This window comes from Anoxybacillus sp. UARK-01, from assembly GCF_002075365.1.
GTDB lineage: Bacteria > Bacillota > Bacilli > Bacillales > Anoxybacillaceae > Anoxybacteroides > Anoxybacteroides rupiense.
In genome coordinates this window covers 1-57,671 of record NZ_NASY01000040.1, presented here as the reverse complement: position 1 = coordinate 57,671, position 57,671 = coordinate 1, and the positions used below count along the sequence as shown (strand labels likewise).

Below are 57,671 nucleotides of genomic sequence, written 5' to 3'. Positions count from 1 at the left end.
CATACCTAGGGGAATATTTACAGCTCGACCTTTCGAACCGTTCCGCCATTTTCCGCGATGTGCCTTCGGAGCATTGGGCGGTCGGGGCGGTTAACGCCATGCAGAAAAAAGGCTATATTACCGGCAGCGGCGGCAGCTTCCGTCCTGAAGAAACATTGACGCGCGCCCAGCTGGCGGCCATCTTGACAAGAGTATTTGACTTAAAGCAGCCGGCTGTCGATCAGTCCTTCACCGATGTCTCGCCTTCGTTTTGGGCTTATAAGGATATTCAGGCGCTCGCTGCTTCGGGCATTACGACCGGATATGAAGACGGCACGTTCCGTCCTGAAGATACCGTCACGCGCGCGCAGTTTGCCGTCTTCCTCTATCGCGCGGCTCACGAATAAGCGGCAAACGGCGGCGTTGTTTTTGTCAAAAAGGCAGATGAGGCTGAGTCCAAACGTCATTTTTTCATGACCTTTGGACTCAGCCTCTTTTTATTGTTCTTCCTTTTTGTCGAGCGTGCGCTTTAAAAATAAAGCAAATTGCCCTCGCGTGACGTTTTCATTCGGGCGGAAGGTGTCCACGACGGTAATGCCGTTATAAGCGAGCGTGTTAATCTCATTGTAGTTCCAGAAATGGAGCGGCACATCTTTAAAGGTTTTCTGCGTTTTCGGCGCATCGTAATAAGCGCGATAGGCGCGAACTAAAATCGAAGCCATTTGCGCCCTTGTCAAATACTCGTTTGGCCGCAGCCTTCCGTCTTGGCCCATGAGTCCATAGGCTTCGGCAATGACCATTTCTTTATAGCCAGGATCACTCGGCTTCATATCCTTCGCCTTTGGAACATAGCCTTTAGGAAGCTCCAAGCCTAGCTCATTGACGAGCATTTTTGCGGCATGGCGGCGAAGCAGCCGGTCATTTGGGCGAAAGGTCCCATCCTCATACCCGGTAATCACGTTCTTTAGATAAAGATAGGTCACAGCTGAGACGACCTCGCGATCCGATAGATCGGAAAAGATTTTCACAGCGGCTTTCACTACATTCGAGGAAGCGACATAGCCGTCGATTCCATTGCCCTTTACGCGGTAAAAGACATAATGATTTGCCGGATTGGCCGCTGATTCATAAGGGCCGCCGACGATTTCAAGCGGCGTATAGTGAGGCGCTTTGAGAATAATCGTGCCATCGACTCCGTTGCGGATGTTGGAATACGATGCTTGGCTGTTCCATGTATATAGCTTGTCTCCCGCATGGTAATGCTGGGTTGTCTTCGTATCCAGCTGCGGCCAGTTATATTGTTTCACAGGAAAGTACATAATATCCGGCTGGTTTTCATCCGAATACTCGGCCTGAAAGCGGGGAATCCTTTTCACATCGACAAGACTATGGTCGCGAATCACATCAAACACCCGGTCTTGGTACGGTTTTTGATCATGCGGCAAGTTCGGGTCGTTGCGCTTCGATAAACCGTTATAGGCCATCACCGCAAAATACCAATTCTCGATTATATCCGGGTTTTGGTCATTGATTTTCGGAATTCGCGTGCCCGCCCAGTTCCATTTCTCCTTTAAAATTTGCGCGCCGATGTCGATATTGTATGCCGTGTCGTACAGCAGCTTTTCTTTATTGATGTTTCTTGCCCGCATTTCCTCATCCGTTAATGTCACCTGCATGATGCCGATGCCGCCATCGTTTGTCACAATCGGGTTGCGGTTTTCGTCAAATTGCTTCATGCCCGTTTCGACATAAGCCATCGCCTTTAAAATTTCCCCCGGGATGCCATAGCGGTCCGCCGCTTCATGCAGCCTCTGCTTGATTTCCGCCGTTGTCAACTGCTTCACCGCATCAAGAGCGGCGGCCGGCTTCACCGGATCGATGGACTCGGCATGGGCGGCTGCTTGCGGAACAAGCAAAAGGCTAAAAGCGGCGCCTATTTGGATGAACGCACGTTTCATTTCTATTTTCCTCCTCGTTTTCATAGATTCATAGATCGCCAGCGCAACGGCTGGCCTATGCGCTTCAGCAACGTCTAAATCAGATGCTTGCCTACGGATGCCGGTTTTCCGTTCGTCTTTGCGCTGGGTGCATAGGGGCTACGGTGCAGGTCTTTTGTCGATGGTTCGTTTTAAAAATAGCGCCATTTGACCTCGTGTGACATACTCGTTCGGCCGGAATGGATTGGCGACGGTGATTTGATTATCGGCGAGCGTATTGATCTCTTGATAAGCCCAAAATGACGGAGCAACATCCGCAAAGGAATGGTTCACCGCCGGCTTTTGATAGAGATTTTCATACGCGCGAACGAGCACAGCCGCCATTTGCGCCCTTGTCAAATACTCGTTTGGCCGCAGCCTTCCGTCTTGGCCCAATAGGCCGTAAGCTTCAGCGATCGCCATGTCTTCATAGCCGGCGTCGCCCGGCTTCATGTCGGTCGCCTTGAGCTGATAGCCTTCTGGGAGCTTGAGCCCCAGCTCCTTTACGATCATGCGCGCGGCATGGCGGCGAAGCAGTTTTTCATTTGGGCGAAAGGTTCCGTCAGGATAGCCGGTCACGATGCTTCGCTCATATAGGCGCTGCACCGCCTGCTTGAGTTCTTCATCCTCAAGATCCGGGAAAAGCGGACGGGTGCGGACCGCCGAGTCGATGCTGCTATAGTTGATTTTTAGCGTGGTCGAGCCGCGGTTGAATCCTTTTTGCGCATGTTGGACGGCGCGAAATAAAACGCTGTCGTTCCAGTTCTTTTCGAACAGCCAAGAAACATCATCACTCAGCTTTTGCGGGTCGTACCATTTTTCCGTCACCCCGCTGGAAAGCGTGTCTAAATAGACGGAAGCGTACTGGCCCTTTCCATCCTGCGCGTTTATATAGGCGCTCGTTTTCGGGCTGTATAAATAAAGACGTAAATGATAGTACGAAGGATCCAATGTATCGGCTGCATATCCCGTTAATAAAAGAGAGAGAGGCGCTTGAACCGTGTAGTCGTTGCCCAACTGCTGATGCCAGTAGTTTTCCACTCCCGACAGCTCGAACGGAGTCGGCAGCGCCGGATTCATTTGCATATGTCCTTTTAGCGCAAGGTTGGAGCCGAATAGTTGCACATAATCCTCGGCTAAAATTTCAGGAAACAACCATTCATACGCTCCGTTGTCATCGACATGGACAGACGGATAGCGGAACAGCTCGCGCGCAGCCGCGTATTTCGAGCGAAGCCAGGCATTTGGCTGCAGCTGCTCTTTATTAATCAAATAATAATAAGTAAAATGGTGGCCGTACTCATGGGATAGCGTGGTCGCCAGCTGCTCGACGGTCGTGAACTCATTGCCGCCGTATAGCTGAATGACGCGATTAGGCGAAAGCGACAGTTTCGTGCCGCTGATTTGATATTCGGCCAAATATTGGCCAAGCACATTGGCGCCCGCCGGATAATCAGGAAAAATCATCACTTTTCCAAGCAGGGACAGCTCAGGGCCGTGCTTATTCGCGAGCAATTCCGCTTCCAGCGCCTTCAGCTGCGCCGTTGTGCGCCATTTGCTGCTGTAGCTTTCGATCGTTACGCCGCTGGCTCCTTTGTAGCGGGCAATCAGTGGATAGAAGTCTTCGTAGCTTTGGATTTGCGCTTTGTTCGTTAAATCAATCACATGGGCATCGGCTGTTTTTCCGCCGACAAGAAACATCGCAAAAAGTAAGAAAACCGCGACCGCATATTTACGCATTCTCTTTTTCTCCCTTATCTATATTTTCTATTTTTATAGTATCATAGATTGCCAGTAGAATGTGACCCATTGATTTCCTAGCCATGTAACAGCTAAACGTCAGCAAGCAAAATGAGCTTCCCTAGCCAGGACTTTCGAATGATGGCCGTCCGTCAGTCGAGCAAAAAATAGGCGTTTGCGGACTTTTGTTTCAAAAATGCCTATCAGCCTGCGTCCACCAAACGTCAACCGCTGTTGCGATTTCTAACAAAAAACGCGCTGAATGAATCAGCGCGTTTTTCATCGATTATTTTTGAGGGGAAATGGACAGTGTGTACGGCTGGGTATTCGGACGTGCGAACGAATCCTCCACCGCAAAATAATATTTTCCTTTTTTCAGCGTCACCGTTGCCACTTCGCTGTCGCCTTCGCCGTAATAATCGATTGTTTGCACAAGTCCGCCTTTTTCGTTATAGATGGAAATCACGCCATCGAATGTGCTGGATCCGTCTAATTTCAGCGTAAATGCGCCTTCCTTTGTCACGGTCAATGTATAATAGTCCTTATCGCCATAATCGACACCCGCGTTTAAGTAGCCGGTTGCTTTATAGGCGCGGCCTTCCTTCTTGAAGCCGAGCGGCTTGGATGGCACGTTGTTTTTCACGACAGATCCGGCATCTTCATCTTTGGCCTGAAACGATTCGATGCCAAAGCGATACGATTGCAGTGACAAGCCGTTCCAAAGGATGCTGCTGGTAATAAAGAAGTAGCCCGTGTCTTTTTTCGCCTTAAACGAACCGTTCACATCGTACAGCGGGCTCCAGCCTGTCGGCCAAAAATCGATCGCTTTTCCTGCTTCACTTTCATCGATGTTCATATTGCCGTTAGTATCTTCCACCACTGTCACGTACGGAATTAATGTGCCGCGCAGCGCCGCTGGCAGGCTTTCCGCGTGATCGAGCTTGTTCGGGCGCGCAAAGAAAGAAAAGACTTCATCGGCTTTGCGATGTTTGTAATAGTAAATGTCCGTATCGTTCGGAAGGACAAAGTTGCCGGTTACCGCTTTATTTGGCTGAACCACTGTTGCGCGGATCGGCTCGTTATTATTCTCATTGGCGTCTTTTGGCGCATCCATTTGTTTTTTCCCTGTAAATGTATATGGATCAGAAACCGGTTGGTAGCGGTCGTTGGCAATCGATAAATAATACTCCTTGCCTTTTTCTAGAACGGTTGTGAATTCCGACGTTTTTTGGCCGGTGAAATAGTCATAGCCGTAATACTCGGCAATCGGCAATAAATCATTTTGCTTCGCATCATATTCATAGATCGTCGCCCACGGAACCATTCCGTCCGGCGTATGAAAATTAAATTGATAAATTGCCGTTTCGTTCACGGCCACTTTATAAAAATCGCGATCATCACTGAATTGAATATATCCGGACTGCTGGCTGCCGAAATGGTAAGGAAGGGCTTGTTCTCTAATTTTTTGGATATCCTCTTTTTCAAAATAGCGCCATGTCCCATCTTCCACGATAATCAAGTTGTTCCGCTGCTTCGCATTTTGGCTGCGCTGCTGCTGGATCGCTGCTTCTTTTCCTTCTTGTGTCTCTCCCTTTTCTCCTGAATCGTCAAAGGATGGATAGCCGTCTTCATCGGCCGGCAGTTTGACTGTCTCCGCCGTTACATGATACGGGATCGCGGAAACAGGCAGCCCGCCTCCTGTATTGGCGCTGCTCATTGGATCATAGAAATAAAAGTCATTGACAGGCTCACTGGAGGCTTCCAGCACAAATTCCATCCCCGGCTGCGCTTCAAACGTCAGCGTTTCTCCCTTTCCGCTTCCATTGTTGTTTGCCGCGACAATCGGCATAGGCGGCTCCTGTTTCGTTGCGTTCGTGGAGCGATTTAAATCATCCGCAAGGTAGACGCTTAGCTCCGAATCAACGCCTGGAACAGCGGAAAGCTGAAACTTCACAATGGTTGGTTCGGCAACCGTAAATTTGAAATAGTCTTTATCGGCTTCTTGGGCATTCTTGTCGGGAACAAACGTTAATGAACCGCTGTCAAATGGGAATTGGCTGATGTTGAACGGTTCTGTTTTGGTTGCTTCATCGCCCGGAAGCTGTGCGAGCTTTTGCAGTTTCAGCGTATAATTTGATTTTCCTTCCAAATTATAGTGGCCGTTGACATCCTTGACCCCAATGACAAGCGTGCCGTCCGTCTCAGCTGTGAAAAGCTTTCCTTCCGTTTCGCCAGCGCGGGTAGCATTGACGTTGATCGGCTTGTCCGATTGTTTTTTCCCTTCCGGATAGAAACGAAGAATGAGCTTATAATCGTAATCACTCGCTCCATCCAGAACGGATTGCACGCTTTCGCCCGCCTTCAGGCTGACTTTCACCCAATGAATTTCATCAGGCGTTGTAAAGCTGCCTTTTTTCGTTAACGGCTGAGCGCCCAATTGCAACGGAGAAGCCTTCGCTAAAATCGTTTCATCCGTCCATTCTTGTTTGGTCGGCAAGTTTTTGATATTGTATTGCAGCGCGGCTACTGGATTCACGAGGCCGTTCGCGTATTTGAGATCATACCCCTTCGCTCCTAAGTCGGTCGCCGTCCGCTCCAAAATCGCTTCAACCTGATACGGCTTTAAGTTTGGATGTTTTGATAAAATAAGCGAGGCCACACCGGCAACAACCGGGGAAGCCATCGACGTTCCGCTTAGCTCCGCGAAAGAAGCTCCTTTTGCCGGATCATAGATGGAGCTGTACACATCCACTCCAGGCGCGACGATGTCCACGGAAGGACCGTAGTTTGAAAAGTCCGCCAACTGTTTTTTGCTGTCTGATGCACCGACGCTGATCACCCCTTCGTAAGCGGCAGGAATGGAATATAGATCGGTTGCGTCGTTTCCTGCGGCGGCAACGACCGTTACGCCGGCAGCGATCGCTTTTTCCACCGCTTCTTCGAGAATCGGTGAGCTAAAGTAGCCGCCAAGGCTCATATTAATGACTTTTGCGCCTTTTTCGATCGCGTATAAAATTCCTTGGGCGATCGTATAGTCGCTCGCTCCTGAACCGCCATTGAATACATCAATCGGCAAAATTTTCACATTTGGATTGATGCCATGCGCACCGATGCCATTGTTCGCGGCCGCGCCAATAATGCCCGCTACGTGTGTTCCATGGGTGTCTTTCACGCCAGGACTTGCCGGATTGACCGCGTTATAGGATGGAAGCAGCTTCGTTTGTAAATCCGGATGCTTCATATCCATTCCTGTATCAATGACAGCGACGGTTACGCTATTTTTCCCGGCAAGCTGGAGCGCTTTATCGATTTGCAGCAAAGAGAGCGGGTACATTTTTTCATTTTTCGGATCGTTTGTTCCAAGCTTTTGATATGTAAAGCTCGGCGTTACGCTTGCCACCGCCTTAAGCTGGGCATAGTTTCTCGCCACTTCCTGCAGCGTCTTTCCTTTTTGCACGGTCACCACATCATAGCCAAGCGCTGGAAATGACTTTTTCACATTCGCGCCTAGGCTGCGGTGAACGCTCGCAGGGATTTTTTCTTTGTACTTGACGATAAGCGTATCCGTGCTGATTTGTTTTTGCGCTTGTTCTAGCTGCTTGTAAGCCAGCGGCGCTTTCAACACATGGCGCGGCTGCTTTTTCCATTGCTCAAGCGGCGGTGTTGCGGTCGCTTGGGCAAAGCTCGGCAGGACGACCATCGAGGCTAGTCCAACCGAAAGTGCGGTTTTTGTCCATTTTTTCATTAGCATTTCCCCCCTGGAAATTCTCTTCTTTTCTCGTAAAAAAAGAAGCTACGTTTCTATAGACGATCGGATCAAAGAAAAAGTTTCATAGTTTGAAAAATTTATCCTGATAATGACATTATAATCCATATAAGAGAAAAAGGAAGAAATATTTTCCGCGCAGGTGAAACCAAAAACGAACGATGCTATACTGTATGAAGAGACTATTCGACAAGCTTGGAGGAGACTTGCAAATATGTTGTCTTATATTAAACGATTGGTCAATCACGATGAACGGAGACTGAAAAGCTATCAGCAAATCGTCTCTCGCATTAACGAACTGGAACACGAGATTTCTCGTTTATCTGATGAAGAATTAAAAGCCAAAACGCCTTATTTTAAGCAATTGCTTCGGGATGGCAAAACGGTGTTTGACATTCAAGCGGAAGCGTTTGCGGTCGTGCGCGAGGCCGCCAAACGCGTGCTGGGCATGCGCCATTTTGATGTACAGCTGATCGGCGGTTTAGTGCTTGCGGAAGGAAACATCGCCGAAATGCCGACAGGTGAAGGAAAAACGCTGGTCGCTTCATTGCCAAGCTATTTGCGCGCACTGGAAGGAAAGGGCGTTCACGTGATTACGGTGAACGAATATTTGGCGAAGCGCGACCGCGAGCTGATCGGCCAAATTCATGAATTTTTAGGGCTTTCGGTCGGATTGAATCTACCGATGATGGATGGGGAAGAAAAGAAAAAAGCCTATCGCGCCGATATTACATACGGAATCGGCAGCGAGTTCGGTTTCGATTATTTGCGCGATAATATGGTCTACGATGTGTCACAGCGGGTGCAGCGTCCCTTTCATTACGCGATTATTGATGAAATCGACAGCGTGCTGATCGACGAAGCGAAGACTCCTCTTATCATCGCCGGCAAAACGGAGACGAGCTCGCAATTAAGCTATTTATGCGCGCGCATCGTGAAATCGTTGGAACGAGATGTCGATTACTATTTCGACGAAGAAACGAAGGCGACGAATTTAACCGAAGAAGGCATTGCCAAAATTGAACGAGGATTCGGTATCGACAATCTTTACGATTTGCAACATCAAACGCTGTATCATTATATCATTCAGGCGCTCAGGGCCCATGTCCTGTTCCACCGCGACATCGACTATATCGTCAAGGATGGAAAAATCCTTTTGATCGATATGTTCACCGGACGGCCAATGGAAGGACGCAGCTTAAGCAATGGATTGCATCAGGCGATCGAAGCGAAGGAAGGGCTGGAGCTCACGGAAGAAAATAAAACGCAAGCATCGATCACGATCCAAAATTATTTCCGGCTTTACCCGGTTTTATCCGGCATGACGGGAACAGCCAAAACGGAAGAAAAAGAATTCCAAACGTTATACGGCATGGACGTCGTGCAAATTCCGACGAATAAACCGGTTATCCGCGTCGATGAACCGGATCGCGTCTTTATGACCATCGAGCAAAAATATACCGCCGTCGCCAAAGAGGTGAAGCGCGTTCACGAAACTGGACAGCCGGTTTTGATTGGGACGACTTCTATTTTGCAGTCGGAAAAAGTAGCGGAATATTTGCGAAAGGAACATTTGCCGTTTCAATTGTTAAATGCGAAAACGATTGAGCAGGAAGTGCAAATGATTTCATTGGCCGGACAGAAAGGGCAAATTACGATTGCGACGAATATGGCTGGACGCGGAACGGATATTATGCTGGGAGAAGGGGTCGCGGAATTGGGTGGCTTGTTCGTGCTCGGAACGGAGCGGCATGAGTCGCGGCGCATTGACAACCAGCTGAAAGGGCGGGCTGGGCGCCAGGGCGATCCGGGACGGTCACAATTTTTCATTTCTCTTGAGGATGACATGTTCCGCCGGTTTGCCAAAGAAGAGGTCGAAAAACTGCAGAAGAAGCTGAAAACGGACGAACACGGCCTGATTCTCGACAAGGATATTCATGCGTTTGTCGATCGCGTGCAACGCATTTGTGAGGGCAGCAGCTTCTCCATTCGCGAATACAATCTCAAGCTTGATGATGTGTTGAACGATCAGCGCAGCACGATCTATACGTTGCGAAATCAAGTGCTGGAAACAGAGGATTCGCTCTCGATTGCCGTCCGTATGCTTCGCTCCTATATTCCATATGAAATTGAACAAATGTGTCCAATGGAAGTCGATCCAGAGGAGTGGAACATGCAACGGCTAGCGGCGCAGCTGCGGGAGCTCATTCCGACATCTCAGCTGCAATGGAACGCCCCTGCTGATGATGTGGAAGAAGTGAAACAAACCGCTAACGAAGCGGCGGAAGCCTATATTGAAACACTTCAGCTGTTTGAAAGTGAGCGCGGGCTGCACCAGCAATTGAAGCCGTTCCTTCTTTCCACGATTGACCATCATTGGCTCAACCATCTCGACGCGATGGAGCGTCTGAAAGAGGGCATTGGGCTGCGCTATTATAGCCAAGAGGATCCGATTCGCCAGTTTCAACGGGAAGGATATGAATTATTTGTGCATATGTATCGGCAAATTGAGCGTGATGCTTGCCGCCAGCTGGCTTACTATGTGTCTGATAAAATCCAAACAAACGGAGGACAATAAACATGCTGTCATTTTTTCGAAAGGGAAAATCTAAACAAGACGGATTAGATACGGTCGTCGATTCCAGCGAGCTGTTCGACACCGACGAAACCTCCTCGGCCGACCAAGACATTCATCCGCAGCTTTCCATTCATCCATCTTGGTCAATCAGTGCCGAAGAGCGCTATTATTATCAATTTTTAAACAATGAACAGCAGCCGCTCAAGGAAAACCAGATTTCCCTGTCCGGCATTGAATTAAAGCAGACGGAAAAAGGATATGTCGTTACCGCGTTTGTGCGCAGCAGCTTGGCAAAAGCCATCTCCTTTTCCGACACTACGCTGCTCTTGATCGGACCGAACGGGGAAATGCTGGCGCGCAAAACCTTTCCGCTCGCGGAGCTGGGCGAGCTGCCGCCGCATAGCAGCCGGCCTTGGAAATTCTTTTTCGAGCGCGAGACGCTGCGGGTAGCCGAACTGCCGGCGGTCGACTGGAAAATCGCCTTCGAGCTGCGCAAACCAACCGCCCACTCTCTCGATTTATCGGAGAGCTGGGAGAAAAGCTTGGCTGATGAGGATAAAGAAAAACTGCGAACGCTCGTCCAGTCGATTCAACCGCCAAAGCCGGGAGAGATCAATTTCATGGGTCTGCAAATTCAACAGGCTGAAAACGGTGATATCCATGCAACGCTGCTCATTCGCAACGGCAGCGATAAAAACATCCGAATCCAGCAGCTGCCATTGCAAGTGGAGGATGCGGCAGGAGATCTTGTCGCCCAAGGAGCGTTTACGCTCCAAGAGTTTGAAGTAAAAGCCAATACAAGCAAGCCGTGGACCTTTATTTTTCCTAAGGCGCTTGTCGTCAAGGAAAATCCGGATTTCCGCGCATGGAAGGTCATCGTTCCTTCCGGCCAATAAACGCAGAAAAAAACCACCTAAAAAGCAGGTGGTTTTTTTTCTGAGGCTACCAACCGAGGTCCTTGCATTATATTGCTACAGAAGGAAATAATATATTTCTTTCAAGTATATTTTACCATCGGTAGTTTTATATAACAATTGTTTTTTCAAATGTTTTGTTTTCTTTCGATTCCACCGGACACAAGCGCATAGCCAATCATTAGTAAAAACACTAAATCAAGCAAGCCTGTATGAATGGAAATCATAAAAATCGTCGTGATGAACGCATACGGAATAATGGAATACGACTTAAATCCAGACTGCTTCATTTGATTGTACAGCATGGATAAAATGATTCCATATAGCGCAAATCCGATGATAATCGCGATATAACCGCCTTCCACATAAAACTGTCCAAGCAAGGTCGGCGTCGTGGTGCGCCCAGGACGGGTGACATATTTTCCTGTTTCCACTGTAATCGAATTGACCATTTCCGTAATTTCCATGCGCGGAGACAGCTGCTCTCCCGGCAAAATGGTCGAGAAAATGCCTTTATGGAGCTTGCCGTATAAATAGCCATGCTCATCTGTATATTCCATTAATTTGCTTAATACAATTTTCCCGGTGACGCTGGCTTCCGTTAATCCGCGCACCCACTTAGGCGTTTCATTGATCTTGCGGACAAGCATTAAATCGCGGTTCATTTCTTTCTCGCTTAATTCCACATCCGGCCCTTCATGCGTATTAAATTGCTTCGTCTGATCTTCTGTCACCATGCGGAAAAAGCCGAAAAGCGACAAGGCAAGCCCGACGACAAATAAAAAAGCCAGCAGCCAAGAGATCTTAATTCGTTTGATCGTATAGTGGATAACGATTAAACATGTAAAGCAAATGATCGCAATCGGTGTGCGATACCCCATCAGCACCAATAGACAAAGAATCAAAAACAGCACGAACACATAAATCTGCTTTCGTCTGCGCGTCAGTTCTTTTTCTTTGACAACGCGGTCACAAATTAAAAACAACACCGCGAACCATAAGAAAGAGCTTAAAAAGTTCAGCTTCGGATCTAAGTGGCGGCGGACCGACTCATCAGCGATCCCCACTTGGCCGGTAAACAACATAATCATATAGCTGACAAGCCCGATCAATCCGAGCACATACAAGAAGTAAGTCGTTTTTCCCCGCAGAAATTTCAAGCCGAAGGAAGGGAACGACCAGTTTCGCCTCTGCACGAAATAGACGGCGGCTAAATAAGACGCCAGTCCGACTAAAATGGGCCATAGAACATTTTTTTTCACTTCAAAATACTCTATTTTCCCAAAATCAAATAAACTAACAAAAAAATACAAGATTAAGATAAACGGAAAGAAAAAATAAGGAGAAAACGTGTCAATCTTGTTATTCCAATTCTGCAATATTCCTAAACGCTTCATAACGAATTCAGTTTCTACGAATCAGAAACTTGTTTAATCCTCCCTTTCGCTACAATTTCCTTAAATGATTCCACTCGGAAGAGCCAAGCTGCCAGAAAATAAATGGCCGCTCCAAGTATAATCATGATGACTAAATACGGAACAACGGAAAGGTGATCCGCATGGAGGCCATGCTTAACAAAGAGAAGAACCGCGCACATCACAAGCGTACTTATCGTGATCTTCGCGTATTCTTTGCCAATGACGCTCAGGCTAAACCCTCCGGCTAGCTTGTACAAAGTCGTAAACGTAATGGCAGAATACACAAATCCGACCAGAGAGGTCGATAAAGCCAATCCGACCGCTCCGATCACATTCGATAAAATCGCGTTAAAAATCGCATTGGCGATGATGGATACCACGCCGGCCCGCAGGATGTAATGGCCCTTTTCAAGCGTATAAAATCCTTTGGCAATGACGGCTTGGATGCTATAAAACAGCACCGATCCCGTGAAAAAGATCGCATATTCGCTTGTCTGGGCGGTCGCAGCGGCGGTAAATGCTCCCCGTTCATAGACGACCTGCACCAATTCCCTCATCAGCACAATCATTCCAGCAATGGTCGGAGCAAGCAGCAAAAACATATAGTTCAGCCCTTTTTCAATTCCCGTTCGAAACAGCTGCATGTCCTCTTTTACTTTCGCTTCCGCAAGCAATGGGAAGACGAGCGTGGCAATGGTCACGCCAAAAATCGCCTGTGGAATATTCACAAGCCGGAACGCATAGTTTAAGTTAGAAACAACCCCTTCTCCAAGTCTTGCGGAAAATAGCGTGTCGATAAATAAATTAATCTGGCCGACAGCAATCGTCAGACCGATCGGCAAAAATACCTTATAGAAGGACAAGATTTCCCGCCAATCCGCCGGCTGACTCCACATTAAAAAACGGCGCGGCCTTAAGTACACCAATTTGATGATGAACGAAAGCACGGTGCCGACAAAATAGCCAAACGGAACGGAATAAATCCCCATTTGCCGATACAATAAAATGGCTCCACCAATCGTGCATAATACGACAATCGTTTGTGAAAATGTTGAAAACGAAAACTTCTTTTGTGAATCAAAATAGCCTTCATAGACCGCGTTCACACCGACAAGCGCTACCGATAGAAAGTAAATGACAGCTGTCCAAACGGCAATCTCCGCCCCATGTCCTGTAAAGCTTGGGTAAAGCCAGCGAATAAGGAGCGGTGAAAGAACCGCTCCGCATACAGCGATCACCGAAGAAATCCAAAAGGTCCCTTTGACGACATTCGTTAAATGAGAAAAGCCTTTTCCTAGCTTTTCATATTTATAATAACTAGGCAAAAAGGCATCCTTCATTCCTGTCAACATAAACAAAATAATGGCATTAGGGATCGTCATGGCAGCAATATACGCGTCGACGACATAGGAATCGCCGAATAAATGAGCGATGGCGATATCGCGCAGCATGCTCGAAAATTTCAAAAAAAACGTAGACAGTAAAAACAAGATGCTCGCTACTCGTAACTTTGACATACAATCCCTTCTACTCTCTAATGGCTTTAATTAGAAATTTCGGAAGGACAAGCTGTCGTTTCCAACGCCAAGGCTCCTTCACCAGACGATAGAACCATTCCATCCCTAATTTTTGGAACAGTAACGGAGCCCTTTTCAAACGGCCCGATACGACATCAAACGATCCGCCCACCCCTTGGTACACTTTAGGGGCGAGCGAATCCATATGCTTCACAATCCAGTATTCCTGCGCCGGACTCCCCAACGCTACAAATAAAATATCTGGATTGGACGCATTAATCGCGTTGACAATCACATTTTCGTCCTTTTCGTATCCGTGCATCGTGCCGACAATTTGAATGCCAGGAAACCGCTCCTCCAGCTTTTTCTTCGCCTCATCAGCCACCCCAGGTTTGGCGCCATATAAAAAGACCTTTTTCCCATGGAGGGCGGCTTCTTTACAAAGGCGCATCATCATATCAATGCCTGTGACACGGGAGCGGATTTTCCCTCCTTTCATCATCGAGGCTAAAATCACACCAATGCCATCGGGAATTTGATAGGTCGCCTTATTCAAAAGGTCGCGAAGCTCCATGTCTTCTTGCGCCTTCATAATTTTTTCCGGATTAATCGCCACAATAAAAGACTTGCGGTTATGGTTTATATCCTCTAACAGCTTCGCAGCCAGCTGATCATACGTATCTGTACAAACATCAATCCCTAAAAACTTTTCTTTCATATTGTAATCACCTAATTAGAAAAGGTATGCTTTTCATACTTGGAGCGGTGTTTGGCATCTCCGAGCACATGCACGTCAAATCCGTTTTCCTCCCAGAGGCTGCGCTCGATACAATGTTTTGTATCAAAAATAATGGACGTGCGCATGTGAGCGCCTACTTGCTCAGGCTGCAAATATTTAAACTCTTGATGGTCTGTTAAAATAACGATCATATCGGCATGCGCCACCGCTTGTTCCAGCTCCTGCGTCTGCTGGCTTAACTGATTCTCCTTAATATGCGGGTCATACGCTGTGTAGTCGATTCCCAGCTTCTCTAAATGATGGATAACCTCCAGCGATGGACTTTCGCGCATATCGTCCACATTTCCTTTGAACGCCAATCCGAACACTGCCACTCGGCCATGCTTAATTCCTTTTTCGTTTAAAATTTGCTTAATTTTCAAAGCGGTGTATTCTGGCATGCTGTCGTTCGTCTGACGGGAAAGGTGAATCATTTTCGCTAATTCCGGCTGCAATTCTACTAGGAACCAGGGATCGACTGCGATGCAATGGCCGCCAACGCCGGGCCCTGGAAAATGGATATTGACGCGCGGATGAAAATTGGCTAAGCGAATCGCCTCCCACACATCAATGCCAATTTTTTCGCTGATTTTCGCTAGTTCATTGGCAAAAGCAATGTTGACATCACGATACGTATTTTCCATGACCTTGACCATTTCGGCCGTTGTCGCATCGGTTAAATGGATCGTTCCTTTTACGAATGTTTTGTATAATTCAGCTGTTAAACGGCTTGATTCTTCATTGATGCCGCCGATAATGCGGTCGTTATTGGTTAATTCCTCAAAAATTCTCCCTGGAATGACGCGTTCAGGGGAATGGGAAACATAAAGCTCTGTGCCGATTTCCAAACCCGTTTCTCGTAAAATCGGCAGCATGACATCCTCTACCGTGCGCGGCGGTACCGTTGATTCCAGCACGACCAAATTTCCGGGGCGGACATAAGGAACGATCGACTGAGTAGCAGCGCGAACATAATCTAAATTCGCTGTTTTATCTGGATTAATCGGAGAAGGAACGGCAATGATGAATACATCGGCTTCTTCCGGTGTTGTCGAAACCGTCAATTTTCCGCTGTCTATCGCTTGATTAAGACGCTCTTGCAATCCATTTTCTTCAATATGCAATTGTTTTTTCTGAATCATGCTGACTGCTTTTTCGTTAATATCAACACCATGTACCTGCAAGCCATGATTGGCAAACATGACGGCTGTTGGAAGTCCAATATATCCTAATCCAATGACACAAATTTTTTTGCTCATACGAAGTCTTTCTCCTTTACTGAAGTACCTTTTTTACAATCAAACTTTATTATAACAAAAAACAAACTGCGATTATATATTTGTAACGAATTTTAAACATTTGCGGCGTTGGCCTATCCTCTGCTGCCCTCCATAGAAGGAGCCTGCACAATCGGCCTTCTTCCGATCGAGATGTAGGTGAGCGGAAATCTTTCCGCTTCTTTGATATCGTAACAGTTCCGGCCATCAAAAATGACTGGTTCCTTCATTTGTTCCACATACAGTGAAAACGGCAGCGCTTTGATTTCCTCCCACTCGGTTGCAATAAAGGCAATTTCTTGGCCGCACAGCGCCTCAGCAGCAGATGACGCATAAACCACTTGATCTCCAAGTATAGCTTTAGCTTTTTCCATTGCAATCGGATCATACACAGTGACTTGTGCTTGATCGCCAAGCAATTGATGGATGAAAACAAGCGAGGCAGCCTCGCGAATGTCATCTGTGTTAGGCTTAAAGGAAAGCCCAAGAACCGCTACTTTTTTTCCTGCGAGTGAACCGAATAATTCTTTCGCTTTTGTATATAATAATAACTGCTGTTTATTATTGACGTGAATGACCGCTTCAAGCAGGTCAAACTGATACTGGAGATTTCCCGCCAGCTGCACAAGCGCTTTTGTATCTTTTGGAAAGCATGAGCCTCCGTAGCCGATGCCGGCTTTTAGAAAATGCGGCCCGATCCGGTGATCCTGCCCAATTCCATAAGCAACATCATCAATATTGGCGCCAACCTTTTCGCAAATATTGGCGATTTCATTAATGAAGCTGATTTTCGTCGCCAAAAATGCGTTGGCGGCATATTTAATCATTTCCGCACTGCGAATATCGGTATGAATAATAGGGATGCCGAACGGTTTGTTAATATCCGCGATCACGGTTGCAGCTTCGGGATCATTGGCGCCTATGACAATGCGGTCGCCGTGAAACATGTCGTAAATGGCGGAGCCTTCCCGCAAAAATTCCGGGTTGGAAACAACGGTAATATCCGCTTCCTCCGCTTTATGTTCATGAATCATCCTTTGAATGCGATCATTCGTACCGACCGGAACGGTGCTTTTGATGACAACAATCGCTCGTTTGCGAACATAACGGCTAATAGCCAACGCCGCTTCTTCCACATAGGTCAAATCAGCGGAGCCATCCTCTTTTTCTGGCGTGCCAACAGCAATATAAATGATATCGGCTTGTCCATACGCCATTTCTTCATCAGCTGTAAAAAAGAGCCGACCTTGCTCCATGTTTTTTCTCATTAATTCGTCTAAACCAGGTTCGTATATCGGCGAGATTCCTTGTTTCATCATTTGCACTTTCGGCTCATCAATATCATAACAAATCACATCATGTCCGATTTCTGCAAGACAAACCCCCGTAACAAGGCCTACATATCCTGTACCTGTAACAGTGATTTTCACACTATGTTCCTCCTACGATGACATCATCTCATATCCCTCATTCTATAATAACCAAAGGGGAAAAGAAAGCAAATACATGTCAGCCGCATACCCCATCCATTATTTTACTTTTAAAAACCCTCTCTGAAACAAAGGTCACAAGAAAATGAAAAATCCGCTATCTATCATTTTCCACAAAAAAAAGCTACAGCCATTATAGCTATAGCATATGCGTTGGGCGGCTTGCCAGTTCATCCTTTGACTGACACTGCGATATCTAAATGCTCCTGCCAAAATCGAGTGGACTAAAAATAGATGGCTCCTCATCGTTCCTAGTCCTGACTGTGACGTGAAGAAATAGGTGCTCTAAAGCATTCCCTTGTTACACGCGCTGCTTTTTCTTTTCTTGAAGCTGTTCAATATAGTAGTTGGCTTCCGCCTTGCAAGAAACGGGAATATCCTCTATTTGCAGCTCTTTTGTCAACTGCTCGATGGTTTGCAACTGCTCTTCAGTCGGCTTTTCTGATAGGACTTTTTCCATGATTTCATTAATTTTCGCGGCTAATTCTTGATGAAAGGACGGGCTTTGCTTTATTTCTTCATCTAATGAATGGAACCAAGCGGCTTGTTTTTCAATATATTGCCGCCAGTGCTGCATAAAGACGGCCGGATCAAACTGTTCTTCCTGCCACTGAATTTGATTCATATATTTTTCAAAAACGAAAGCAATGGAACGGGAAATGCTAATTTTTGTTCCATGAGGAAGATTTTTTAGCATAAAGAAAAAACCTCCAAAATTTTTTGTGCTGTCACATGATTGTATATATAGCCTTACCAATCGAAATGATTTCCAAGCGGCAACGGCCTCTTTCGATCGTTGCTTGCCAATGAATGACGAATTTGTTTATTACTTTGTACATAAACAACGAAAAATATCCCCGCACCATGGTCTCACTCGACACGGATGCGGGAATGGCTGGCTTAACAGCTGAACGGCTGTGGAGGCTGATTCGTTCTTCCGAAATGATAAAGAATCGCTTGGACAATCCGTTCGGACGCTTTTCCATCTCCATAAGGATTGGCCGCTTTGGCCATCCGTTCATAGGCCGCTGGATCGTTCAGCAGCTCAAACGCCATTTGATAAATCGTTTCCTCGCTTGTGCCGGCCAGCTTTAACGTTCCAGCTGCGATTCCTTCCGGGCGCTCGGTCGTATCGCGAAGCACAAGCACAGGCACTCCAAGAGACGGTGCTTCCTCCTGCACCCCTCCGGAGTCGGTTAAAATCAAGAACGAGCGTGCCGCAAAATTATGAAAATCGACGACGCCTAAAGGTTCAATCAAATGAATGCGGTCATCTTGGCCGAGAATCTCGTTCGCCACTTCCCGGACGGCAGGATTTAAATGAACAGGATAGACGACTTGAATATCATCATGCTCTTGCACTAACCGTTTAATCGCGCGGAACATATTTCGCATCGGCTCTCCTAAGTTTTCCCGGCGGTGGGCCGTCAGCAAAATCATCCGGCTTCCATTCATCCGCTTCAGCACAGGGTGGTCGTAATCGTTGCTCACCGTTGTTTTCAGCGCATCAATGGCGGTATTGCCTGTAATAAAAATGGAATCGCGTTTTTTATTTTCGCTCACTAAATTGTCATGCGCCTGTTGGGTCGGGGCAAAATGAAGATCAGCCATGACTCCTGTCAGCTGGCGGTTCATTTCTTCTGGAAACGGTGAATATTTGTTCCATGTCCGCAGTCCCGCCTCCACATGCCCTACGGCAATTTGATTATAAAACGCCGCAAGGCTTGCGACAAACGTAGTGGTTGTATCGCCATGCACAAGCACTAAATCCGGCTTGACTTCCTTCATGACTTGATCCAATCCAGAAAGCGCCCGGACGGTAATATCGGCGAGCGTCTGGCGGTCCTTCATAATATTCAAATCGTGGTCTGGCGTAATTCGGAACACGTCCAATACTTGATCAAGCATTTGACGATGTTGTGCCGTTACGGTCACAATTGATTGTATATGTTGGTCATGTTTTTCTAATGCTAATACAAGAGGCGCCATTTTGATCGCTTCTGGCCGCGTCCCAAAAATGGTCATCACTTTTAATTTTTGCTTCATATTTTCACCTACAATATTGATGGCTATAAAAAGTCTGTTCCTATTCTAACATGTGCGTTCGGCAATGAAAAGTTGATTTTTACTCAATCTTTGCCAAGGAAAATACGTCCATAACCCTTGCTTCTTTCCAAAATAGAGACATGACGTCGAACAAAGGAGATACACATGAAAACGAAACAGCGAAAATGGCTATGGGTGATCGGAATAACAATGGTTCTCGCCCTCGCTGGTATTGGCGCATATGCTTATTCTATTTATTCCAACGTCAAACATACGGCACAACAAATTTATGAACCCGTTACGCCAATCGCTCCCAAAAAACGCACAAAGCCTGTGTCATTAAAAAGGCAAACCCCGATTTCTTTTTTATTGATTGGCGTAGATGAGCGCAAGGGCGACCGTGGCCGAGCGGATTCGCTTATCGTTTTGACCGTCAATCCAAATGAAAAATCCATTAAGCTGCTCAGCATCCCGCGCGATACGAGAGTCGAAATGGTCGGAAAAGGGAAAATGGATAAAATAAACCATTCTTACGCATTCGGCGGCGTCAATATGACCATCGCTACCGTTGAAAAGTTTCTTGATATTCCTATTGATTATTATATGAAAGTCAATATGGAAAGTTTTAAAGATATCGTGGATGCCGTCGGCGGAGTCACTGTAGATAATCCCTTTGCCTTTACATATGACGGCGTGACATTTCCAAAGGGAGAAGTGGCTCTTAATGGAGATAAAGCGTTGAAGTATGCCCGCATGCGCTATGATGATCCCCGCGGCGATTTTGGTCGTGAGGATCGACAAAAACAAATCATTGAAGCCGTGATTCAAAAAGGAGCCAGCCTTTCTTCATTCGTCTATTACGACGATATGCTGGCGGCTATTGCCAAGCATGTCAAAACGAATTTAACACTCGCACAGATGAGGGATATTCAAGAGAAGTACAAAGAGGCACGCCAGCATATGGAGCAGCTCCATTTACAAGGAACCGGAACAAAAATAAATGGCATTTTTTATGTGCTTATTTCTGAAAAAGAGCGGTTGGCCGTGTCGAATGCATTAAAAACCCATTTGGAAGTGAAGCAGCAAAGGAGCGGCTGATGCGATCAGCCGCTCTAAACGGTTGACAAAAGCTTTCATCCCGCGCTCCACTGCCTTCCTTGTCTGCCAACCATTTTCAAGCCCGTCCATTCCCAATTTCAACTGGTCGGATTACCAATACCGCTTCGCTCCCACATAGCAAGAGCTCCAATAAGAATTGCTAAATGAGCTGATCGTTACTCCGGTAGAGCTGCCGCTATGAAGAAATTGATTGTTGCCGATATAGATTCCCACGTGGGAAACCGTATTGCCTTCCGTTTTGAAAAAGACCATATCGCCAATGGAAGGAGAGGAAACACTAGTGCCCGCGTTCCACATCGTAGCGACCGTTCGCGGCACCTTGACGCCTTGCTGCTGGAATAAGTAATAAATAAGCCCGCTGCAATCAAAGCCTTGCTCCGGGGTTTGTCCTCCCCATACATATGGCTTGCCCAACAATAAAGCGGCATCCGCTACCAGCTCAATCGGATCGACCTTCTGTACCGAATTTTGGGCCTTGAGCCGTTGATAAGTCGTATCATCAACAATCCCTGTCACTTTTAAGCCGGCATTTTGCTGAAATTGCCTCACTGCATCAGCTGTAATCATTCCGTAATAGCCGGTAATTTGCGCAGAGGTGACAAGACCAAGCTGGTTTAGCTTCGTCTGCACTTCCTTCACCAAATCGCCGCTGGACCCAATCGTTATGTAGATGGTCGCCTGATTGCCGCCCGATGGCGCGGTCTCCTTCGGCTGCGCCGCTTCCCTCAGCTTGGTGAGCGTCGCATTGTCCACCGTCCCTGTCGCAGAAAGGCCCGCTTGCTTTTGGAATTTTTTCACCGCGTCAGCCGTGATCGTTCCATAATAGCTTGTAATTTCCGGATAAGTGAAGTGACCGAGCTGCTTCAGCTTCGTCTGCACTTCCTTCACTAAATCGCCGCTGGACCCAATTGTTAAGTAGACAGTCGCCTGATTGCCGCCCGATGGCGCGGTCTCCTTCGGCTGCACCGCTTCCCTCAGCTTGGTAAGCGTCGTATTGTCCACCGTCCCTGTCGCAGAAAGGCCCGCTTGCTTTTGGAATTTTTTCACCGCATCGGCTGTGATCGTTCCATAATAGCTTGTAATTTCCGGATAAGTGAAGTGACCGAGCTGCTTCAGCTTCGTCTGCACTTCCTTCACCAAATCGCCGCTTGATCCAATCGTTAAGTAGATCGTCGCCTTATTAACAGAGGACGTCGACGTCTTTGTCTTTGCATTTGCCGCGTCCTTCAGCTTGGTAAGCGTCGCATTGTCCGCCGCTCCTGTCGCGGGAAGCCCTGCTTGCTTTTGGAATTTTTTCACCGCGTCGGCCGTGATCGTTCCGTAATATCCTGTAATTTCTGAGTAGGTAAACAAGCCGAGCGTTTTTAATTGCTGTTGCAGCGTTTTAACCGCTTCACCAGAAGCCCCTTGCTTTAATGCAGGCTGCGGGCTGGATGCGGTCTTTAATTTTGCATACGTTTGATCGTCGACCACCCCTGTGACTGGAAGCTTAACAGAGGATTGGAAATTTTTTACCGCCGTCTCCGTGATCGTTCCATAATAGCCAGTTGCCGTTGGATACGTGAAAAAACCCGCCGCTTTTAACAGCTGCTGCACTTCTTTGACTTTCGCGTCGCTCATGCCGATTTTCAACTGCGCCGCTTTACCTTCTGTAGGCAGCATAAACAGCGCTGAAGCAAATGCCGATGTCATGATGACGTGCCGCGCCTTCCATTGCATTCTGCTCTCCCTCCTTTAACCGTTCGCCATGTCGAAAAAAGGAATCCAGCACTTGAATTCTTTTTTTCGACTGGCGCTAGTTCTAGTATAACGAAACTTTCTTTTTTATTGAAGGAGACTTTTGTTATAATTCTTGTATAAATGACGAGAAAAGCAATTAGAATGAAAGAATAGAAACGATTCGGGAAAGGATGAGAACAGTTGCTGCAAACAAGTCTGTCGAAAGCGGCGCTGGAGGAAACGGCCCGCCAGCTCCAACGAGAAATAGCCTTTCCTTTGCACGAAGCCGATTTAAAAAAAGGATTGAAGCTTTATCGAGAAGGCTTCGTCTATAACGCTCATTTACTCGATTCTCAAACGGTGCACGCTCACGTATTAGACGAAAAGGTACACCAATTAACGCTTCATTTTACTGATCTTTCACAAGGCCGCTGCGAATGCGGAGCAGCTCCTATATGCTCGCACAGATTGGCGCTCTTTTTTTATTTATACGCAAATGTCGGCCCCGTCGGAGAACTGGTCCGAACGTGGACTCAAAGACAACCATCGATTAAGCTGGCCAAAGCCAGCCAAAGCGGAAAGCCGTCAGGTTCATCGAGCAGTTGGCGGGAACAATTTGAACAGGCTTATCACCGCTTTTTAACTCATTATCGCATGATTGACTATTGGTTCGCCCATCATTTATGCGACCGTTTTTTTCCATCACTGCTCGATAAAGCTCCTGATTTGTCCGTTGAAAAACAGCTTTATCATCTTCACGCTGCACTGTTTACCTTTGAGCAGCTGATCGAATATAGCGAACGGTTTCAGCGATATTCCTACCATCGCTCCTATTGGGAAGCAGCCGCTTCTGACTTCGTAAGCGTCATTCACAATAAATGCGCATCTCTTGCCAGCATGTCCATACCAGCAGCCTATTCCACACTGCTGAAAGAAACTCAAGAATATGTGCATTCTCTCTTATTTACCGGTCCAAATTTGCCGGACTTGCGCATTCGCGTGTATCAAACCGTATGGAACATGCTCGTTCAAGGCGGATTGTCTACGGAGCATGAGCGAGAGAAGCTGCAGCCGAAGCTAGAGCATCCCTCTTCAAAGAAGGAAAGCCTGATCGCTTTAGCCCATCTCGCCTTTTTGCGCCGTCATGATGGAGAAGCATTCGCGTTTCTCAAACAGTCTGATATGCCGGTTGTTTCGTATTTGCTGTTTTGGCTTCGGGAGCTTTCCCATACTCGACAGTGGACGCGGATGAAGGCGTGGTGGCCGCTGTGCCTAGATGCTGTCGCTTCGCTCGAGACCATCTCTCATCATAATAGAACGCAAATTATCAGAGAAGTGCTCCATCTATTGGAACACTATACAGAGACTACTGGAGATGGAACCTACTACGAGAGGATGCTGCAAAAGCTGCTTCCATATAGCGCCTATGATTACAGCTATTTTCTCATGGCAAGCGGCCAATATAAAAAATGGGTCGATTTGCATCTCATCGCCCATATGGAAATTGAAGATATCCACCGCTCGTTTTTGGCCGAGATCGAAAAGAGCGATCGTTCATTATTGCTGCCGCTTTACCATCACGGCGTACAAAAAATGATTCAAATGAAAAATCGCCAAGCTTATAAACGCGCCGTTAAATATTTAAAAAAGCTGCGCTCCTATTACCGGTCATTGGGCAAATATCATACATGGCTCGAATACCGTGAGCGATTGTTGGCCGAAACGAAGCGGATGCGAGCGTTTTATGAAGAAATGCAGAAAGGAAAGTTGCTGAATGATTAAGACCATTACACTTATGGGACGATGGCTTGATGAGGAAGAAGCTTTTTTCCTCTACAGCAACGTCCCTTTGAATCTTTGGCAAACGATCGCTTTTTCCTGGCATGAGGAAAGCTTTTACGGCACGCTTTTGTCGAGTGCCAAAATAGGCCATGAGGAAGGCGTTTTGCTTTCTCCATGGGAAGCGGCTACTTTTTTTGCACTTTCCCCTGAAAATGAGCTGGCTCCGCTTGAGTGGAGCGAAAGCTTGTCTACTTGGCGACAGTGGGCGCAAGAAATGATGGACGATATTTGCGAAATGCGCCTCATGCCCGATTTTTCCGCATGGAAAAAAGGCGGATTCGGTTGGAAACGGAAGGATGGAGCTGATGAAGATCGCTTTTTAATAAAATGGCGTTCGCTTGCGATCAATGAGTGGATCAGACGCGACCGCGAGCTAAACGAAACATGGGAGGAAATTGTTCGCACTTATCCGCTCACTACCAGCCATATCCCCTATTGGCTCACCAATGAAGACGACTGGCTGTATGAAATTGGCTGGAATGGCCAGCGTCCTCCGTTTATGGTAGCGCTGCGCCTTACCGAGCCGATGGAGGATTTCTCCCATTGGTCTCTAGAAACGGTGCTCGTTGCTCATGATGAAACGGAAGCGCTCGTCTGGCACAAGTCCATGGAGTGGCCCAATGGATGGCGGGAACACGAACAAGCCATTCAGCGCGCCCATCGTCTCTGGCTGAAAATCGTACCATGGCTTGCCGATGAAAACGGCGGGCTTTTGGTTGATTTGGATGATGAACAAGCATGGCGCTTTTTATCGGAGGCAAGCGAACAGCTCGTAGAAGCCGGCGTGCGCATTTTATTGCCTTCTTGGTGGGAAGCGGTCAAACAGACACGCCTCACGTTAAAAGCAAAAGTGAAGTCTTCTCCATCATCCAATCCGTCACTATTAGGACTGGATGCACTTGTCGATTTTGATTGGAAAATTGCCACAAACGGTGTGGAGCTTAGTGAAGAGGAGTTCGACCAGCTTGTCGCGCAAAAGCGTCGCCTCATGCAAGTGCACGGACGTTGGATTCAGCTTGATCCTAAGCTGATTCAACACGTACAGTCTTTAATGAAAAAAGCGCGAGAAGAAGGTGTGGCCATTCGCGACATTCTACAGGAAGCCTTCGTACAACAAACACAAAGTGAAACATCCGAAGAGACCGGCGAGCTCCGTCGGTTTGCCATTGAGCTAAATCGCAGTTTTCAAACGCTTGTAAGCAAGCTGACAAACATTGACCGTATTCCATCGGTTTCCATTCCTCATTCATTTAAAGGAACACTGCGGCCATACCAGCAGCGTGGTGTCGACTGGCTGCTCTTTTTGCGCCGCTTTCGTCTTGGCGCTTGTCTGGCAGACGATATGGGGCTTGGTAAAACGGTGCAAATGCTCGCTTACTGGACATACGTGCAGAAGCATGAGGCCAATCAACAGCCGTCTCTGCTCATTTGCCCAACGAGCGTGATCGGTAATTGGCAAAAAGAATGCGAGCGGTTTGCCCCGTCTTTAAACATCTATATTCATCATGGCTCAAACCGCGCAAAGAAAGAAGCGTTCGTTGCCGCGGTCAAGCGGGCCGATCTCGTCCTCACCTCGTACAGCTTGGCTCATCTTGACAGCGACGAGCTAAAATCCATTGAATGGGACACCATCTGTTTAGATGAGGCCCAAAACATTAAGAACGCCGATACGAAACAAGCACGCGCAATTCGAACATTCATCGGCCGTCATAAAATCGCCCTTTCCGGCACGCCGATGGAAAACAGGCTAAGCGAGCTGTGGAGCATTTTTCATTTTATCAATCCCGGTTATTTAGGCAGCCAAAAGCAATTTCAACGCCGCTTTGCCATCCCTATTGAAAAGGAACGGGATGCCCAAAAAGTGGCGGTGCTGCAAAATTTGATCCGCCCGTTTTTATTGCGGCGTACGAAAACCGATGAAGCGATCGCTCTTGACCTTCCTGATAAGCTTGAACAAAAAGAATATTGCCCGTTGACGGCCGAACAGGCGTCTCTTTATGAAGAGCTTGTTCAGCAGACGCTGGCCGACATCGAAAAAGCAGACCGATTTGAACGGCGCGGCCTTATTTTGCAAATGCTAAACCATCTGAAACAGCTATGCAACCACCCGGCCCTGTATTTAAAAGAAGCCAATCCGGCCAACCTTTTAGCACGCTCCCGCAAATTGGAAAAATTGCTGGAGCTTATCGAGCAAATCCGTGAGCGCGGAGAAAGCTGCTTAATTTTTACGCAATATATCGAAATGGGGAGGATGATTCAACAGTTGATCTCTTCCCATTTTCACGAACAAACGCTCTTTTTAAACGGCAGCGTCCCGAAAGCGGAACGCGACCGCATGATTGAGCAATTTCAACAAGGTGCCTTTCATATGTTCATTTTATCCTTAAAGGCTGGAGGCATCGGATTAAACTTAACCGCGGCCAACCACGTGATCCACTTCGACCGTTGGTGGAATCCCGCTGTCGAAAATCAAGCGACAGACCGCGCTTACCGCATTGGCCAAAAGCGGTTTGTTCATGTTCACAAACTGATTACGGTTGGCACGCTAGAAGAAAAAATCGATGAAATGATTGAGCGCAAGCAAGCGCTGAATAACGAAATTATCCAAAGCGAAGCATGGATCACCGAGCTTTCTAATGAAGAACTACGGGAGCTATTGATTTTGCCAGCCATGGTTCATAAAGGAGCGGAACGATCATGAAAAACACAAGGAGAAAGAAAACAAAGGAAGCAAGCAAGCAAACGGCTTGGGAAAAACTGCGTGAGCAAATGGCGAAAAAAATAGCCAGCCGCCAGCAACACAGCCGGCATACAAACAGCAGCCTCAGATGATCGATTTCATTTTTGCGCCGCATGGATATCGTTCATTCATCCACACGAACAACGGGGGCATGAAATATGATATAGTATATGGATAAGATATGCAGCAAAAGAAAATAGAGAAGCAGCCAGCATGCCGGGCTCGTCTGATAGGATCAAAGGATAGCTCCATCAGCCCGACGGCTGCCTCGGCTCCGGCCGGAACATCGCCAAATACGATATTTGCTGCTTTCGGTAAATATAAAAGGTTTGTAGAATCTGAAAAATTAGCTGGCGTTCGATCGCAAGAAGCTCATGAGCACAGAGACGGACATGCTTTCGCTGCACGTCGCTCCATTCGTAGGACACAACGGAAACTGTTCTTGTTTTTAAATGAAGGGCAACGGCGAACATATAGCGATGATCGACCGATTTGAACAGAAGATGCACACGCGCATTTTCTTGGCACTGAATCACGCGCAGCCATTGTCCGTGGCAAAGCTCCGCGGTCGTGTTCGTCTCCCTCTTTAACAGCGAGAGCGAATAAGAAAAACGATGGGCCGGCCTTGAATGAAACGGCAAAGACCAGGCGCTATGGATTTCTCGAATAAACACGCGGCACGAGGGCTCACAGCGCTTGCTTTGCTTTTTTTCATGCACGGCAATATCAGCTAGATAAAGATTCACGAACATTCTCCTTTCCTTAAAAATCTTTCAGTCAGCAGGTTTTTTTCGAAATCCCTTGTACAGCTTCATTCATAAAACGTAAACGGACCAAATATAATGGGACTATCTATCCTTCAGATGAGTTTGATTGACAGGCCTCCATTTGCTTGCTGAAAGTTAAGATGGCCTCTATCGAACAAATTTTGTTTGAACGACAATCTCCTAATAAGAGGCAGCTCTCATGATGGAAAAAGGGCCAACCATATGCGGCTGGCCAATATGTGAGGGGACGAATCGAGGAAAACCATTAGATGAGGACATCATCTTTCTGTTTATGGGGAAAATAAGAGGATCCATTTTTAGACGGGATTACTCTTGCGTGCTCCATACGGCGGCCTTGCCACCCATAAAACGAACAGACTCGGCAATAATCTCGGTCACATATACACGTTTTCCCGCTTGATTTTCGTAATTTCGTGTTTGAATGCGGCCCATGACGCCAATAATCGAACCTTTGCGGCAATAATGAGCCGTGTTCTCCGCTATTTTTCGCCATAGCTTGCAATGAATAAAATCTGTATCAATTTCACCGTCCGTATTGCGGAAGCTGCGGCTTACGGCCAGCGTCACATTCGCCATCGCTGCCCCATCTGCCGTATAGCGAAGCTCTGGATCTTTCGTCAAACGGCCGACTAACACGACCTGATTAATCATTCCATTCCTCCCTTCTATCATTATATATTGGCCGCATTTCTAGCATAAATCATGGCAGTTTGATCCGTAAAATAGCGACTTTTGAATTTTTTTATTTACTTTTTCACAAAATATCGATAAGACTATTTTCTAATGATGCAAAAAACGACAAAAAAATTCAATTTTTTTCATTTTTTTATCTTTTTTCATGTGAAGCTTGTTGATCAATCCCGTTTGTTCATTTTCTTTTTCCAATATGATTGTGTTATAATCTTGTTTGAGACAACATTGACGAGGTGATAAAATGAAAACCTTCAAGCTTGTGGGGGTTCAGGTCATTGACGATCATCTACATCGCCAGCAAATTCCGCTCATTGACGGGCTCATCATCAATAAGGAAGATGGCAGAAACCGATGGCTCGTTGAAACATATATAGATAAACAATATGAACCACTATTCGCAAAACTCCAACGTTCTCAAGATGAAGTTCGCCTCGAAGTGACCATTTCCCACACCGGCAATGATCCAGCTTATATGCTTGCAACCATTCATTCTGTTACATCGATGAAGGAGCATATTAGCGTGCTCATGGAAGGACTTATGATCCGTAATCGAACAGATTTGGCAGAGATTGTGCTTGCCGGGCTTGTTGAAAAAGGATTGCAGGGTGAAGCGCTGCTGAAGGAATTTAAGCATGAGCTTCATGAGCGCCGCGGCATGAAGTGGCGCGAACCTGTAAAAGTGGATCAAGCAACAAAGGGCTAGATGATTCTAGCCCTTTTTTTGTTGCTCTTTTCGGCTGGCTGATGGCGAAATGAAATCCGCCACAAGAACATACCGCTGTTTGGCATTTCCGATAAAATCAAAGGGATAGCAAGTCGTTACCGTTAGCGTCGGCCGCGGCTTCTCCACAAGCACCGTACGGTCGTTTTCCGAAACAATGCGCACCTTTTTCACCCGATAAATAAACTCGCCAGCTTTCGTTTGGACAATCAATTCGTCATTCTTTCCCACGCTTCCTAAGCGGCGAAATACCGTGTCGCGGTGGCCGGATAGCACGACATTGCCTTCTTCGCCAGGTAAAGCGCTTTTTGGATAATGCCCGACCCCTTTGCGAAGCTGCTGTTCTGTCGCTCCATGATAAATGGGGATCGAAATATGAAGCTTAGGAATAAACAAGGTCCCCATGTGCTCATCCAGTTTCGGCTCCGGCTGACCTGTCTTTGTCTCGACAGATGAGATGACGGGCTTAGAGATGGGTTTAGGCTCTGTAGCGGTGGGCTGAACGGCACGGTATCCTTCCCAATACGCATAGCCATTCCATGCGGCCACCATGCTTCCCGCTATCATCCAGCCAATGGCTACATATTTCCTATACCTCGCTTTTCTCATCTTATTTCACCGTTCTCTCCCGCTTCCGCCAATACATCACGGCTCCAAGCAGAATCATCATCAGACCAAGCAGCATATTCTCCATATATGGGGAGGCCGTATTCGGCATTTTTTCGCCCTGCATTTTCGCTTTCATTTCACCGCCGATTTCGCCAGCGTGAATCAGGTTTTCCCCGGCATGAAGGATATACCCTGATTTGAGCATTTCTTCAGACAGCTGCATATCCGCCAAGATCTCTCCTTGAGAGTTGCGAAGCTCAACAAGCAAATCGCGGCCTCCCAGCGTGTTCATATCCAGCAGCTTCTGATAGGATATTTCTTCCTTTTGACCATTCACTAAATAAAATACAGGATGGATTTCTAACGTTGCCAGCATGTCCTCCCAAATAGAGAGCAGCTCCTCTTTTTGTTGCTTCTTCAGCTTCGTCGGATCCTCTATATTGAGAAACCGCTCCATTCTCGCGTCCAGCTTTTTCATTTTCTCGGCCAGAGCTTTTTCATCAAGCGCCATGATATGGTCAAACAAGCGGTTCGCCTCTTGTTCAGTAAATCCGATCGCAGAGAGCATATCATTGATTTGCTGCATCGCCGCATCATGATGCAAATAAAAATGAACCGCCGCATCCAAATCCTCAATAAACGTATAATCCTGCAACGTCTCCCCGAATTGACCGAGCAATGCTTCTAGCTCCTCTTTTGTTAGTTTATGGCGCACAAGCAATTCATTTAATTGCTCCTCCGTAATCGGCGTTCCGAGCCATTGCTTCAGTTCATCCACCGTCGCAAAATCCGCCAGCGTCTTGTCATAATCACTTAAATACTGTTGTAAATCATTCATCGTCCATCCAAAGCTGCTTATGTACGATTGTACTTCTTTCTCGTTTACTTGCGCTGCAGCTGGCTGTCCAAATCCGTCTATACCAATAAAAAAGCAGAAAACGATGACCCAAAGAAGCTTTTTCAACGCTTGTTCCTCCCTTAAAAAAATTCATACGATAGTATTATTTTCCATTATGCATACTCTTATGTATTTACTATCTTTTATTTTTTCAAACATGAAAAAGCTTCTTTGTTTGTGAGAAGTGGATTTAGAAAAGGAGGGCATTTACCGGCAGCACGTCTTCGCCGCTCCCTTATATGAACTCCTGATTGAATGGACATGTCAGCTACATAAGTCACAAGCGCAACAGCTAGAGGAAAGAGGAAGGCCATTTTGAAAATGCCCGGACAAAGCGGATGCCATGCTGGTTATGATTCTCGGCAGGGCTCTCGCATTCGTGAACCATAATAAAAACCATCCATCTTCAAAAAACTAGAAAGAGATGGATGGTTTTGTCTTTCGTCTATTCTTTTTGTGCATATACGGGCGCAAAATATGCGTCGTACAGGGCACGGACAGCTTTATTTACCGCTTCTTCCTTCACGCCAAACATCATGCTTACTTCAGAAGAGCCTTGGTTAATCATTTCAATATTAATCTGCGCTTGGGCAAACGCCGCTGTCGCTTTGGCTGCGACCCCGACAGCGCGCTCCATTCCCTCTCCGACCACCATAATGAGCGCCAAGCCATATTCAATATGAATCTCATCAACCTTTAGCTCCGTTTGAATCCGATCCATAATCCGCTGCTCTTTTTCTCCCTGCAGCTGATTGGCACGCAAAATGACCGACATGTTATCAATTCCAGATGGCGCGTGTTCGTACGAGATGCCTTCGTCCTCTAGAATTTGCAGCAGCTTCCGGCCAAATCCGATTTCGCGGTTCATTAAATATTTGCTTACGTTAACGCTGCAAAAACCTGTATCACTGGCGATGCCGGCAACTGGCACATTCCGGTGATCCCGCTTGGCGACAATCCAAGTTCCGGGGGCCTCCGGGTTGTTGGTGTTTTTGACGCATACCGGAATTCCTGCTTTATATACCGGCTCGAGCGCTTCATCATGAAATACCGAAAATCCCGAATAAGATAGCTCTCGCATTTCACGATAGGTAATTTCCCGCAATTGCCGTGGATTTTCGACCATCGACGGATTGACACAATAAATGGAGTCCACATCTGTAAAGTTTTCATACACATCGGCGCCGGCTCCAGCGGCTACGATCGAACCAGTAATATCTGAACCGCCGCGCGGGAACGTGACAATATGTCCTGTTAATGAATAGCCGAAAAATCCGGGGATCACGACAATATTTGAGCATTGCTTCAGCTTGCTCAGCTTTTCATAGGAATCCTGCAGAATTTGGGCATTGCCGGGCTCATCCGTTACAAAAATGCCGGCTTCACGCGGACTTACATAACGCGCTTCCATGCCAAGGCTCCGCAAGTAAAAGGCCATTAATCGGGCATTATGGTCTTCGCCGCTCGCCTTGAGCGCATCAAGCAAACGGAGATGGTCATCATGATAGGCAGCGATTTTTTGCTGCAAGTCGGCTTTCATTTGCTCTATAACCTCCGATGCTTGCAGCTCCAAGCCCCTAGCGATATCCGCATATCTCTCGACAACGGCTTCAATCAAGCTGTCGTATTCGTTTCCTCTCATAACGGCTTCCGCCAAGCGAATCAGTAAGTCGGTCACCTTTGTATCGGCTTTATACCGCTTTCCTGGGGCTGATACAACGATGATGCGCCGTTGCTGATCGGATTGGATAATGCCTGCCACCTTGCGGAACTGCTCGGCGCTCGCCACAGAGCTTCCCCCGAATTTTGCTACTTTCATCTTCCATAACCCTCTCTGTTTAAAGATTATTTATATTTTGTTATCATACCACATTTTTTCCGAAGGAGAAGCATTAATTTCTGATAATTCATTCATTTTTGTTGAATATTTCCCGCGCGTACGTTGGCAATGCCCTCTTTGCATACGCCATACGGAAGCCATGAGCAATTGGCGCATAAGTGATCTAAATCGTCTGGACGCACGCTGGCAGCGGTCCGCTGCAAAAGCTCTGATTTCCAATAAATCTTATTTTCTTCAAGCCCTAAATGCTTGATCACTCTTCGATCCATCGCGACCACATGGTCATTGGAACGAGGAGAAGCTTGGCATGTCGACTCTCCATGATGCGGACAGGCGGAGCACGCTTCATCGAGCGCCACCACCACTTGAATCGGGAAATCTTTTTCTTCATTGCGGATTTCCTTCACAATCTCTTTCATTTTTTCCACAAACGACGGGCTGTATCCCATGCCGCGGAATCCATGGACGCATAATAAATGATGTCCTCTTAGCCGCAATGGCTTCATATTCGTCTTCCCCCTCCCCCATTTTCGATATCCCTTTCATTATACGCCGAAACTTGGACTTGATGTACGAGATCGTCAGAAGTCGCCCCGGTCTGCGCCGCACTTGGAAACCGAAGTCCTCTCGGCGGACGCCTTAAAAAAACCGCCACAATGGGAATTTTTGTTCGATGATTTTATAAATGCCGCAACGCGTCTCAAGCGTGAAAAACAGCAAAGTCGCTTTGGCCCGCCTCGCTTCAAGTGTATCGCGATGCACATCAAGAATCAGAGATGATCCTTTGGAGAGAATAACCTTTGCCTGCTTCTGCTTGTACCGCTCAATACCGTGAATATGGCGCAGAGCGAGCCAAAAGCATTTATCGCTTTCCGGGGAGCAAGTGGGGATCATATATAATCGCAAAGAAGTACAAACACAAATGGGAACCATTTGCTTGAGTCCTAAAATAAGCTTCGCTGCCTCCAATCGTCCTTCGTAGCCGCATCCATAGTAGGTGCAGCTATGCTCGACAATTTTTAACGGCGACTTTTCTACTATATACGTCGCATTGGTTTCATGGACAATGGTGCATAATTGGCCGTACTCATTGTAGAACGGCTCAAGTGCTTGCGTATCTTCCACGATTTCATAGTATCTTTTCACTCCAAGTTCCCCCTATATTGATAATCATCCAAATTTAGTACGTATGTTCGATTTTTAAACAAAGAAATCTCATCCATTATGACCACCTCCATCTCTATTATACAAAAAATTACAAATTTAAAAATAATTTTTATCATTCCGGCAAAATTTTTCCTCCTCACCAGGCTCTCTATTGACTTTCCATTGCCAACAATGGCATGCTAGATGTACATCACTATATACAAGAACAAGGCAGGGACCCATGGATGGAAGTAACAAAAGAAGAACTATCACAAGTGTTATCTGCGTTGATGCAGCAGCTTATCGGCAGCTGGACGAAAGAAAAAATCCACTCCGATGTGCTTGAAGTGATTATGAAAATGAGAATTGACGCTGGACATGAAGAGGAATATATGCAACTGCTGCTTGGAAATGTGGCTTTTGCGACAGAATCGACCTATGCACTGCAAAATGTTTTGCAAACGATTTTAACCAATCAAGCGTTTCCGACGACGGCTGCTGTTGAAGCGATGATGGAAGAAGCGCAGGCCCGCATTCAAGACCAGCTTCCGACTCTTATTGACCGATATGCTTCCCATTTCTTACAGCTGGAGGAGCACGAGCGCAAAATGCAGCTTGAACGGTCATATTGCGCTATTTTAGTGGCCAATCGCATCAAAACTGATTTTATTTTCAGCTTTATCCATGAGCAAAACCAAGAGATTATGAAAAACTTTTTCACCGTTGATCCAAAAGACATGCTGGAAGCCTTCCATCATTTGAGCGGCGCATATGCGACGCTTCTTTTGGAGGGGCTGGAACTGACCTATTAGAAAGGCTGACCGTGTGTCAGTCTTTTTTATATGTTGTATGCAAAGATAGTGGAACAGTCTTCAATTAAACGATTAAACTGGGGATGTCTATTTTTTTAGACTCCCTAGTTCATTTTAGAGGGGAGCCATGAGCTATGTTAATTGATTTTGACGGATCGATTCTGATAGGAGCCGTCTTATTATGGGGATTTCTTATTGTATTACTTAAATGGAAATTTAAAAAAACGAATCTTTACCTTATTTTCTTTTCCCTATTCTACATTTACCTATGCAATGTATTAAACTATACTCAATTTCCGATTATTTTAGATCCTGAAATGAAAAAGGAAATCGGGCAAAATGTATGGAGAGATGCTAATTTTATACCGTTTAACCTCCATAAAGAAGATATGAAAACATCGCTTCTCAACATTTTATTAACGATCCCTTTTGGATTTGGTATTCCTTTTATTGCAAAGGTTAATTGCAAACGGATCGCGTTATTGGGAGTTTTATTAGGAATTTGTCTGGAATGCTTACAATTAATCATCGCATTAATCGTTGGATTTACTTTTAAATACGTCGATATGAACGATGTCCTATTCAATTTCTCTGGTGCCATTTTAGGATACGGCCTCTTTCAAGCGTTCATGATCCTTTTCAAAGCATGGATACATAAAGGGAATATTAAATTAAACCCATTTTTGAAGTATATTTACGAAATAAATGAAAACGAAAGATTCCTGTCTCGTTAGCGAAGTGGGAGTCGTTCACATCTTTTATGTCATATTCTACAAAACCCGTGAGTATAATCGTTATCGGGTGTAGATTCATCGTTTTATTTTGACAACCTCCCCATATAATGCTATGATTTTCCTGGGGAGAAATTTCACTATATTTTGTATGCGCTTCCTTTGTAAGCGCATATAAGAGAAACAAAGGGGGAATTTGGATGATTTATACTCAACCTGGACACCCTGGTTCTCTCATCACGTTTAAAAAACGCTATGAAAACTTTATTGGCGGCAAATGGGTGCCTCCGGTCGACGGGGAATATTTCGAAAACATTTCTCCAGTGACTGGACAGCCGTATTGCGAGGTGCCTCGTTCGAAAGCAGCTGATATCGAGTTGGCTTTAGACGCGGCCCATGAAGCAAAGGAAGCGTGGAGCCGCACATCGGTCACGGAACGGGCCCGCATCTTAAATAAAATTGCTGACCGCATGGAAGAAAATCTGGAAATGCTGGCGGTTGCCGAAACGTGGGAAAACGGCAAACCCGTCCGCGAAACACTCGCGGCCGATATTCCGCTCGCCATTGACCATTTCCGCTATTTTGCTGGCTGCATTCGCGCTCAAGAAGGATCGCTTGCAGAAATCGACAATGATACAGTTGCTTATCACTTTAAAGAGCCGCTTGGGGTCGTCGGACAAATCATCCCTTGGAATTTCCCGATTTTAATGGCGGCATGGAAGTTGGCACCAGCACTGGCGGCAGGAAACTGCGTCGTATTAAAACCAGCAGAACAAACACCAACATCCATCCTCGTATTGATTGAACTCATCGAAGATCTTCTACCAAAAGGAGTCGTCAACGTTGTCAACGGCTTTGGGCTCGAAGCAGGAAAACCGCTCGCCTCCAATCCTCGCATTGCCAAAGTGGCATTCACAGGCGAGACGACAACGGGCCGGCTCATTATGCAATACGCATCGCAAAACATCATCCCAGTTACACTTGAGCTTGGCGGCAAATCACCAAACATTTTCTTTGCCGATGTGGCTGAACAAGACGATGAATTTTTTGATAAAGCGCTTGAAGGCTTTACGATGTTTGCTCTCAATCAGGGCGAAGTGTGTACATGCCCATCTCGCGCCCTCATTCAAGAATCCATTTATGACACCTTTATGGAGCGGGCGTTAGAGCGAGTCAAACAAATTAAGCAAGGCAATCCGCTCGATACCGAAACAATGATCGGCGCTCAAGCGTCTTCCGAGCAACTAGAAAAAATCCTATCCTATATTGATATTGGAAAGCAGGAAGGAGCCGATCTGCTCATCGGGGGAGAGCGCAATTTCTTGGAAGGCGAATTACGCAATGGATATTATGTCAAACCAACCGTTTTCAAAGGCCACAATAAAATGCGCATTTTCCAAGAGGAAATTTTTGGACCAGTCGTATCTGTGACGACATTCAAAGACAAAGAGGAAGCGCTCGCCATCGCCAATGAAACATTGTATGGTCTTGGCGCTGGTGTTTGGACGCGCGACGTCAACACTGCTTACCGCTTTGGACGTGGCATTCAGGCTGGACGCGTCTGGACGAACTGCTACCACGCCTACCCAGCTCACGCTGCATTTGGCGGATACAAAATGTCCGGTATCGGACGCGAAACGCACAAAATGATGCTTGAGCATTATCAACAAACCAAAAATCTGCTTGTCAGCTATTCGCCTCAAAAACTTGGATTCTTTTAATAAAAAACGCCGTAAAGATCGACGGCTAAGCAAACATTTCAACAAGGCAGTGTGCAGCTTGCGCGCTGCCTTTTTTGAAAGGAGGGAAAAATGATGGGCGAACAGCCAAAAGTGATAGCGACGGAAGCGGCGCTAGAATTGATTGAAAAGCTAAAAGCGAAATATGGACCGCTGATGTTCCATCAATCTGGCGGCTGCTGCGATGGTAGCTCTCCAATGTGTTATCCGCAAGGCGAGTTGATCGTCGGCGATTCAGATGTGCTTCTTGGCGAAATCGGCGGCTGCCCGTTCTACATTTCGGCGGCGCAGTACGAATATTGGAAGCACACTCAGCTTATTATCGATGTTGTTCCCGGACGCGGTGGCATGTTTTCGCTTGAAGGCCCAGAAGGGGTGCGCTTCTTAACGCGCTCGCGGGTCTTCGGCTAAAAAACGCGCTAGACCCTGCCAAACTAAGAGGGCCGCATGGTCCTTCTTTTTTATGCCGCCAAACAAGCAGATCTCTTCATCTGCCTCGAGAATATCCAGCACTCCTTCCCCTCCTTAGAACCTCTTCTATATTTTCCTATTTCTTCCGATATAAAAACGTGAGAAAAGCCCTCAGCAAAAAATATGGAATTTCCATTTGATGCAAAATGTTGTAAAATGGGAGTGGCTTTATTGGCTCCATATTTCGACAATCCTGACATCTAGAATCAATGTTTATAGAAAATGATGAGCGCAAAGGCATAGCTCCTCGCTTAAGCTAATGAACAGGCAACCTATCCAACATGTTTTATCAAAAAAAGAAGCGCCAAAAAAATGGGCATACGTGGCATGGATCTAGTTTCTAAGTTCGACCATTTCATTTAGGCTGACAAAAAAGGAGTGGGAAACGTGATCAATAAATTACGGTGGAAGCCTGTAATCGGGGCGGCAGTTTTACTTTTGTTAGCTGCTAGTATACTGGCCTATTTCTTTTTTTTCAAAACTCTACATATACAAGTAAACGGGATGATCACAGATGGAAATATTGAGCTTCAGGCCAAAGACGTCCGTCTCAAAAAAATCAAAAGCGGCACGAAATCCTCTATTAAATCCAAAGACTATTTTACGATCTATCAGCTCTCATCCACGTCGCTTTCGCGTCATTATGGCACACTGACTGTTACCGTTCGAAAATTAGAGAACAACGATATGTTTGTATTTACCAAGTTTCAAAATGAAACGACGCGACCTAGTACGATTGACTTTTCCCTATCGTTCAAGAAGCCTTTTACAAACTATACAGTGACTCGTTTTCATTCTGAAAAAATTAAGCATGAGCATGATTCCACTTTAGGCGTGGACCCTACATCGACGCCACATGGACTCGTTGAGCTCAAAGGCGATAATGCTTATGCGAATATGGTCATTAGCAAAAATTATAATTCCGTGCCATTCGTCAAACAATACAGTGATACGCGAAAAAGCCAATTGCGTGAATTAATAAAAGAAACCGATGAAACGAAAATCACTGGACAAGGGCAGCGCATTGTCATTCATATGCCTCATGTGGCCAAAAGGCAAAGTTTATCGGAAAGCTGGTTCTTATACTCCTCCCAACCGCTTTTTCAAAACATGGAAAATTTTAAAGAATGGGAAAAGCACACCTTGAAAGAATATAAGAAAATTAACAAATGGTATACCGCTGATGGGCCGTTTGGCAAGCTGCCGTGGTCGATCGAACCGTCTACTAAATTTGGATACGGACGATATTTTTCTCTTGTCCATGATCGACGCTATGCCGATCACTATGAAAAAACAAAAGAAAGATATTTTTACGACTTTATCCTGAACTCAGTGGCCAATTTATTAAATTATGGCGCTCAATTAGGCAAGCCGATTCCAACTGAAATTACGAGCACGTGGCTGAAAAACAATTATGGAATTACCGCTCCGTATTATGATACTCGCTTTAACGAGTATATCGCTATTTATTTAAAGCGGATCAGCAAGCTATTCAACATTCCGGAATACCAAGATATCGCTCTGTTCTATGCTGATTACTTATTAGACCAGGTGGAAAAAAAGAACTACATCCAAACCGAGAACGGCTATATTATTTGTGATTTTTACGGAAACACGCAAAAGAAAAAGACTCACGCTTCCTTAAATCATTCATTGGGAGAAATGAATTTCCTGCTAGAAAGCTATTTGGAAACAAAAAAAGAAGCGTATTTAACAGCAGCGTTACATATTAAAGCGGGCATTGAAGACATCGGAGACAGATGGATTAAAGACAACAAAGACTTATGGTATCAGTTAAATCCTGACCTTACTTTTCATGGCACCGATTATCCGCTGTTAACATTAGAGGATTTATTGAAGGCCCAAAAGAATTTGGAAAAGGTAGGGGTAGGGAGAAGCCCTGTTTTCGATCGGTTCATCACTTCAAAAACTCAATACCTTGTCAATCACAACATCGAGATGACGAAAGCCGTGATCACTTCTCTTGAAGAAGGAGGATTCGGCGATTTGGTGAAAAATTATAAAAACGTATCGGATTATTAAAAAATGATGGGGTGCTTTTCTGACGGCCCATATAGCTCCCCTGCAAAAGCCAAATCTATTTTTGACGGTCGGAAGGCAAGCCACAGACCGGCCTTTGTCACGCCAAAGCAAGACCGGGCAACAGGCCGCTTACAGACAAATGAATGGCGCAGCGGCCGTCCAACCGTCGAAAAACGCTCTAAACTTCTGTTAAAAAGTCCAGTTGCATCGATCTATTAGACAAAAATACAAAAAGTAGCGGCATTTTCATGTTGATCATTCCGCAGCGTGTTTAGCATAAAAAAAGGGAGGCTTGAGTAGGCCTCCTTTTTTCCTTCAACATGTTCCATATTCTTATGTTTCATAAAAAATGGAACGTAAATGATAGTCGATGACCGCCTCGATTTCTTGAGAAGATAACTGATGCGGCTGCATAATGCCATGCATGGCTAAGCCGTCAATAAGCGCATAAAGACGCTCTGTTTCCATTTCAATTGGCACATTAGGATTTACTGCTCCAAGACGAATCAATGCTTCAAGCAACAATCGAATTCCAGAACGAAGCTCCTCATACACTTGTTTGCTTAAAGGCTGGAGTTCCTTATCCCATAATGCCTTTTGAGTAAACGCCAACCACACCTCCATTTCCTTTCTTGTTTCATCAGTGAGCGGTAAAAGTTCGCATAGGAAACGTTTTACCGCTTCAAGCGGCGGACCGGAAACAGGCAAGGCGCTCATTCTTTCTTTTACTCGTTCGGAGACAAGCTGCATAGAAAAGGCTAAAAGCTCTGACTGAGAGGCAAAGTAATGCCGCAATGAACCGACCGAAATCCTTGTCTCTTTTGCAATGTTGCGAACCGTTGCTTTTTCCAATCCATCTCTCATAATGACTCTCCAAGTCGCTTCGGCAATCATCTTTCTCTGTTTTTCATGATCCACGATTTTGGGCATACGTATATTATATCACGTTTTTTTAATACAAGTGTGTTATAATATTTTTAGCAAAAATGAAGGAATGTAAAAAGGCTGTAGTCAAAGCCCATGTTGACTTTGGCTACAACCCGCCTTTTCTGTGCGATTATGCACTCGCTTTTTCTTTTTGGCGCTGATCCGACAAGGTGATTTTTCGCAAGGCTAATGTCAATGCCGCTCCACATACGATGAACACAAGACCAAATAGAAACACGGAATGGAGCGACTCGATGAGCGAATGCTTTAAAATAGGAATAAACGCATCTTTCATTTGCTGAGGCATGCCCGCCAGCATCTCTGGACTAAACAACATCGAATACAGCGACTGTGGATTATCATGAATCATATGGGAAAATTTATCCGCCATTTCCTTCGCCTGTGGCGGAAGCGCCGTTAAAGTTGGCATGAGGCGCTCTTCTAAAATCTGACTTGAACGATGATTCATAATCGCCCCTAAAATCGTCATTCCGAACGTTCCGCCAATGGAGCGGAAAAATTGGCTTGACGATGTAACGACTCCGATTTCCGATTTCGGGAAGGTTTCTTGCAGAGCCAACGTCAAAAGTGGCATCACTAGCCCGACACCTAATCCGAGCACAATCATATAAAATGTCGCTGTCCATTTTGTCGTTCCGATATCCATTGTACTAAGCAGACCAAAACCGGAAGCCATGATGAGCATACCAATGATGAGCTGCGGTTTCACTCCGATTTTATAAACAATTCGACCGCCAATAATGCTTCCGACAATCATTGTGATCATCATCGGAGTCATAATGGTACCAGATTGCGTCGCGCTCACGCCGACAACCCCTTGCATGAAGAACGGAACGAACATAATCGCGCCAAACATGCCGACACTCATTAAAAAGCCAAGGCCATTCAATATCGTAAATGTCCGATTTTTAAAGAAATGCATCGGCAAAATCGGTTCTTCGGCTTTTCTCTCAACCAACACAAACGCTGTTAAAAAGACGATGGCTACAGCAAATAAACCAATAATTTGCCAAGATGTCCATTCATACTTATCGCCGCCAAACGTTAACGCCAACAGCAAGCTGACAACGCCGATAATCATCGTACACATACCGGCAATATCAAATTTGACAGGTCCTGTTGCTTGATGCTTATTTAGCCCCATCGCAATGAAAATCGTCGCCAAAATCCCGACAGGAAGGTTGATATAAAACACCCATTCCCAGCTCATGTGGTCGACAATCCATCCGCCCACTTGCGGACCTAAAATGGAGGCAAGACCATATAAACCGCCAAACACCCCTTGCCATTTGGCGCGCTCTTTTCCAGTAAACAAGTCCCCGATGATAATCATGGCCATCGGCATCATAATTCCGCCGCCGATCCCTTGCAGGCCTCGATAAATAATCAATTCGGTCATATGATGCGCCATCCCGCAAAGTGCCGAACCCACCATAAAAATGACCAATCCGGATACATAAACGACTCTTCGTCCTAATAAATCCGCCAATTTTCCGGCAATCGGCACGACCGCTGTCGATGTGAGCATATAAGCGGTCGTCAGCCATGTCATCAGGCCAATCCCTCCAAGCTCACCGACAATGCGCGGCATGGCCGTTCCAACAATGGTTCCATCAAGCGCACCGAATAACATCGCAATAATTAATCCTGTGATTAACAAATTGCGATGCTTAATCGCAGATGGCGCATTTAATATAGCTGTGTCTGACATCGTATCTCTCCTATCTATCATGATGTTAGGCCATATCATATATTCATGAACAATGGTACTTGATGTTTATGAACAGAATATGAACTTTAATGATGTTGGGCCATATATTCATGAACGGCTTCTTTTAATGAATCAAGCGCTTCACATAACGGATGAAGCTGCTGACTTTCAATATATAATAAAATCCCTTTCACCACATATTCCCGCGGCGCTGATTGCTCATTCATAAATTCCGCCTCAAGCGTATCCAGCGCGGAATGAAGCTGATGGTACGTTTTTTTATCAAGCGACAATGACGATAGCTTTTTCTTTAAGCTTTCCATTTGATCCATCATTTGCATTTTTCGTTTACGCTTTTCCTGTTCAGCCATTTCCATAAAAGAGTGAACGATCTCTTGCTTTAACAGCGGCTCCTCGTGTTCAGAAAAGTGCATGACAATCGCATCAAGCCGACGGACAATAAACGCGGCAATTTCCTTTGATTGAAACCTATTCGGATGAAACATCATATAAAAGGTGTATTCACGTAAAATGCCGCTTAACATGGCGGCTACGTCATACACATATCTTTCTACTTTTTGGCCATATACCTCAATCAACCGTTGACAATGCCAATTGAATATGCGGGAGCGCTGCATGCGTAAATAGCTATGAAGGTTCTCGTTAATTTTGGGAATTTGCTCCGCCACTACCATTTGAAAAAAATCCTTCTGTGAATGAATGCTTTCTAACTGTACTTCGAGTTGTTTGATCAACACTTCCCTTTCCGATTCCGCTTCTCCCTCGTGCTTCGCATGGATAAACTGTGAAAACAACTGATCTAAATAGTATTTGACAACCGAGAGCATCAACTCTTCCTTTGAGGAAAAATGATGATAAAATGCTCCCTTAGAGATGCCCCAAGCTTCGACAATATCTTGAATGGAAGTGGAATAATACCCCTTTTCAGCAAACAGCTTCATCGCGGTTTTAATAAATTCAACCTTGCGTTGCTTTGTCATTCCTATTTTCCACTCCTAAGTCCAAGACACCTTTTGGTTAGGCAGGCACCCTTTTACAAAGACCTTCGGATAAATGGACAGCTTCGTACGAGGCTTCACCAGCTCGGCATGAACTCCATGCTTCTGAAGCTTTTCCACAAGCTGCTTACAAGACAATTCTTCTTTATATTTTCCCATGAAAATGGCACCTCAATTCGCTCATCGAATTTCGACCAAACAGTCATTCTCATTATAAACACTTTTTCATCATTTATCAAGAATAATATTCAAACAAAAATGACCTATTAGTCAAAATTTTATCGACAAAAAATGACCAAATAGTCAATCTATACATGATCCACAATAAAAATGACCGTTCTGATCTACGCTTTGAATGAACGGTCATCCATTTTGATGTTATTCATCTAATGCCTGTTTTGCCAATGCGAGGGCACCACAGATGCCTGCATTGTCACCAAGTCCCGGCCGCACCACATACTCATCGATATGCTGTAAAATCGCTTCATGCTGAATATAGCCATTCAAGAAGCCTATCACATAACGGCGAACAGCCGGCAAAAGCTGCGGTTGCTTCATCACCCCGCCGCCGACAATGATTTTTTCAGGAGAAAGAGCCAGGATATATTGAGCGATCGCCTGTCCTAAATAAAAGGCTTCAAGCTCCCACACTTCCGTATGGTTCGTCAATTCGGCTCCCTTCTTACCCCAGCGCTTTTCAATCGCAGGACCCGAGGCCATTCCTTCCAAGCAATCGTTATGAAATGGACAACAGCCGGCAAAACTATCCTCAGGATGACGTCGGACCAGAATATGGCCCATTTCCGGATGCAAGAGCCCATGCAACAGCCGGCCCTCCACGATAGCCCCCACACCGATTCCCGTTCCAACCGTCATATAAAGGCAACTATGGGTTCCTTTGGCCGCTCCCCATAATTGCTCCCCTAAAGCAGCAGCGTTGACATCGGTATCAAAGCCGATCGGAACAGGAAAATATTTGGACATCTCCCCTACAAAGTTAAAGTTTTCCCATTTCCGCTTTGGCGTACTGGTAATGTAACCATATGTATGGCTGCTTTTATTTAAGTCAATCGGACCAAATGATCCAATACCGATCGCTTTTAGTTCAAACTGCTGAAAAAAATGGATGACGCTCCGCATCGTTTCCTCAGGTGTTGTTGTTGGAAACATCTCTCTTTGACGAACGCGGCCATCATCATCTCCGACTGCGCAAACAAATTTTGTTCCACCCGCTTCAATTGCGCCAAGATACATGCTTTTTCCTCACTTTCTGTTCACTTTTTATGGTCGCACCAATCCACTCCAGACTTCTCTATGGAAAAAACTAGTCACCCCATGTATAATAAACACCACCACCCTTTAACGGCATTGTTTAGCAGTGCTTCTAAGACTTTCTCGCTAGCAATTATTTCGCTCATCCATGCTTAAAAACCTTCGCTTTTTGGATGTTTTTTCGCGCCGTAAGTCTGGACTGCGATGGTCTTACATACACGCTGCCAGAAAGCTAAATGAAATCGATTCTAGGGTGGTGCGGCAGAACGAAGGAGGCTCATGATGTCCAATAACAGCATGCCGCTTGAAACGATTGGCTTTTTCGTCCATCATACGCAAAATGAACGATACTAAATATGAATAAGGAGAGGATACTTTTGATTCGACTCGCAACAATCGGAACGAACTGGATTACTCAAGAATTTTTACAAGCTGCTCAGCCGATTTCCCAGTTGACATTGACCGCTGTCTATTCCCGCGACGAGGAAAAAGCGAAGCAGTTTGCCGCAAAAACCGGAGCGAAACGCACATTTACTCATTTAGAAGAAATGGCCAAAAGCGATGAGATCGACGCTGTCTACATCGCCAGCCCCAATTCGCTCCATGCCGAGCAAGCCGTTTTGCTTATGAATCATGGCAAACATGTCTTATGCGAAAAGCCATTGGCCTCCAATACAAAAGAAGTCCAAGCGATGGTAGAGGCGGCCAAAGCGAATGATGTCGTATTGATGGAAGCGATGAAAACAACGCTTCTGCCCAATTTCCAAGCGATCCGCCGCCATCTTCATAAAATCGGAAAAATACGCCGCTATTTCGCTAGTTACTGCCAATATTCCTCGCGCTATGACGCCTATAAGCAAGGGACGGTGTTAAATGCCTTTAATCCGGCTTTTTCAAACGGCGCATTGATGGACTTAGGCGTTTATTGCCTTTACCCGCTCGTTGTTTTATTTGGAAAACCGCAATCGTTAAAAGCCAGCAGTGTCATGCTGGAATCAGGCGTCGACGGCGAGGGAAGCATCGTCCTTCATTACGGCGATATGGATGCGGTTGTGATGTATTCAAAAATCACGAATTCCTATGTTCCTGCAGAAATTCAAGGAGAAGAAGGAAGCATCGTCATTGATGCCATCCATACTCCGACCAAAGTGGAAATTCGCTACCGCGATGGCCGAGTCGAGGATATTACAGAGCCTCAGACGCATCATCCGATGTATTATGAAGCGCTTGAATGGACGCAGCTTATCACGAACGGCCAGCGCCAATCAGAAACAAATTCGCACGCCCATTCGTTCATCACAGCTGAAATAATGGAGGAAGCGCGAAAACAAACCGGCATTCGATTCCCTGCCGACCAGTCGACCCTTTGCCAATAAAGCAAAGGGTCTCATTTTAAGAAATTTTCCGCTTGAGGCGCGCTGGCTTCCTCCGTTGTTGCCACATCCATACAAGGCATAAGGCGACGAGTGCACCGCAGGCATCAATCACGACATCGGAAAATAGCGCCGTCCGCCCCGGTTCAAACGACTGATGCCACTCATCTGTCGCCGCATAAACGGCCGCAAAGCTCCACGCCCATACATAGGCCCACCGCTGCGGATACAGCGCTTGGAAAACCAGTACAGCCAAAATCCCAAAAGCAGACAAATGAGCAAACTTACGGATGACAAAATTCAAGGGAGAAGCGGCTCCCTCCGCTTCCGCCCATCCTTCGTGGCCGATCCATTTTTGAAGGATGCGCGCCGTATTTTCCCCTGTAAAATAGGAGGCTTCGCTAAAACCATAAATCACCAAACACCATATGCCAACTAAACTCCACCAACCCCACTTGCGAACCATTGCTTTCTCCATTTTTTATAATTATTATAATTTGATATTGATTATCATAAAAATATTGTTATACTAAATGTATACGGCGATAAGCGAAAGGAGGAAAAAAATGAGACAAACGATTTGTCCGAAATGCCAGCAGCCGGCGCGCCGCCTCAAGCATTCTCTTTTATGCGGATGCGGTTTTAAGCTCATTCGTTCCAAAGGATAACGCTTGCTATTTATTGCGGCGGATATTGACCGTTGTAAACACGAACTTGTCATAGCGATGTCTGGAAAAAGAATATTCAAATGGAACACCATTATTTAGAAAACCAACCTGCTTGACCTCTAAAATCGGATCATCCGGCGCGCAGTGCAAATACGTTTGATCCAGCTCCGTTGGCTTTGACGCGCGAATTTTCCTATGACAGCCGGCGATCGTTAATCCGAGCCCATGCGTAATATGATTGTAAATGGAAGCGTGCAACACATCCTCGTGTGAACTACGGATGAAAGGAAATCGCCCAGCATTCGCCCGTTCAATCAGAAGGAATTCGATAGTCAACTAATGTCGTTCCGTCCCAAATCCGCTCTTGAAACATCGGCTCCAAGCACAATGGCTCTTGATTCATTCTGTCTCCCCCTGTCTTATTGTTCCGTCCCGCCTTGCTTTGAGACAAGAGAACTCCTCGGTGAATAGTCAGGCATTGCTCTAATAATTGTACAATATCCTCCTTGACTGACGCATCTATACGTAATCAATTCTCTTAGATTGACTAAAAAAACATTAACCCGCTGATAGTTTCAGCGGGTTAATGGCTCTGCCGTCTAATCAAACAGCATAAGGCAGCAGCAATTGTAAAATGGTGTTCTATATTATAGATGTCATTTGATATGTTCATTTGGGCTGTTCGTCGACGATTGGGTAGTCGAACACCCCCCTTCACAGAACCATGAATGAGCCCTTCGTTATGCGGATGTGTAACGAAAAGGCAAATCTGTGGACTTGTTTTCCCGACTGCGGGTTTTTACAGACACTCTTCGCTCCATTTTCCAGTTTTATTATGTAAACTATTTAATTACTCCTCGCTGCCGCAATCCCTCAATATCTTTATCTGTATAATCAAGCTCTCGTAATATTTCATCGTTATGTTGTCCAAGCAGAGGAGCCGATTGAGTAAGCTGGCAAGGAGTTTTCGAAAATTTAGCAGGAAAACCTAGTGTTTTTAATTTTCCTCCAACTGGATGCGGATACTCGATAATCATCTCACGCGCTTGTACATGAGCATCAGATAAGGTTTGATCATATGAATAAATGGGACCAGACGGTATGCCATGCCGATCTAATCTCTCGAGCCAATACTGAGAAGTATTCTGGACAAGCACCTCTTCAATTCTCTCTGTTAATACATCTACATGTCTAGCACGTAAAGCGTTGGTTAAAAATCGTTCATCCTCCAGCCATTCCGGTTTGTTGATAACATACAGGCAAAAGGCTGCCCATAGCTTTTGATTGGCTGCACCAATTAATATAAAACCGTCTTTTGTACGAAATCCTTGATAAGGGGCTGAAACACGGTGAGCCGTTCCTGTTCTCTTCGGCACTTCCCCGCTTCCAAAATAAGCAGCTGCTTCCCAAACCGTCCAAGCAAGCCCAGAATCGACTAAGGAAACATCAATATATTGTCCTTCGCCGCTCTTCAAACGATGAATATAGGCCGCTAATATCGACTGAAGAGCAGTGTGAGCGGCAGCAATGTCGTGAATTGCAATTCCTACTTTGACTGGCTTTCCGTCTCTTTCTCCGGTCATATCCATCATGCCTGAAAAACCTTGGGCAATAATATCAAAACCGCCTTTATCGCGGTAAGGCCCCGTTTGACCATAGCCAGAAATCGAGCAATAAATTAAGGAGGGATTTAGTGCTTTTAATGTATCATAATCAAGTCCCAATTTTTTCATAACTCCTGGTCGAAAATTTTCTACAAACACATCGGCTGACCTGATAAGCTCATATAAAATCTCCCTACCTTCTTCACTTTTCAGGTTGATGCATAATCCCTTTTTATTTCGATTGACCATGATATACATATAGCTTTCACCGTTTACAAACGGGGCCATCGCTCGAGTATCGTCTCCATTTGGAAACTTCTCTACCTTAATCACTTCTGCTCCCATATCTCCAAGTACCATTGTGCAATACGGCCCAGCTAATACCTGTGATACATCGATAACCTTCATTCCTCGCAAAGGTTGTGCCATGGCTACTCTCCATCCTATCTATGATAAACAATTTGAAGACGGTGAAGCTCCTCGATACTAGCTGCTCCGGCTAGCGAGATGGATACGTTTGTTTCTTGAATCAGTCGTTCCAACAAGAGCTCTACTCCTCTTTGTCCCCCTACTGCTAAGCTATAAACAAACGGCCTTCCTATTAGAACCGCTGATGCTCCTAATGCAAGCGCTTTGACAATATCGGATCCGCGCCGAATCCCACTATCAAATAATATAGGCACTCTGCCATCTACAGCATCTATGATCGCTGGAAGAGCATCCACACTTGCAATCACACCATCTAGCTGCCTTCCTCCGTGATTAGAAACAATAATCCCATCTACGCCATGTTCAATTGCAAGCAAAGCATCATCTGGATGTAAAATTCCTTTCAATAAAATCGGAAGATTCGTATGCTGTTTCAGTTTACTCACTTGTTTCCAAGTTAAATGAGGATGAAAAATATTATCTAAAATTCCTTGAATAATTGTGTCATGCTGATGATCTGACAGAGTTGATAAAAAAGCACTATCTGTCTCATAATTCGCCTTGCCATATCCAAGTTTCAACGGCGAAAAACGATTTCGTAGATCTTCTTCCCTCCATCCGAGCATGACCGTATCCACTGTTAAAACGATAGCCTCATAACCAGCTTCTTCCGCCCTTCTTACCATATTTAAAGAAATCTCCTCATGGTTCGACCAATACAGCTGGAACCATTTTGGGCTATTTCCTGTCTCCCTTGCAATTTCTTCAATAGAATAGCTAGAAACGGTACTTTGAATAAAGGGGATTCCATACTTCGCAGCAGCTTTTGCAGCAGCGATGTCTGCTTGTTCGTCAGCCAACTTTAGCATTCCCACTGGAGCTAATAAAATAGGATAAGGGTAAGTTTTTCCAAATAGCTTAACTCTCGTATCCAAGATTGAGACATCGTTTAAAAATCTCGGAACAACCGAATACTTAGAGAAAGATAAGGTATTTTTTTGCAGCGTTTCTTCTCTCCCAGCACCTGAGCGAATATAGCCGAATGCCCCAGACGTCAGCTTCTTCCTAGCTGCTTCCTCCAACTCTTCATACGAAACTATAAGAGATTCTGTAGAACCTATACTCTCTAAAAGAGCGTCCTCGCGTTTTACAGCTGTCATTCTAAAGCCTCCCCCCTAGAAGCGTGAATTTCTTTTCTCAATAAATGCTTGAATCCCTTCTTTATAATCATCTGAGCTATACGAGCTTAAAATCATCTCTGAAATCTCCTCAGATTCTTCATGTTCTCCATCCATAATTGCTTGAATTACTTTTTTCATTCCAATAATGGAAACAGATGATTTTGTAATAATTTGTTCAGCAAATTGCAAACACTTCTCTTCAATTTCTTCGTTTGGATAAAGATAATCAACTAAACCAATCGCTTTTCCTTCGAGAGCGGAAATGCGCTTAGCTGTATACAGCAATTCTTTTGTTTTAGCCGGACCTACTAAATGATATAATCTTTTTGTACTCGTTAAGTTATAAACAATGCCAATATTGGCAGCCGTTATGCCTAATTGGCTATTCTCTGTCGCAAAACGAAAATCGCATGCGTTTGCCAGCTCCAGTCCGCCTCCAATTGCTAATCCTTGAATCAAGGCAATAGTCGGCCTTGAAAAACGATATAGCTTTTCTACGGCTGCAAGTGCCACATCATTATATTTTTTTGCTTTTTCCTCTGAAAAACGAATCTCCAAAAACTCATGAATATCGGCTCCAGCAGAAAAAGCCGTTTCATCCACTCCGCGTATAATCAAGACTCTAATCTCTTGATCTGTTTCTAATTCATCTAAAATAGCTTTTAATTTCTGAAACATCGCCAATGTAAATGCATTCTTTTTTTGTGGTCGATTAATAACAAGCACAGCAATTTTTCCTTGCTTCTGCACATATAATTCATCTGTCATTCGGCCACCTCCTATTAATCCTTTTTGATCCGAGCAGCAAGACGATTTCCAATGGATTGGATCGTCTGAACAATTACAATCAAGATGGCGACGGTTGCATACATAACACCTACCTCATAGCGCAAATAACCATACCGATACGCCAAATCACCAAGTCCGCCTGCACCAACCAACCCAGCCATCGCTGTTGCTCCAATCAAACTGACAGTGGCAATAGTCAACCCTAATATGATGGACGGTCTAGCCTCACGTAGCAAAACGTGCCAAATAATATGTCTTCGTTTGATTCCCATAGCCTTATAAGCTTCAATAATTCCACTATCTACTTCCAGCAAAGCAGATTCCATTAAACGAGCTATGTATGGAGCTGTATAAATCACCAGTGGCACAATAACACCTTTTACACCTATAGTGGTTCCTGCAATTAATTTCGTAAACGGTAAAATAAAAAATAGTAAAATAACGAATGGAATGGAGCGAACAATATTGATTACTAAGTTTAGAATTTGATAAATCCACTTATTTTCAAACAACTGAGCCGGTCTCGTTAACACAAGTAAGATGCCTAGCGGAATACCAATGATGACGGCAAATAAAAGCGAGAGACTAACCATTTGAACTGTTTCAATAAATGCGGACTCAATAGCAGGCAGCCACTGTTCGGTAAAACGATTCCTCACGTTCATTCACTTCCCCCCAATTCCTCTGTCCCAACACCTTGACTTCGCAAATATTGCAACGATGCTTGAGTATCCCCCTCTTTTCCTACAAGATGGATCACGATATTTCCGACAATCCCGTTTTTTAGCTCCATAATATTAGCGGCTAAAATGTTAGGCTTTACCTGGAATTTTTGGCTAACCTCTGCAAGTAAGGGCTTTCCTGTGCTTTCTCCGACAAAGGTAAGCCGCAAAACCTGGCCACTTAAGTTTAACTGTGAAATGAGGTTAGATGATATTCTGCGTTGCGCGATCGTGTTCAAAAATTTTTGGGTAGTCGGATGCGTAGGGCGGGTAAACAGATCAATCGAGGTGCCATGCTCTACCACACGTCCATTTTCCATCACATATACATAATCACAAATTTTTTGAATCACGTGCATCTCGTGGGTAATAAGCAAGATCGTAATGCCCAGCTCTCGATTAATTTTTAATAATAGATCGAGAATCGAATCGGTCGTTTCTGGATCTAATGCACTGGTAGCTTCATCACTTAGCAAGATTTCCGGTTCTTGGGCAAGAGCTCTCGCAATGGCAACCCGCTGCTTTTGTCCTCCGGAAAGCTGGCTTGGATAAGCAAAATGTCGATCTTCCAAACCAACGATGGATAAATATTTTTCTACTCGGGCTTTCACTTCTTTTGAATGAAAGCCCAGCAATTTAAGAGGGATCGCCACATTATCATAAACAGTTGCCGTTTTTAGTAAATTAAAACCTTGAAAAATCATGCCAATCTTTTTGCGTACCTCTCTTAATTCATGATTAGGGATACGCGTAATTTCTTTGTCTTTAATATAAATTTTTCCCTCGGTCGGTCTTTCTAGCAAATTGACGCAGCGAATTAATGTGCTTTTTCCCGCACCGCTATATCCGATCACACCATGAATTTCCCCTTGCTTCACGTGCAAGGTCACATCTTCTACAGCTTTGATCACTCCATTCTTCGTTTGAAATAATTTAGATACATGTTCAAGTAAAATCATGGAGTCCACTCCTTCCTCAAGCAAAACCAGCTTGTTCCATGCTCACTACCAACCAGGAATGACAGATCCTTCAAATTTGTCTTCAATAAATTTTTTGACTTCATCTGAATGGTATGCTTTGATCAGCTTTTGAATCGCTTTATCCTCTTTGTTTTCAGGCCGTACGACTAAGTAATTCACATAATCTGAGTCCGGCGATTCTAATAAAATAGAATCCTTTTTTGGATTAAGTCCAGCCCCCAAAGCAAAGTTTGTATTAATCGCGGCCAAGTCCACCTCGCTTAGGTGTTTTGGAATTTGAGCAGCTTCCAGCTCGACAAATTCAAGTTTTTTAGGATTTTCTACGATATCATAAATAGAGGCTGTATATTTTTTTTCATCTTTCAACTTTACTAAACCTTCTTTTTCTAAAATATGTAGCGCACGGGATCCATTGGTTGGATCATTTGGCAATCCAAATTTCGCCCCTGTTTCTAATTCATTTATGTTTTTATACTTTTTCGAATACACTCCCATCGGATTAAGCACTGTTTTGGCTACAGGAACAAGATTTGTATTATGATCTTCGTTAAATTGCTCCAAAAACGGTTTGTGCTGATAGCTGTTGGCGTCCAGATCTCCTTCTGCTAAAGCTGTATTAGGTGTAATATAATCGGAAAATACCTTTAACTCTATTTCTAGCCCATCTTTTTCTGCTACTTGCTTCACAACCTCCAAAATTTCTTCATGAGGACCAGCGGTGACTCCGACAACCAATTTCTTATCACTTAGTTCTTTGCTCGTCGTTTGACTTTCTCCGCTGCAACCAGCTATAATCGCTACTAATAAAAACAATGCAAGAATAATTGTTTTTCTCATGTGTCGTTCCCCCTTCTTTCCTTCACAATCACAGAAAATTATAAGAAAAAACTTAAAAATAAATTATTTCGCCTTAAAAAAACAAAGTTAACTTATCGGAATAGTTTGTTATAAATATAAAGAATCTTTTAAAATGCGTCAATAGATTTTTTTAATTCACATTCAAGAAGAGGGAATATCTACAACACATGCGGTTTTTCCAGAAAATATCAATCTCGATCCTGTTTACTAATTACAATAGACGGTATTTGCAACAACTCCTTTGAAAAAGAAGCGATCGTCAACAAGCTATATACAGGCATTGTCAAATCAACCGCGCTTGATTACGCTGCCCAAATACGGCTGCGCCAACAAAAATAGAAAGGCTGAACAAACGAGCAACAGGCTTGCGGCGAAACATTCTCTAAAGCGAATCGGTACACTTGGGGAAATGCATCATCTGGCTCCGTTCGGACGAAGCTGCTTAGGCGAACAGGGACGACACGCATGATCGATAGAGGAGATGTGCTATGGCCGTGGCGAACAATGTCAGCCCAGCGGCCGTTCGTGTCTAACCCTCTTCCTTGTTCTCACTCGATCTGCTATTCTATTTTTACAAAACGAACGAAAGAGGGATTAAGCGAATGACACATCCATATGCTCACCGCCTCGCGCAATGGCTGCGAGCCCATCGCCATGAAGCGAATGCTGGACCGATGAAACAATATATGCGCAACCAATTTGAATTTCTCGGAATCAAAACCCCAGAGCGCCGCGCGCTACTAAAAGAGTTTCTCGCGCAGCACGGCCTTCCGCCGCGCACTGAACTGGCAGATATCGTCAGCAAACTTTGGGAATGGCCGGAGCGTGAATTGCAATATTGCGCACTTGCTTTGCTGGAAAAAGAAAAGAGAAGTCTCTCAAAAATGGATTTAGAATTCATAGAGAAGCTCATTACAAACAAACCTTGGTGGGACACCGTTGATATGCTTGCGGCCAATATCGTCGGACCGCTTTTCAAAAACGAACCAGAGTGTATTCCCGTCTATACAGAACGATGGATGCAGTCCAATCATATGTGGCTGCAGCGAACGGCCATTTTGTTTCAATTAAGATATAAGGAAGAGACCGATGAAGCTTTACTTTACCAGCTTATCCGCCAATGCCGGCAGTCATCGGAATTCTTTATTCAAAAAGCGATCGGCTGGGCGCTGCGCGAATATTCCAAGACCCATCCGGCAAGCGTCCAGCGGTTCGTGGAAAGCGAAACATTGGCGCCGTTAAGCAAACGAGAAGCATTAAAGGTGATTCAGCGCCGCCGCTAATACAGCCGGCAAATAAACGAGCGGATCACGATCAAAACGTGATCCGCTCGTTATGATGGGTATGTCTGCGGATCATCCTCCGCCAAAGGTTGGTCTACTAGCTTCCACGTTCGCAGCGTCTCATGAGCAATGGGACGCAAATGCGGATGCGGCCGTCCCAGCCAATAGCCTTGGCCAAATGGGATGCCGAGCTTGGTGACCACTTGGAGCTCTTCCTGCGTTTCAATTCCTTCGGCAATGAGATGACAGCCTATTTTCCGGGCAAATCCAGCAAGGGTTTCCAGTAAAATGGCCTTGACTGAATGGCCATCAACCTTATGAATAATCGAACGATCGATTTTAATATAGTCCGGACGCAACTCAGCAATCGCCTGAAGGGAAGAATAGCCCGCTCCCGCATCATCAATGGCGATGCGATATCCTTGCTTGCGGTAGTGGCTGAGCACTTTTTTAAAGGAGGCATAATCATCAATCGATTGACGTTCGGTAATCTCAAATACAACTTGCTGCGGCGTAAGCCCTCTTTTTTTCAGAAACGCCAGCGTCTGTCCAGGGGTGAACTGCGGATCATGAATGACATTGGCATTTAAATTAATAAAAAGCTTCCAATTCGGATCGCTCGCGGAAAATCCTTCAATCGCTTTTTGCCGTGCCAGTTTCTCCAGCGCATACAGTTGGTTCTCTTTTTCAGCAAATTCCCATAAACGATGGGGCGTTGCAAAATAGCTTGTCTGCGGTCCGCGCGCCAATGCCTCGTACCCATAAATCTTTTTGTCAAGCAGTGATACAATCGGCTGATAGTGTGCCGTAAGATGCTGACCGGCCAAAATGTGGCGAAATTCCGTTTGCAGCTTTTGCTGCTCAGCATTTGTTGCCTTTTTTGCCTCGCTTACCGCTTTTTTAACCGCCTCGTACAGCAAATGCTCCAGCGCTTTTTCAGCACCTGAATCAAGCAACGATACTCCCACATAAAAATCAACGGGCTCAGCCCATTTCGCTTGATGAGCCATGCTTGTTTTGAATCGCTGATATATATTATGCGCCAAACAGCGTAAATGAGCCTCCCCTGCTCCACTCTCCATACGAATCAATACCAGCAGATCATCCCCAAACATGCGGTGGGCGCATATGCCAAACGGTTCTTCGTTCTCTAAGTTTGTCATGATTTGTTTGACTGCCGCCAACAGCTTTTGGCACGCTTCCTTTCCATACTTCTGTTCCATTTGGCTGCAATTTTTTATATCTAAATAAATCAGTCCCAATGAATATTGAGAGATGAAATGCGCTGCCTTATCCACGATATTCTCGCGGTTTAAGCTGTCGGTAAGCAGCAGCACCGATGCAAGCTGGTCGTCCATGTTCGGGACTCCTTTCAACACACCAAACTATTCATGCGCAGAACAGTATAGCACACCAGTATAACCGGAGCGTGAAGGCTTTGTAAAGGTTTCATGAATCTCATGTTTCAATCATGACGAAGACGGGAAAGATTTCTTAGTGAATTTATCAATTTATTCTCAATAATCCCAATAAAATTAATATCTCCTTTCTAATGCTAATTGAAGGTTACACTATGGTAGAACATCTTACAAAACGCATAATTAATACATAAAGGACGCCAAAAACCCACCACCTTAGAAACTATATACAATGACCAAAAATTAACCTTCAAAAGGGGGACACCATCATGATTTCCCAAGTTAAAAATAAGAACCTGTCCATGAAAAACCCCACCCCTTGCAGAACAAGAGATGGGGACTCACATAAGGAGGTCATATGAATGCAACATAATGATCATTATATTGCATTCATATATCAATATTAACAATAAAATGAATAAAATAAAAATTTATTAAATTATAGGATGGTTTTTGAATTTATTGTAGAAATTATAATAAAAGTAAATAAATGTTGGGGGTTGATATATTTGAAAGGTAATGATCCTATAATCCAAATGACCGAGATCGAAGGCTTACACTTTGAAACCAATTTGTATACAACATCTACAGACAATGGAATTTATAATGTTATTGCTAGCTCAGGACCTGGGATAACAGATCTCGTAACTCATAGCCCTAATTTCTATTACCTTCACTATGGTATACATGTTGGACAGGTGGATCGGCTAACTTTTTTTGGAGAACCAAACCAAAGGATTACCGGTTACTTTGTTGATTGTAGAAAAGATTCTCCTACTCTCCACAAACAAGTAGTATTAGAGTTTTACCCAGATCCCTCAAAAAAACTATACATTGATAGGGGAATTGCCCATACTTTTGATGGTTTAGAAAATATTTTAACTCGTGATGAACCAATATGGTACATGTCTATTGGTAACAAGGATTACAACATAGCTAATGATGTAATAAATGTTAAACGTGATACACCATTGGATAGATTTCCTGTGGTTACCACAAATGAATTTCCTATACCAAGAAAAGCATATGAGTTTGTTCTTGAACTCCAACATCTTACAATGATCGAATTACAACATTATCCAAATAGAGTTCCTATTACAATTAATGGAGAGAAACGTTACGTAAATTTAAAACCCAAAGTCCAGGAACAGAGGTGAAAATATTATGGAACTTAAAATTATGGATTCAAGTGATATAAATGGTGTTTTTTGGTGTAAGAACTATTATGTCCAAACTGGTCAGGAAAGTTTCACACTTGTTGCTAACTCTGGTCCATTAATCAGTGATATGATTTATTTCTCTATTAATTCCACAGACCACTTTATAATACAGGTGGGACAAATTGATCGTTTTACTTTTTTCGGGGATCCCAATCAAGAAATTACGGGTTTATTTGTGGATTGCCGTAAGGGATCCCCTACCTTACACAAAAAAGTAGAGTTAAAGTTCAAGCCAGATCCTACAAAACATCTTTATATTGAGAGAGGAATAGCTAAATTGTTTACCAATATTAAAAACATTACCGTACGATCAGAACCTATTTGGTTTTCGACTAATGTTAATACAGAATATAGCATAGGTAATGATAGATTAATCGTACCAAGCGACACTGAACTGGAAAACTTCCCTATTGTACAAATAAACGAACTCCCTTTGCCTAATAGGACCCTTCAAGTAATTCTTCAAAGAGAACAACGAATTTTAAGGGAAGGAGGGGAGTACAAGCAATCCTTTGATCTCTATATGGAAGGAGTAAAAAATAGGATTACAATAAAAAAACGTAGCTAATCTTTATTGAAAGGAGGTGAGCAATGATGGCTTTAATTGAAAAAGTACATTCTTCCTTGGAAGAATTACAAGAGTTAGTGAATCAAACGACCGATCCACTAGAGCGTGAGGGGTTAATTGCCTTCATTAATTGTGTTATGGTGTTATGTCAAGAAAACGGACACGTTAAACAGAGAGAAATAGCTGAACTTAGGCAGCTACTTTTCTCTGATTAGCGTAGTAAGCAGCCTCAAATTCA

The 57,671-nt window shown here is 45.0% G+C and carries 50 protein-coding genes and 1 pseudogene (1 of these 51 running past the window's edge); 19 read left to right on the top strand and 32 right to left on the bottom strand.

The window, feature by feature from the left end; translation table 11 throughout:
* Positions 1 to 386, top strand: partial view of a C40 family peptidase gene (locus B6A27_RS08740; RefSeq protein ID WP_080861676.1) — the final stretch only. It extends 598 nt beyond the left edge of the window; 386 of the gene's 984 nt are visible here — the last part of the coding sequence; the start codon falls outside the window, past its left edge; it ends in the stop codon at positions 384 to 386.
* Between the two features lie 90 nt (positions 387 to 476).
* On the opposite strand, the gene B6A27_RS08735 is transcribed toward B6A27_RS08740, so the two are convergent.
* From B6A27_RS08735 to B6A27_RS08725, 3 genes are all read right to left on the bottom strand, one after another.
* Complete coding sequence (locus B6A27_RS08735) at positions 477 to 1,937, bottom strand: S-layer homology domain-containing protein (RefSeq protein ID WP_161491038.1); 1,461 nt, start codon at positions 1,935 to 1,937, stop codon at positions 477 to 479.
* A 138-nt stretch (positions 1,938 to 2,075) separates the two neighbouring features.
* Positions 2,076 to 3,695 (bottom strand): S-layer homology domain-containing protein, encoded by a 1,620-nt coding sequence (locus B6A27_RS08730; RefSeq protein WP_080861670.1) that lies wholly within the window; start codon positions 3,693 to 3,695, stop codon positions 2,076 to 2,078.
* Between the two features lie 286 nt (positions 3,696 to 3,981).
* Positions 3,982 to 7,440, bottom strand: coding sequence for a S8 family peptidase (locus B6A27_RS08725; protein ID WP_080861667.1), 3,459 nt, complete (start codon positions 7,438 to 7,440; stop codon positions 3,982 to 3,984).
* 235 nt (positions 7,441 to 7,675) lie between these two features.
* Here B6A27_RS08725 and secA2 point away from each other — a divergent pair, with 235 nt between their 5' ends.
* Together secA2 and B6A27_RS08715 are read left to right on the top strand one after the other, a co-directional pair.
* Positions 7,676 to 10,039 carry an accessory Sec system translocase SecA2 gene (gene secA2, locus B6A27_RS08720; protein ID WP_080861662.1) on the top strand — a complete coding sequence of 788 codons (2,364 nt, stop codon included), beginning with the start codon at positions 7,676 to 7,678 and terminating at the stop codon, positions 10,037 to 10,039.
* A gap of 2 nt (positions 10,040 to 10,041) precedes the next feature.
* Positions 10,042 to 10,935, top strand: coding sequence for an accessory Sec system S-layer assembly protein (locus B6A27_RS08715; protein WP_044742437.1), 894 nt, complete (start codon positions 10,042 to 10,044; stop codon positions 10,933 to 10,935).
* A 146-nt stretch (positions 10,936 to 11,081) separates the two neighbouring features.
* On the opposite strand, the gene B6A27_RS08710 is transcribed toward B6A27_RS08715, so the two are convergent.
* From B6A27_RS08710 to wecB, 7 genes are all read right to left on the bottom strand, one after another.
* The gene (locus tag B6A27_RS08710; protein WP_080861654.1) at positions 11,082 to 12,350 is read right to left on the bottom strand and encodes an oligosaccharide repeat unit polymerase; all 1,269 of its coding nucleotides are present in this window, start codon (positions 12,348 to 12,350) and stop codon (positions 11,082 to 11,084) included.
* A gap of 14 nt (positions 12,351 to 12,364) precedes the next feature.
* Positions 12,365 to 13,888 carry a murein biosynthesis integral membrane protein MurJ gene (murJ, locus tag B6A27_RS08705; RefSeq protein WP_080861650.1) on the bottom strand — a complete coding sequence of 508 codons (1,524 nt, stop codon included), beginning with the start codon at positions 13,886 to 13,888 and terminating at the stop codon, positions 12,365 to 12,367.
* Positions 13,889 to 13,898: 10 nt separating this feature from the next.
* Positions 13,899 to 14,606 (bottom strand): WecB/TagA/CpsF family glycosyltransferase, encoded by a 708-nt coding sequence (locus B6A27_RS08700; protein WP_080861645.1) that lies wholly within the window; start codon positions 14,604 to 14,606, stop codon positions 13,899 to 13,901.
* Positions 14,607 to 14,617: 11 nt separating this feature from the next.
* Positions 14,618 to 15,925: a nucleotide sugar dehydrogenase gene (locus B6A27_RS08695; RefSeq protein WP_080861641.1), complete on the bottom strand. Its 1,308-nt coding sequence runs from the start codon at positions 15,923 to 15,925 to the stop codon at positions 14,618 to 14,620.
* Between the two features lie 113 nt (positions 15,926 to 16,038).
* Positions 16,039 to 17,373, bottom strand: a complete 1,335-nt coding sequence (locus B6A27_RS08690) for a UDP-glucose dehydrogenase family protein (protein WP_080861636.1) — start codon at positions 17,371 to 17,373, stop codon at positions 16,039 to 16,041.
* A gap of 361 nt (positions 17,374 to 17,734) precedes the next feature.
* Positions 17,735 to 18,130, bottom strand: coding sequence for a hypothetical protein (locus B6A27_RS08685; protein WP_044742431.1), 396 nt, complete (start codon positions 18,128 to 18,130; stop codon positions 17,735 to 17,737).
* 203 nt (positions 18,131 to 18,333) lie between these two features.
* Positions 18,334 to 19,479: a non-hydrolyzing UDP-N-acetylglucosamine 2-epimerase gene (wecB, locus tag B6A27_RS08680; RefSeq protein WP_080861632.1), complete on the bottom strand. Its 1,146-nt coding sequence runs from the start codon at positions 19,477 to 19,479 to the stop codon at positions 18,334 to 18,336.
* A 165-nt stretch (positions 19,480 to 19,644) separates the two neighbouring features.
* Between wecB and tagU the strand changes: the two genes are divergently transcribed.
* Positions 19,645 to 20,577, top strand: a complete 933-nt coding sequence (gene tagU / locus B6A27_RS08675) for a polyisoprenyl-teichoic acid--peptidoglycan teichoic acid transferase TagU (protein WP_080861628.1) — start codon at positions 19,645 to 19,647, stop codon at positions 20,575 to 20,577.
* Between the two features lie 111 nt (positions 20,578 to 20,688).
* On the opposite strand, the gene B6A27_RS08670 is transcribed toward tagU, so the two are convergent.
* Positions 20,689 to 22,317: a C40 family peptidase gene (locus tag B6A27_RS08670; protein WP_080861625.1), complete on the bottom strand. Its 1,629-nt coding sequence runs from the start codon at positions 22,315 to 22,317 to the stop codon at positions 20,689 to 20,691.
* Positions 22,318 to 22,518: 201 nt separating this feature from the next.
* Between B6A27_RS08670 and B6A27_RS08665 the strand changes: the two genes are divergently transcribed.
* The 3 genes from B6A27_RS08665 to B6A27_RS19225 are packed head-to-tail and all read left to right on the top strand — an operon-like array spanning position 22,519 to position 26,991.
* On the top strand, positions 22,519 to 24,099 hold the full coding sequence (locus tag B6A27_RS08665) for a hypothetical protein (RefSeq protein ID WP_080861622.1): 1,581 nt from the start codon (positions 22,519 to 22,521) through the stop codon (positions 24,097 to 24,099).
* A complete protein-coding gene (locus B6A27_RS08660; RefSeq protein WP_080861621.1) occupies positions 24,092 to 26,860 on the top strand; it encodes a DEAD/DEAH box helicase in 2,769 nt (922 codons plus the stop codon). Before B6A27_RS08665 ends, B6A27_RS08660 begins: the two co-directional genes overlap by 8 nt.
* The gene (locus tag B6A27_RS19225) at positions 26,857 to 26,991 is read left to right on the top strand and encodes a hypothetical protein (protein WP_255375086.1); all 135 of its coding nucleotides are present in this window, start codon (positions 26,857 to 26,859) and stop codon (positions 26,989 to 26,991) included. The genes B6A27_RS08660 and B6A27_RS19225 overlap by 4 nt, the downstream gene beginning before the upstream one ends.
* A gap of 159 nt (positions 26,992 to 27,150) precedes the next feature.
* Here B6A27_RS19225 and B6A27_RS08655 read toward each other — a convergent pair whose 3' ends face one another.
* Together B6A27_RS08655 and ssb are read right to left on the bottom strand one after the other, a co-directional pair.
* Positions 27,151 to 27,645 (bottom strand): hypothetical protein, encoded by a 495-nt coding sequence (locus B6A27_RS08655; protein ID WP_080861611.1) that lies wholly within the window; start codon positions 27,643 to 27,645, stop codon positions 27,151 to 27,153.
* A gap of 348 nt (positions 27,646 to 27,993) precedes the next feature.
* Positions 27,994 to 28,338: a single-stranded DNA-binding protein gene (ssb, locus tag B6A27_RS08650; protein ID WP_080861607.1), complete on the bottom strand. Its 345-nt coding sequence runs from the start codon at positions 28,336 to 28,338 to the stop codon at positions 27,994 to 27,996.
* A gap of 283 nt (positions 28,339 to 28,621) precedes the next feature.
* Here ssb and B6A27_RS08645 point away from each other — a divergent pair, with 283 nt between their 5' ends.
* Positions 28,622 to 29,083, top strand: coding sequence for a YwpF-like family protein (locus B6A27_RS08645; protein WP_044742424.1), 462 nt, complete (start codon positions 28,622 to 28,624; stop codon positions 29,081 to 29,083).
* 6 nt (positions 29,084 to 29,089) lie between these two features.
* Here B6A27_RS08645 and B6A27_RS08640 read toward each other — a convergent pair whose 3' ends face one another.
* From B6A27_RS08640 to B6A27_RS08620, 5 genes are all read right to left on the bottom strand, one after another.
* A complete protein-coding gene (locus B6A27_RS08640) occupies positions 29,090 to 29,710 on the bottom strand; it encodes a class D sortase (protein WP_139788103.1) in 621 nt (206 codons plus the stop codon).
* A 1-nt stretch (position 29,711) separates the two neighbouring features.
* Positions 29,712 to 30,674 (bottom strand): processed acidic surface protein, encoded by a 963-nt coding sequence (locus B6A27_RS08635; RefSeq protein ID WP_052660930.1) that lies wholly within the window; start codon positions 30,672 to 30,674, stop codon positions 29,712 to 29,714.
* Between the two features lie 379 nt (positions 30,675 to 31,053).
* On the bottom strand, positions 31,054 to 32,427 hold the full coding sequence (locus B6A27_RS08630) for an aspartate kinase (protein WP_080861603.1): 1,374 nt from the start codon (positions 32,425 to 32,427) through the stop codon (positions 31,054 to 31,056).
* A gap of 92 nt (positions 32,428 to 32,519) precedes the next feature.
* Complete coding sequence (locus B6A27_RS08625; protein WP_080861599.1) at positions 32,520 to 32,954, bottom strand: DUF1284 domain-containing protein; 435 nt, start codon at positions 32,952 to 32,954, stop codon at positions 32,520 to 32,522.
* Between the two features lie 133 nt (positions 32,955 to 33,087).
* Complete coding sequence (locus B6A27_RS08620) at positions 33,088 to 33,594, bottom strand: competence protein ComK (RefSeq protein WP_080861596.1); 507 nt, start codon at positions 33,592 to 33,594, stop codon at positions 33,088 to 33,090.
* A 245-nt stretch (positions 33,595 to 33,839) separates the two neighbouring features.
* Between B6A27_RS08620 and B6A27_RS08615 the strand changes: the two genes are divergently transcribed.
* The 6 genes from B6A27_RS08615 (at position 33,840) to B6A27_RS08590 (ending at position 39,609) form a co-directional block, all read left to right on the top strand.
* Positions 33,840 to 34,406, top strand: a complete 567-nt coding sequence (locus B6A27_RS08615; RefSeq protein WP_080861592.1) for a hypothetical protein — start codon at positions 33,840 to 33,842, stop codon at positions 34,404 to 34,406.
* A 134-nt stretch (positions 34,407 to 34,540) separates the two neighbouring features.
* Complete coding sequence (locus B6A27_RS08610; RefSeq protein WP_080861589.1) at positions 34,541 to 35,140, top strand: VanZ family protein; 600 nt, start codon at positions 34,541 to 34,543, stop codon at positions 35,138 to 35,140.
* Between the two features lie 197 nt (positions 35,141 to 35,337).
* Positions 35,338 to 36,858, top strand: coding sequence for an aldehyde dehydrogenase (gene adh / locus B6A27_RS08605; protein WP_080861585.1), 1,521 nt, complete (start codon positions 35,338 to 35,340; stop codon positions 36,856 to 36,858).
* A gap of 93 nt (positions 36,859 to 36,951) precedes the next feature.
* Entirely contained in the window at positions 36,952 to 37,287 is a 336-nt protein-coding gene (locus B6A27_RS08600; RefSeq protein WP_044742418.1) for a DUF779 domain-containing protein, read from the top strand.
* Positions 37,288 to 37,734: 447 nt separating this feature from the next.
* Entirely contained in the window at positions 37,735 to 39,390 is a 1,656-nt protein-coding gene (locus B6A27_RS08595) for a hypothetical protein (RefSeq protein ID WP_080861582.1), read from the top strand.
* Between the two features lie 3 nt (positions 39,391 to 39,393).
* A complete protein-coding gene (locus B6A27_RS08590) occupies positions 39,394 to 39,609 on the top strand; it encodes a hypothetical protein (protein WP_080861578.1) in 216 nt (71 codons plus the stop codon).
* 114 nt (positions 39,610 to 39,723) lie between these two features.
* On the opposite strand, the gene B6A27_RS08585 is transcribed toward B6A27_RS08590, so the two are convergent.
* From B6A27_RS08585 to B6A27_RS08570, 5 genes are all read right to left on the bottom strand, one after another.
* On the bottom strand, positions 39,724 to 40,320 hold the full coding sequence (locus B6A27_RS08585; RefSeq protein ID WP_080861573.1) for a TetR/AcrR family transcriptional regulator: 597 nt from the start codon (positions 40,318 to 40,320) through the stop codon (positions 39,724 to 39,726).
* Between the two features lie 127 nt (positions 40,321 to 40,447).
* Positions 40,448 to 42,049 carry an MDR family MFS transporter gene (locus tag B6A27_RS08580; RefSeq protein WP_044742415.1) on the bottom strand — a complete coding sequence of 534 codons (1,602 nt, stop codon included), beginning with the start codon at positions 42,047 to 42,049 and terminating at the stop codon, positions 40,448 to 40,450.
* Between the two features lie 86 nt (positions 42,050 to 42,135).
* Positions 42,136 to 43,050: a TetR/AcrR family transcriptional regulator gene (locus tag B6A27_RS08575; protein WP_080861569.1), complete on the bottom strand. Its 915-nt coding sequence runs from the start codon at positions 43,048 to 43,050 to the stop codon at positions 42,136 to 42,138.
* A 15-nt stretch (positions 43,051 to 43,065) separates the two neighbouring features.
* On the bottom strand, positions 43,066 to 43,227 hold the full coding sequence (locus B6A27_RS18630; protein WP_156450556.1) for a hypothetical protein: 162 nt from the start codon (positions 43,225 to 43,227) through the stop codon (positions 43,066 to 43,068).
* A gap of 219 nt (positions 43,228 to 43,446) precedes the next feature.
* Positions 43,447 to 44,322: an ROK family protein gene (locus B6A27_RS08570; RefSeq protein WP_080861566.1), complete on the bottom strand. Its 876-nt coding sequence runs from the start codon at positions 44,320 to 44,322 to the stop codon at positions 43,447 to 43,449.
* A 395-nt stretch (positions 44,323 to 44,717) separates the two neighbouring features.
* Here B6A27_RS08570 and B6A27_RS08565 point away from each other — a divergent pair, with 395 nt between their 5' ends.
* Entirely contained in the window at positions 44,718 to 45,716 is a 999-nt protein-coding gene (locus tag B6A27_RS08565; RefSeq protein ID WP_080861562.1) for a Gfo/Idh/MocA family protein, read from the top strand.
* A gap of 16 nt (positions 45,717 to 45,732) precedes the next feature.
* On the opposite strand, the gene B6A27_RS08560 is transcribed toward B6A27_RS08565, so the two are convergent.
* The 8 genes and pseudogenes from B6A27_RS08560 to B6A27_RS08525 form a co-directional block, all read right to left on the bottom strand.
* Entirely contained in the window at positions 45,733 to 46,179 is a 447-nt protein-coding gene (locus tag B6A27_RS08560) for a VanZ family protein (RefSeq protein WP_080861558.1), read from the bottom strand.
* 208 nt (positions 46,180 to 46,387) lie between these two features.
* Positions 46,388 to 46,651, bottom strand: a pseudogene (locus tag B6A27_RS08555) (UTRA domain-containing protein); the annotation flags it as partial.
* Positions 46,652 to 47,223: 572 nt separating this feature from the next.
* A complete protein-coding gene (locus B6A27_RS08550; protein WP_080861555.1) occupies positions 47,224 to 48,414 on the bottom strand; it encodes a CaiB/BaiF CoA transferase family protein in 1,191 nt (396 codons plus the stop codon).
* Positions 48,415 to 48,428: 14 nt separating this feature from the next.
* Positions 48,429 to 49,574, bottom strand: a complete 1,146-nt coding sequence (locus B6A27_RS08545; RefSeq protein ID WP_080861552.1) for an alpha-hydroxy-acid oxidizing protein — start codon at positions 49,572 to 49,574, stop codon at positions 48,429 to 48,431.
* Between the two features lie 15 nt (positions 49,575 to 49,589).
* Positions 49,590 to 50,363 carry an enoyl-CoA hydratase/isomerase family protein gene (locus B6A27_RS08540; protein WP_080861548.1) on the bottom strand — a complete coding sequence of 258 codons (774 nt, stop codon included), beginning with the start codon at positions 50,361 to 50,363 and terminating at the stop codon, positions 49,590 to 49,592.
* A gap of 14 nt (positions 50,364 to 50,377) precedes the next feature.
* Positions 50,378 to 51,049, bottom strand: a complete 672-nt coding sequence (locus B6A27_RS08535; RefSeq protein WP_080861546.1) for a methionine ABC transporter permease — start codon at positions 51,047 to 51,049, stop codon at positions 50,378 to 50,380.
* The gene (locus B6A27_RS08530) at positions 51,046 to 52,065 is read right to left on the bottom strand and encodes a methionine ABC transporter ATP-binding protein (RefSeq protein ID WP_080861543.1); all 1,020 of its coding nucleotides are present in this window, start codon (positions 52,063 to 52,065) and stop codon (positions 51,046 to 51,048) included. The genes B6A27_RS08535 and B6A27_RS08530 overlap by 4 nt, the downstream gene beginning before the upstream one ends.
* A 45-nt stretch (positions 52,066 to 52,110) precedes the next feature.
* Positions 52,111 to 52,923 carry a MetQ/NlpA family ABC transporter substrate-binding protein gene (locus B6A27_RS08525; RefSeq protein ID WP_080861539.1) on the bottom strand — a complete coding sequence of 271 codons (813 nt, stop codon included), beginning with the start codon at positions 52,921 to 52,923 and terminating at the stop codon, positions 52,111 to 52,113.
* A gap of 623 nt (positions 52,924 to 53,546) precedes the next feature.
* On the opposite strand from B6A27_RS08525, the gene B6A27_RS08520 reads away from it, so the two are divergent.
* Positions 53,547 to 54,227 carry a DNA alkylation repair protein gene (locus B6A27_RS08520; protein ID WP_066150523.1) on the top strand — a complete coding sequence of 227 codons (681 nt, stop codon included), beginning with the start codon at positions 53,547 to 53,549 and terminating at the stop codon, positions 54,225 to 54,227.
* A gap of 50 nt (positions 54,228 to 54,277) precedes the next feature.
* Here the strand turns inward: B6A27_RS08520 and B6A27_RS08515 are convergent, their stop codons facing one another.
* The gene (locus B6A27_RS08515; protein WP_080861535.1) at positions 54,278 to 55,585 is read right to left on the bottom strand and encodes an EAL domain-containing protein; all 1,308 of its coding nucleotides are present in this window, start codon (positions 55,583 to 55,585) and stop codon (positions 54,278 to 54,280) included.
* 569 nt (positions 55,586 to 56,154) lie between these two features.
* On the opposite strand from B6A27_RS08515, the gene B6A27_RS08510 reads away from it, so the two are divergent.
* From B6A27_RS08510 to B6A27_RS08500, 3 genes are read left to right on the top strand one after another with little or no spacing between them, the layout of a single operon-like run.
* Entirely contained in the window at positions 56,155 to 56,802 is a 648-nt protein-coding gene (locus B6A27_RS08510) for a dTDP-4-dehydrorhamnose 3,5-epimerase family protein (RefSeq protein ID WP_080861532.1), read from the top strand.
* A 7-nt stretch (positions 56,803 to 56,809) separates the two neighbouring features.
* Complete coding sequence (locus B6A27_RS08505) at positions 56,810 to 57,433, top strand: dTDP-4-dehydrorhamnose 3,5-epimerase family protein (protein ID WP_080861528.1); 624 nt, start codon at positions 56,810 to 56,812, stop codon at positions 57,431 to 57,433.
* Between the two features lie 26 nt (positions 57,434 to 57,459).
* Entirely contained in the window at positions 57,460 to 57,648 is a 189-nt protein-coding gene (locus tag B6A27_RS08500) for a hypothetical protein (protein WP_139788102.1), read from the top strand.
* Positions 57,649 to 57,671: the final 23 nt, after the last annotated feature.

Excerpts from the sequence above, each read along its gene's own strand:
- B6A27_RS08640 (WP_139788103.1), bottom strand. The coding sequence starts at position 29,710 with ATGAGAAAAGCGAGGTATAGGAAATATGTAGCCATTGGCTGGATGATA.
- B6A27_RS08725 (WP_080861667.1), bottom strand. The coding sequence starts at position 7,440 with ATGAAAAAATGGACAAAAACCGCACTTTCGGTTGGACTAGCCTCGATG.
- wecB (WP_080861632.1), bottom strand. The coding sequence starts at position 19,479 with ATGAAGCAAAAATTAAAAGTGATGACCATTTTTGGGACGCGGCCAGAA.
- B6A27_RS08695 (WP_080861641.1), bottom strand. The coding sequence starts at position 15,925 with ATGAGCAAAAAAATTTGTGTCATTGGATTAGGATATATTGGACTTCCA.
- B6A27_RS08735 (WP_161491038.1), bottom strand. The coding sequence starts at position 1,937 with ATGAAACGTGCGTTCATCCAAATAGGCGCCGCTTTTAGCCTTTTGCTT.
- B6A27_RS08570 (WP_080861566.1), bottom strand. The coding sequence starts at position 44,322 with ATGTATCTTGGCGCAATTGAAGCGGGTGGAACAAAATTTGTTTGCGCA.
- B6A27_RS08685 (WP_044742431.1), bottom strand. The coding sequence starts at position 18,130 with ATGCTAAAAAATCTTCCTCATGGAACAAAAATTAGCATTTCCCGTTCC.
- B6A27_RS08535 (WP_080861546.1), bottom strand. The coding sequence starts at position 51,049 with ATGAACGTGAGGAATCGTTTTACCGAACAGTGGCTGCCTGCTATTGAG.
- B6A27_RS08670 (WP_080861625.1), bottom strand. The coding sequence starts at position 22,317 with ATGCAATGGAAGGCGCGGCACGTCATCATGACATCGGCATTTGCTTCA.
- B6A27_RS08525 (WP_080861539.1), bottom strand. The coding sequence starts at position 52,923 with ATGAGAAAAACAATTATTCTTGCATTGTTTTTATTAGTAGCGATTATA.
- B6A27_RS08625 (WP_080861599.1), bottom strand. The coding sequence starts at position 32,954 with ATGAAGCCATTGCGGCTAAGAGGACATCATTTATTATGCGTCCATGGA.
- B6A27_RS08540 (WP_080861548.1), bottom strand. The coding sequence starts at position 50,363 with ATGACAGATGAATTATATGTGCAGAAGCAAGGAAAAATTGCTGTGCTT.
- B6A27_RS08580 (WP_044742415.1), bottom strand. The coding sequence starts at position 42,049 with ATGTCAGACACAGCTATATTAAATGCGCCATCTGCGATTAAGCATCGC.
- tagU (WP_080861628.1), top strand. The coding sequence starts at position 19,645 with ATGAAAACGAAACAGCGAAAATGGCTATGGGTGATCGGAATAACAATG.
- B6A27_RS08545 (WP_080861552.1), bottom strand. The coding sequence starts at position 49,574 with ATGACAGCTGTAAAACGCGAGGACGCTCTTTTAGAGAGTATAGGTTCT.
- B6A27_RS08520 (WP_066150523.1), top strand. The coding sequence starts at position 53,547 with ATGACACATCCATATGCTCACCGCCTCGCGCAATGGCTGCGAGCCCAT.
- B6A27_RS08660 (WP_080861621.1), top strand. The coding sequence starts at position 24,092 with ATGATTAAGACCATTACACTTATGGGACGATGGCTTGATGAGGAAGAA.
- B6A27_RS18630 (WP_156450556.1), bottom strand. The coding sequence starts at position 43,227 with ATGGGAAAATATAAAGAAGAATTGTCTTGTAAGCAGCTTGTGGAAAAG.
- B6A27_RS08560 (WP_080861558.1), bottom strand. The coding sequence starts at position 46,179 with ATGGTTCGCAAGTGGGGTTGGTGGAGTTTAGTTGGCATATGGTGTTTG.
- B6A27_RS08615 (WP_080861592.1), top strand. The coding sequence starts at position 33,840 with ATGGAAGTAACAAAAGAAGAACTATCACAAGTGTTATCTGCGTTGATG.
- B6A27_RS08505 (WP_080861528.1), top strand. The coding sequence starts at position 56,810 with ATGGAACTTAAAATTATGGATTCAAGTGATATAAATGGTGTTTTTTGG.
- secA2 (WP_080861662.1), top strand. The coding sequence starts at position 7,676 with ATGTTGTCTTATATTAAACGATTGGTCAATCACGATGAACGGAGACTG.
- B6A27_RS08700 (WP_080861645.1), bottom strand. The coding sequence starts at position 14,606 with ATGAAAGAAAAGTTTTTAGGGATTGATGTTTGTACAGATACGTATGAT.
- ssb (WP_080861607.1), bottom strand. The coding sequence starts at position 28,338 with ATGATTAATCAGGTCGTGTTAGTCGGCCGTTTGACGAAAGATCCAGAG.
- B6A27_RS08590 (WP_080861578.1), top strand. The coding sequence starts at position 39,394 with ATGATGGGGTGCTTTTCTGACGGCCCATATAGCTCCCCTGCAAAAGCC.
- B6A27_RS08610 (WP_080861589.1), top strand. The coding sequence starts at position 34,541 with ATGTTAATTGATTTTGACGGATCGATTCTGATAGGAGCCGTCTTATTA.
- B6A27_RS08550 (WP_080861555.1), bottom strand. The coding sequence starts at position 48,414 with ATGGCACAACCTTTGCGAGGAATGAAGGTTATCGATGTATCACAGGTA.
- B6A27_RS08600 (WP_044742418.1), top strand. The coding sequence starts at position 36,952 with ATGGGCGAACAGCCAAAAGTGATAGCGACGGAAGCGGCGCTAGAATTG.
- B6A27_RS08715 (WP_044742437.1), top strand. The coding sequence starts at position 10,042 with ATGCTGTCATTTTTTCGAAAGGGAAAATCTAAACAAGACGGATTAGAT.
- B6A27_RS19225 (WP_255375086.1), top strand. The coding sequence starts at position 26,857 with ATGAAAAACACAAGGAGAAAGAAAACAAAGGAAGCAAGCAAGCAAACG.
- B6A27_RS08515 (WP_080861535.1), bottom strand. The coding sequence starts at position 55,585 with ATGGACGACCAGCTTGCATCGGTGCTGCTGCTTACCGACAGCTTAAAC.
- B6A27_RS08585 (WP_080861573.1), bottom strand. The coding sequence starts at position 40,320 with ATGCCCAAAATCGTGGATCATGAAAAACAGAGAAAGATGATTGCCGAA.
- murJ (WP_080861650.1), bottom strand. The coding sequence starts at position 13,888 with ATGTCAAAGTTACGAGTAGCGAGCATCTTGTTTTTACTGTCTACGTTT.
- B6A27_RS08630 (WP_080861603.1), bottom strand. The coding sequence starts at position 32,427 with ATGAAAGTAGCAAAATTCGGGGGAAGCTCTGTGGCGAGCGCCGAGCAG.
- B6A27_RS08530 (WP_080861543.1), bottom strand. The coding sequence starts at position 52,065 with ATGATTTTACTTGAACATGTATCTAAATTATTTCAAACGAAGAATGGA.
- B6A27_RS08575 (WP_080861569.1), bottom strand. The coding sequence starts at position 43,050 with ATGACAAAGCAACGCAAGGTTGAATTTATTAAAACCGCGATGAAGCTG.
- B6A27_RS08500 (WP_139788102.1), top strand. The coding sequence starts at position 57,460 with ATGGCTTTAATTGAAAAAGTACATTCTTCCTTGGAAGAATTACAAGAG.
- B6A27_RS08730 (WP_080861670.1), bottom strand. The coding sequence starts at position 3,695 with ATGCGTAAATATGCGGTCGCGGTTTTCTTACTTTTTGCGATGTTTCTT.
- adh (WP_080861585.1), top strand. The coding sequence starts at position 35,338 with ATGATTTATACTCAACCTGGACACCCTGGTTCTCTCATCACGTTTAAA.
- B6A27_RS08710 (WP_080861654.1), bottom strand. The coding sequence starts at position 12,350 with ATGAAGCGTTTAGGAATATTGCAGAATTGGAATAACAAGATTGACACG.
- B6A27_RS08645 (WP_044742424.1), top strand. The coding sequence starts at position 28,622 with ATGAAAACCTTCAAGCTTGTGGGGGTTCAGGTCATTGACGATCATCTA.